General features: G+C 44.2%; 54 protein-coding genes. 29 read left to right on the top strand and 25 right to left on the bottom strand.

The features are described from left to right. The first annotated feature begins 76 nt into the window (after positions 1-76). The 3 genes from B3V56_RS08820 to B3V56_RS08830 are packed head-to-tail and all read left to right on the top strand — an operon-like array spanning position 77 to position 1,150. Positions 77-550 carry a chemotaxis protein CheW gene (locus B3V56_RS08820; RefSeq protein WP_286303954.1) on the top strand — a complete coding sequence of 158 codons (474 nt, stop codon included), beginning with the start codon at positions 77-79 and terminating at the stop codon, positions 548-550. 12 nt (positions 551-562) lie between these two features. Beyond that, positions 563-748, top strand: a complete 186-nt coding sequence (locus tag B3V56_RS08825) for a hypothetical protein (RefSeq protein WP_289281949.1) — start codon at positions 563-565, stop codon at positions 746-748. 30 nt (positions 749-778) lie between these two features. Continuing rightward, positions 779-1,150, top strand: a complete 372-nt coding sequence (locus B3V56_RS08830; protein WP_286303952.1) for a DUF2802 domain-containing protein — start codon at positions 779-781, stop codon at positions 1,148-1,150. Here B3V56_RS08830 and B3V56_RS08835 read toward each other — a convergent pair. From B3V56_RS08835 to B3V56_RS08845, 3 genes are all read right to left on the bottom strand, one after another. Beyond that, on the bottom strand, positions 1,147-2,964 hold the full coding sequence (locus B3V56_RS08835) for a putative bifunctional diguanylate cyclase/phosphodiesterase (protein ID WP_289281950.1): 1,818 nt from the start codon (positions 2,962-2,964) through the stop codon (positions 1,147-1,149). The two genes, B3V56_RS08830 and B3V56_RS08835, sit on opposite strands and share 4 nt — an antisense overlap. Before the next feature lie 186 nt (positions 2,965-3,150). After that, complete coding sequence (locus B3V56_RS08840; RefSeq protein WP_286303950.1) at positions 3,151-3,444, bottom strand: EscU/YscU/HrcU family type III secretion system export apparatus switch protein; 294 nt, start codon at positions 3,442-3,444, stop codon at positions 3,151-3,153. Continuing rightward, the gene (locus B3V56_RS08845) at positions 3,441-5,129 is read right to left on the bottom strand and encodes a flagellar hook-length control protein FliK (RefSeq protein ID WP_289284181.1); all 1,689 of its coding nucleotides are present in this window, start codon (positions 5,127-5,129) and stop codon (positions 3,441-3,443) included. Before B3V56_RS08845 ends, B3V56_RS08840 begins: the two co-directional genes overlap by 4 nt. A gap of 65 nt (positions 5,130-5,194) precedes the next feature. Here B3V56_RS08845 and B3V56_RS08850 point away from each other — a divergent pair, with 65 nt between their 5' ends. Further along, positions 5,195-6,076: a pentapeptide repeat-containing protein gene (locus B3V56_RS08850; protein ID WP_289284182.1), complete on the top strand. Its 882-nt coding sequence runs from the start codon at positions 5,195-5,197 to the stop codon at positions 6,074-6,076. Here B3V56_RS08850 and B3V56_RS08855 read toward each other — a convergent pair. From B3V56_RS08855 to pgl, 4 genes are read right to left on the bottom strand one after another with little or no spacing between them, the layout of a single operon-like run. Beyond that, a complete protein-coding gene (locus B3V56_RS08855; protein ID WP_289284183.1) occupies positions 6,065-6,682 on the bottom strand; it encodes a DUF2238 domain-containing protein in 618 nt (205 codons plus the stop codon). The two genes, B3V56_RS08850 and B3V56_RS08855, sit on opposite strands and share 12 nt — an antisense overlap. 21 nt (positions 6,683-6,703) lie before the next feature. Then, complete coding sequence (gene apaG / locus B3V56_RS08860) at positions 6,704-7,084, bottom strand: Co2+/Mg2+ efflux protein ApaG (protein ID WP_289243199.1); 381 nt, start codon at positions 7,082-7,084, stop codon at positions 6,704-6,706. 3 nt (positions 7,085-7,087) lie between these two features. Further along, on the bottom strand, positions 7,088-8,074 hold the full coding sequence (gene glk, locus B3V56_RS08865) for a glucokinase (RefSeq protein ID WP_289284184.1): 987 nt from the start codon (positions 8,072-8,074) through the stop codon (positions 7,088-7,090). Positions 8,075-8,076: 2 nt separating this feature from the next. After that, a complete protein-coding gene (pgl, locus tag B3V56_RS08870) occupies positions 8,077-8,787 on the bottom strand; it encodes a 6-phosphogluconolactonase (RefSeq protein WP_289284185.1) in 711 nt (236 codons plus the stop codon). 170 nt (positions 8,788-8,957) lie between these two features. On the opposite strand from pgl, the gene B3V56_RS08875 reads away from it, so the two are divergent. Continuing rightward, the gene (locus B3V56_RS08875) at positions 8,958-9,647 is read left to right on the top strand and encodes an SIMPL domain-containing protein (protein ID WP_289283208.1); all 690 of its coding nucleotides are present in this window, start codon (positions 8,958-8,960) and stop codon (positions 9,645-9,647) included. A 44-nt stretch (positions 9,648-9,691) separates the two neighbouring features. Here B3V56_RS08875 and ilvA read toward each other — a convergent pair whose 3' ends face one another. After that, entirely contained in the window at positions 9,692-11,206 is a 1,515-nt protein-coding gene (ilvA, locus tag B3V56_RS08880) for a threonine ammonia-lyase, biosynthetic (protein ID WP_286303941.1), read from the bottom strand. A gap of 162 nt (positions 11,207-11,368) precedes the next feature. Here ilvA and rpiA point away from each other — a divergent pair, with 162 nt between their 5' ends. The 3 genes from rpiA (at position 11,369) to lolD (ending at position 14,028) form a co-directional block, all read left to right on the top strand. Continuing rightward, positions 11,369-12,034 carry a ribose-5-phosphate isomerase RpiA gene (rpiA, locus tag B3V56_RS08885; RefSeq protein WP_289284186.1) on the top strand — a complete coding sequence of 222 codons (666 nt, stop codon included), beginning with the start codon at positions 11,369-11,371 and terminating at the stop codon, positions 12,032-12,034. A gap of 67 nt (positions 12,035-12,101) precedes the next feature. Further along, a complete protein-coding gene (locus tag B3V56_RS08890) occupies positions 12,102-13,349 on the top strand; it encodes a lipoprotein-releasing ABC transporter permease subunit (RefSeq protein ID WP_286303939.1) in 1,248 nt (415 codons plus the stop codon). Beyond that, positions 13,342-14,028, top strand: a complete 687-nt coding sequence (gene lolD / locus B3V56_RS08895; RefSeq protein WP_289283206.1) for a lipoprotein-releasing ABC transporter ATP-binding protein LolD — start codon at positions 13,342-13,344, stop codon at positions 14,026-14,028. Before B3V56_RS08890 ends, lolD begins: the two co-directional genes overlap by 8 nt. Here the strand turns inward: lolD and B3V56_RS08900 are convergent. Further along, positions 14,017-14,547: a DUF2062 domain-containing protein gene (locus B3V56_RS08900; RefSeq protein ID WP_286303937.1), complete on the bottom strand. Its 531-nt coding sequence runs from the start codon at positions 14,545-14,547 to the stop codon at positions 14,017-14,019. The two genes, lolD and B3V56_RS08900, sit on opposite strands and share 12 nt — an antisense overlap. A 44-nt stretch (positions 14,548-14,591) precedes the next feature. Between B3V56_RS08900 and B3V56_RS08905 the strand changes: the two genes are divergently transcribed. The 7 genes from B3V56_RS08905 to kdsB are packed head-to-tail and all read left to right on the top strand — an operon-like array spanning position 14,592 to position 21,620. Continuing rightward, on the top strand, positions 14,592-16,838 hold the full coding sequence (locus B3V56_RS08905) for a DNA internalization-related competence protein ComEC/Rec2 (protein ID WP_289283205.1): 2,247 nt from the start codon (positions 14,592-14,594) through the stop codon (positions 16,836-16,838). A gap of 56 nt (positions 16,839-16,894) precedes the next feature. Then, a complete protein-coding gene (locus tag B3V56_RS08910; protein ID WP_286303934.1) occupies positions 16,895-17,551 on the top strand; it encodes a MotA/TolQ/ExbB proton channel family protein in 657 nt (218 codons plus the stop codon). Next, positions 17,526-17,945: an ExbD/TolR family protein gene (locus B3V56_RS08915; RefSeq protein WP_286303933.1), complete on the top strand. Its 420-nt coding sequence runs from the start codon at positions 17,526-17,528 to the stop codon at positions 17,943-17,945. Before B3V56_RS08910 ends, B3V56_RS08915 begins: the two co-directional genes overlap by 26 nt. Before the next feature lie 3 nt (positions 17,946-17,948). After that, positions 17,949-19,703 (top strand): lipid A export permease/ATP-binding protein MsbA, encoded by a 1,755-nt coding sequence (gene msbA, locus B3V56_RS08920; RefSeq protein ID WP_286303932.1) that lies wholly within the window; start codon positions 17,949-17,951, stop codon positions 19,701-19,703. A 5-nt stretch (positions 19,704-19,708) separates the two neighbouring features. Further along, positions 19,709-20,692: a tetraacyldisaccharide 4'-kinase gene (lpxK, locus tag B3V56_RS08925; protein ID WP_289283202.1), complete on the top strand. Its 984-nt coding sequence runs from the start codon at positions 19,709-19,711 to the stop codon at positions 20,690-20,692. Further along, the gene (locus B3V56_RS08930) at positions 20,685-20,864 is read left to right on the top strand and encodes a Trm112 family protein (RefSeq protein WP_091712526.1); all 180 of its coding nucleotides are present in this window, start codon (positions 20,685-20,687) and stop codon (positions 20,862-20,864) included. The genes lpxK and B3V56_RS08930 overlap by 8 nt, the downstream gene beginning before the upstream one ends. Before the next feature lie 3 nt (positions 20,865-20,867). Beyond that, entirely contained in the window at positions 20,868-21,620 is a 753-nt protein-coding gene (gene kdsB, locus B3V56_RS08935) for a 3-deoxy-manno-octulosonate cytidylyltransferase (RefSeq protein ID WP_289283201.1), read from the top strand. Here kdsB and B3V56_RS08940 read toward each other — a convergent pair. Together B3V56_RS08940 and B3V56_RS08945 are read right to left on the bottom strand one after the other, a co-directional pair. Then, complete coding sequence (locus B3V56_RS08940; RefSeq protein WP_286303929.1) at positions 21,606-21,881, bottom strand: hypothetical protein; 276 nt, start codon at positions 21,879-21,881, stop codon at positions 21,606-21,608. The two genes, kdsB and B3V56_RS08940, sit on opposite strands and share 15 nt — an antisense overlap. Continuing rightward, positions 21,865-24,342, bottom strand: a complete 2,478-nt coding sequence (locus B3V56_RS08945; protein WP_289283199.1) for an Rne/Rng family ribonuclease — start codon at positions 24,340-24,342, stop codon at positions 21,865-21,867. Before B3V56_RS08945 ends, B3V56_RS08940 begins: the two co-directional genes overlap by 17 nt. 557 nt (positions 24,343-24,899) lie before the next feature. On the opposite strand from B3V56_RS08945, the gene B3V56_RS08950 reads away from it, so the two are divergent. The 9 genes from B3V56_RS08950 to B3V56_RS08990 are packed head-to-tail and all read left to right on the top strand — an operon-like array spanning position 24,900 to position 31,701. Beyond that, positions 24,900-25,856: an RluA family pseudouridine synthase gene (locus tag B3V56_RS08950; RefSeq protein ID WP_289283198.1), complete on the top strand. Its 957-nt coding sequence runs from the start codon at positions 24,900-24,902 to the stop codon at positions 25,854-25,856. Then, on the top strand, positions 25,856-26,515 hold the full coding sequence (locus tag B3V56_RS08955) for an HAD family hydrolase (RefSeq protein ID WP_289283197.1): 660 nt from the start codon (positions 25,856-25,858) through the stop codon (positions 26,513-26,515). Before B3V56_RS08950 ends, B3V56_RS08955 begins: the two co-directional genes overlap by 1 nt. Before the next feature lie 39 nt (positions 26,516-26,554). Further along, positions 26,555-27,538: a S49 family peptidase gene (locus tag B3V56_RS08960; protein WP_289283196.1), complete on the top strand. Its 984-nt coding sequence runs from the start codon at positions 26,555-26,557 to the stop codon at positions 27,536-27,538. A gap of 1 nt (position 27,539) precedes the next feature. Then, positions 27,540-27,683: a hypothetical protein gene (locus tag B3V56_RS08965; protein WP_289284187.1), complete on the top strand. Its 144-nt coding sequence runs from the start codon at positions 27,540-27,542 to the stop codon at positions 27,681-27,683. After that, the gene (locus tag B3V56_RS08970; RefSeq protein WP_289284188.1) at positions 27,680-28,531 is read left to right on the top strand and encodes an HDOD domain-containing protein; all 852 of its coding nucleotides are present in this window, start codon (positions 27,680-27,682) and stop codon (positions 28,529-28,531) included. Before B3V56_RS08965 ends, B3V56_RS08970 begins: the two co-directional genes overlap by 4 nt. A 37-nt stretch (positions 28,532-28,568) precedes the next feature. Beyond that, positions 28,569-29,216, top strand: a complete 648-nt coding sequence (locus tag B3V56_RS08975; RefSeq protein WP_286303921.1) for an adenylate kinase — start codon at positions 28,569-28,571, stop codon at positions 29,214-29,216. Positions 29,217-29,259: 43 nt separating this feature from the next. Then, the gene (locus tag B3V56_RS08980; RefSeq protein ID WP_289243187.1) at positions 29,260-30,120 is read left to right on the top strand and encodes a PfkB family carbohydrate kinase; all 861 of its coding nucleotides are present in this window, start codon (positions 29,260-29,262) and stop codon (positions 30,118-30,120) included. Next, positions 30,117-30,464 carry a Rieske (2Fe-2S) protein gene (locus B3V56_RS08985; protein ID WP_289243186.1) on the top strand — a complete coding sequence of 116 codons (348 nt, stop codon included), beginning with the start codon at positions 30,117-30,119 and terminating at the stop codon, positions 30,462-30,464. The genes B3V56_RS08980 and B3V56_RS08985 overlap by 4 nt, the downstream gene beginning before the upstream one ends. A 34-nt stretch (positions 30,465-30,498) precedes the next feature. Next, complete coding sequence (locus B3V56_RS08990; RefSeq protein ID WP_289243185.1) at positions 30,499-31,701, top strand: permease; 1,203 nt, start codon at positions 30,499-30,501, stop codon at positions 31,699-31,701. On the opposite strand, the gene B3V56_RS08995 is transcribed toward B3V56_RS08990, so the two are convergent. The 8 genes from B3V56_RS08995 to leuA form a co-directional block, all read right to left on the bottom strand. Next, positions 31,691-33,724 carry a tRNA(Met) cytidine acetyltransferase TmcA gene (locus B3V56_RS08995; protein ID WP_289283194.1) on the bottom strand — a complete coding sequence of 678 codons (2,034 nt, stop codon included), beginning with the start codon at positions 33,722-33,724 and terminating at the stop codon, positions 31,691-31,693. The two genes, B3V56_RS08990 and B3V56_RS08995, sit on opposite strands and share 11 nt — an antisense overlap. A 10-nt stretch (positions 33,725-33,734) precedes the next feature. After that, a complete protein-coding gene (locus B3V56_RS09000) occupies positions 33,735-33,953 on the bottom strand; it encodes a SlyX family protein (protein ID WP_286303914.1) in 219 nt (72 codons plus the stop codon). Next, positions 33,953-37,651, bottom strand: a complete 3,699-nt coding sequence (gene metH, locus B3V56_RS09005; protein ID WP_289283193.1) for a methionine synthase — start codon at positions 37,649-37,651, stop codon at positions 33,953-33,955. The genes B3V56_RS09000 and metH overlap by 1 nt, the downstream gene beginning before the upstream one ends. A 127-nt stretch (positions 37,652-37,778) precedes the next feature. Then, entirely contained in the window at positions 37,779-39,887 is a 2,109-nt protein-coding gene (locus B3V56_RS09010; RefSeq protein ID WP_289284189.1) for a methyl-accepting chemotaxis protein, read from the bottom strand. A 252-nt stretch (positions 39,888-40,139) separates the two neighbouring features. Beyond that, on the bottom strand, positions 40,140-41,849 hold the full coding sequence (locus B3V56_RS09015) for a potassium/proton antiporter (RefSeq protein WP_289283191.1): 1,710 nt from the start codon (positions 41,847-41,849) through the stop codon (positions 40,140-40,142). A 75-nt stretch (positions 41,850-41,924) separates the two neighbouring features. Beyond that, entirely contained in the window at positions 41,925-42,401 is a 477-nt protein-coding gene (locus tag B3V56_RS09020; RefSeq protein ID WP_289283190.1) for an LEA type 2 family protein, read from the bottom strand. 181 nt (positions 42,402-42,582) lie between these two features. After that, positions 42,583-42,852: a hypothetical protein gene (locus tag B3V56_RS09025; RefSeq protein WP_289283189.1), complete on the bottom strand. Its 270-nt coding sequence runs from the start codon at positions 42,850-42,852 to the stop codon at positions 42,583-42,585. A gap of 225 nt (positions 42,853-43,077) precedes the next feature. Beyond that, positions 43,078-44,775, bottom strand: a complete 1,698-nt coding sequence (gene leuA / locus B3V56_RS09030; RefSeq protein WP_289284190.1) for a 2-isopropylmalate synthase — start codon at positions 44,773-44,775, stop codon at positions 43,078-43,080. 312 nt (positions 44,776-45,087) lie between these two features. On the opposite strand from leuA, the gene B3V56_RS09035 reads away from it, so the two are divergent. After that, positions 45,088-45,558 (top strand): Lrp/AsnC family transcriptional regulator, encoded by a 471-nt coding sequence (locus B3V56_RS09035; protein WP_289284191.1) that lies wholly within the window; start codon positions 45,088-45,090, stop codon positions 45,556-45,558. Between the two features lie 24 nt (positions 45,559-45,582). Here B3V56_RS09035 and rarD read toward each other — a convergent pair whose 3' ends face one another. Next, positions 45,583-46,464: an EamA family transporter RarD gene (gene rarD, locus B3V56_RS09040; RefSeq protein WP_286303906.1), complete on the bottom strand. Its 882-nt coding sequence runs from the start codon at positions 46,462-46,464 to the stop codon at positions 45,583-45,585. Between the two features lie 103 nt (positions 46,465-46,567). Beyond that, on the bottom strand, positions 46,568-46,852 hold the full coding sequence (locus B3V56_RS09045; protein WP_289283185.1) for an MGMT family protein: 285 nt from the start codon (positions 46,850-46,852) through the stop codon (positions 46,568-46,570). 168 nt (positions 46,853-47,020) lie between these two features. Between B3V56_RS09045 and B3V56_RS09050 the strand changes: the two genes are divergently transcribed. Next, positions 47,021-47,722: a matrixin family metalloprotease gene (locus B3V56_RS09050; protein ID WP_289283184.1), complete on the top strand. Its 702-nt coding sequence runs from the start codon at positions 47,021-47,023 to the stop codon at positions 47,720-47,722. 85 nt (positions 47,723-47,807) lie between these two features. Here B3V56_RS09050 and B3V56_RS09055 read toward each other — a convergent pair whose 3' ends face one another. After that, positions 47,808-48,242 carry a hypothetical protein gene (locus tag B3V56_RS09055; protein ID WP_289243174.1) on the bottom strand — a complete coding sequence of 145 codons (435 nt, stop codon included), beginning with the start codon at positions 48,240-48,242 and terminating at the stop codon, positions 47,808-47,810. Positions 48,243-48,820: 578 nt separating this feature from the next. Between B3V56_RS09055 and B3V56_RS09060 the strand changes: the two genes are divergently transcribed. Both B3V56_RS09060 and B3V56_RS09065 read left to right on the top strand, forming a co-directional pair. Next, positions 48,821-50,230 (top strand): PhoH family protein, encoded by a 1,410-nt coding sequence (locus tag B3V56_RS09060; RefSeq protein ID WP_286303902.1) that lies wholly within the window; start codon positions 48,821-48,823, stop codon positions 50,228-50,230. 91 nt (positions 50,231-50,321) lie between these two features. After that, complete coding sequence (locus tag B3V56_RS09065) at positions 50,322-50,936, top strand: PilZ domain-containing protein (protein WP_286306111.1); 615 nt, start codon at positions 50,322-50,324, stop codon at positions 50,934-50,936. Here the strand turns inward: B3V56_RS09065 and B3V56_RS09070 are convergent. Both B3V56_RS09070 and B3V56_RS09075 read right to left on the bottom strand, forming a co-directional pair. After that, entirely contained in the window at positions 50,923-54,114 is a 3,192-nt protein-coding gene (locus B3V56_RS09070) for an efflux RND transporter permease subunit (RefSeq protein ID WP_289284192.1), read from the bottom strand. The genes B3V56_RS09065 and B3V56_RS09070 overlap by 14 nt on opposite strands. Further along, a complete protein-coding gene (locus B3V56_RS09075; RefSeq protein WP_289284193.1) occupies positions 54,107-55,180 on the bottom strand; it encodes an efflux RND transporter periplasmic adaptor subunit in 1,074 nt (357 codons plus the stop codon). Before B3V56_RS09075 ends, B3V56_RS09070 begins: the two co-directional genes overlap by 8 nt. Before the next feature lie 95 nt (positions 55,181-55,275). On the opposite strand from B3V56_RS09075, the gene B3V56_RS09080 reads away from it, so the two are divergent. Further along, complete coding sequence (locus tag B3V56_RS09080) at positions 55,276-55,923, top strand: glutathione S-transferase (protein ID WP_289284194.1); 648 nt, start codon at positions 55,276-55,278, stop codon at positions 55,921-55,923. A 162-nt stretch (positions 55,924-56,085) separates the two neighbouring features. Here the strand turns inward: B3V56_RS09080 and B3V56_RS09085 are convergent, their stop codons facing one another. Next, positions 56,086-57,450 carry an ammonium transporter gene (locus B3V56_RS09085; RefSeq protein ID WP_289283179.1) on the bottom strand — a complete coding sequence of 455 codons (1,365 nt, stop codon included), beginning with the start codon at positions 57,448-57,450 and terminating at the stop codon, positions 56,086-56,088. Between the last annotated feature and the right edge of the window lie 221 nt (positions 57,451-57,671).

Here is a 57,671-nt window from a genome sequence, read left to right on the forward strand (position 1 = left end):
ATGGCATGAAGCCTGCATAATCTTTATCAACAGCTCGCTGTCATAAAAATGACAGCCATATCAGAAGGTCATAAAAATGAGCGAGAAAGATAACAGTAACGAAAATCCCATACTACAGTGGGTCACTTATCAACTTGAAGACGAATACTACGGTATCAACGTCATGCAGGTGCAAGAAGTCTTACGTATGACAGAAATCGCGCCTGTACCTGGTGCGCCACCGTATGTACTTGGCATCATTAATCTACGCGGCAATGTGGTGACTGTCATTGATACGCGGATGCGTTTTGGTTTAAGTGCCATTGAGCCTGATGACCGTGCACGCATCATTATCGTAGAAGTCTCCGGTCATGTGATCGGCATGCTCGTCGATTGTGTAGCTGAGGTGGTGTATTTACGCCAATCTGAAATTGATACCGCACCGAATGTCAGTGATGATAGCTCACGTTTTATTCAAGGTGTCTGCAAACGTGAGAAATATTTATTGATCTTAGTAGATGTCAATAAGTTGTTAAATGATGAAGAGATTGCTGATATCTCAGGTTTTTAAAGGGTAACGTTCATGGCTGATGATATTAATCCAATTCAGCCCACGACGCCCCTGCCGTTGAGTCATCCTGTGTCTGATGAGGATAAACCGGCCTCACAGGAACAGCACAAGAAGAAAAAAGACAAAGAACCACCTGAAGAAGAAAAGCCGCGTCCTAAAGAGGATGATAAAGGTGAATTTATTGATGAGTATGTATGAATTCAGACGGATGTCTGGGGAGTAAAGACAATGACTATTTTTGTCGTATTTACAGTGATGAGTGCCGTATTTCTGGTCATCGGTCTTGCCACTATGCGTCTGTTAAAACTGTATCAATTACAAACTAAGCGTATTCACGACCTTCAGAACCAAATTACTGCCTTGTGTGCTGGCGCAGCTGGTACAGATGAACGCATCCACAAATTTGAGCAAACCCTGGTTAAACTCAAAGATCACCAGCATAGTCTCGATTTGAATGCCAATCATCAGCCCGGTTATGACCATGCCATTCGTTTAGCCAAAAAAGGTGCTGATATCCAACAGCTGATTAATCACTGCAATTTGAGTGATGAAGAAGCTCACCTGATTACAACGTTACACGGACAACGTCACGTACATTAGCCCTTTGGTTTAGGAATCTTAGCGTTTGGTTTCCCCACCAAAAATCCTTGAACCATATCAACACCATAGCTTTTTAACAGCTCTAATGTGCTTTTTCTCTCAACAAACTCTGCGACCGTTTTTTTACCCAGGCTGTGTGCAATATCAATCATCGATTTCACAAGTTGCTGATCCACGGGATCATTATCTAAATCAGTAATGAATCCCCCATCAATTTTTAAGATATCAACAGGGAAGTGTTTCAGATAACTATAAGAATTAAAGCCTGCGCCAAAATCATCCAGTGCAAATCGACAACCCAAGGCACGTAAATCCGATACCATTTTTCTGGTCTGTTCAAAATTAGAGATAGCGTAAGTCTCAGTAATCTCAAACACAATCCGATTGGGATCAATTTGTGTTTGATTAAGTTTATCTCTGACTAGCTTAAATAAGTTCTCATCCAGAAATACATTGCCTGACAGATTAATGGCAAATGACAGGTTTTCTGGCATATTCACGATAAGTTCAAATACTTTCGCCACCACCCAGAAATCAATCTGATGAATCAGTCCCATCGATTCAGCAACGGGGATAAATTCTTTCGGATAGAAAATGACGTTACCTTCGCCACGCATACGGATTAAACATTCGTAGTGTGAGACTTGTTCAGTATCGAGAGAATAAATCGGTTGAAACTCTAATAAGAACAAACCTTCCTTCAGTGCAGCACGTATACGAGGGGCCCATTCCACACTATGACGCAAGGTATGCATTTCGCGATCTTCAGGGCTGTACAGGTGCACTCGATTACGCCCGCGCTTTTTGGCTGTATAGCAGGCTTGGTTAGAATGCGATAACAGTTCACCAACGGTGGTTGCATTATCTGCATCAATAATCTTCAAACCGATACTAGCCGATAGATGGTAATGGTGACCATGATGTTCAAAATCATAACCATCAAATAAATTTCGGAGCTCTTCTGCAAGCTCAATGGCAGTTTGTTTATCCGTATTATTGACCAGCACCGCAAACTCGTCTGATCCAATTCGTACCAGGATATCGTTGATATTAAAATAACGTCTCAGAGAATTAGCCACTTGTACCAGCAGAGTATCCCCTGCTTCATGGCCCTCAGCATCATTTAATACTTTGAAGCTATCTAAATCGATGTAAAAAAGCGCGCTCACGCTCATAAAATTACGCACCTGACTCAGAGTCATATCCAGTGCATTTTCAAGACGACGTCGATTCGCTAAGCCTGTTAAATCATCATGATTAACTGAAAACTGTAGGCGCGCTTCCATGACTTTAAGATTGGCCAATTCATCTTCAAGTTCTGTTTGTCGCTTAAACGTTTTATCACGCTCACGTTTGACTGCCAGAGCCGTCATGATAGCCGAAGGTAATGACTCTGCAGTCATAGGATGATAAAGCAGCGAGGTCACGCCATGCCCCAAATCCGTCAAAACCTGAGCATGATCCCAAACTGACTGTCTACAGAGTGAAATAATTGGAATTAGACGCCATTCATCAAACTGATCCATCACCAGACGAATATCTTGGGTAGAAATACCCGGTAAATCATCGTCCATTATCAACAGATCAATATCACATAAATCATTGTGGATACTCTGACGAAGCAAAAGCATGACGCCATCAGTATCTGTTGCACTTTCAATATGGGTGAAACCACTAATCTCGAGCAGGGTCTTGGTGAAAGCGGTCTCTGCTGGGTGTCGACCACCAATAATAATTTTTGCATCAAGGAGTTCTTTGACTGAGGCAACGCTAGCAGGAAGATCAGATTTCTGATCAAGCGCTATGTCACGCATCAACGTTTCCTTGATTTTATTTTTCATCAGATAGTGGAGCTACATTCAGTAGACCGGAAATTAAACATGCACTGACGATATCGGATATATATATTAAAATCAACACTTAATGTTAATTTTGTAATGCTAATTATAAAGTTTATGAGTCGCTCGAAACGAAATCTTCATACCTCAAAAGTATTTAGCTCAGTTTCCATTTTTATTTTCTCTTTTATTTACAGGAACTTTTCCTGATATCAGATAGGCGTAAGCAATCACTTCTGCTATCACCCGATAGAGCATCGGTGGAATTTCTTCACCCAAATTCAGTTCACTTAACATCTCGGTCAACAGCGCATCTTCACGCAAAGGAATATTGTGCTCCCGAGCAATCCGGATAATCTCTTCAGCAATATCCCCTTGACCACTCGCCGTGACAATAGGAGCATTCTCGCCATCATATTCCAGGGCAATCGCCTGTAATACATCCTTTTCACTCATACTGAAATATCCACAAGATAATCGTTCAAACGTGTCGTGTTTACGGGCGTTACCGGAGTAACAAGCGCCTGTCTACAACTCAGGTGATGAATGGAAAACCCCATCTCATTGAGTCGTCCATCTAAGTTATCTAAGTGACTTGAAAGTAAGTCTGCACTCTGCTGGCGTTCGGCCAAAATCACCACACTCACATTTTTGTCTTGCAGACTAATACGAGCCTGCATCGGACCTAAATTTTGCGTTTCCAGGTTCAACTGCACTTGCCACAGCACGGAGTCGTCATCTGTATTTTTGTTGGGAAAATGTTGCTCAACTCGCATTTGCAATAGTTCAAGTTGCTGCTTTTCTTTAACAGGTAAATCAAACAACCAGACATTCGCATTGGTATTCAAATCATTATCCTGCACCATCGATAATTGATTGAATTGAATTTTTGCACTGACCGATTCCACATCCTGTAACAAATCTCTCATCATCTGATACTCAATAGCACGTGTTACAGCTTGTTGAGCGTTTGCTGTCATATTCGTGGTCGGCAATGGCATAGCAGTTGACGTATTGGGCGATGCTTGGGGGGATTGTGTTTTTTCAGCTGTTGTTGCTGTTGTTAACCCCGCCAATAAACTGAATAAGAGCTGCGTTGGTGTCTGTCCTCTATTGGCTAAAGCAGGTGAAATTTGCGCAGGTAGCGCACGCAGTTCCTGAGGGGCTGATAACACTTGTTTGATTGCTGTCTGAACCTCCGTTGGTAGCTGTTTAATCAACTCAGGATTATCCAGAATTTTAGGTAGTAATGGTGACTGTATATGTGCTTTCAGCGTATCAGCTAGACGCAGTAAGTTGGCTTTCAAATTCTGCTGTAAATTTGATTGTGCTACATTTTGTTTCAACTGACTTTCAAGAAAAACACCACTATTGTTGATCGTTTGTTGTAATTTTTCTGGCTGTTGTAATGTCTGCTTATCGACTAAATTTTGGATTACATTGGTCAATGCCTGCCTGACAGGCTCAGGCAAAGTGGGTGTATTTGTGGCCGAGGTATTCATTGTCGCCGGCTTAGTGACGAAATTTTGTAATAACGGTAATAACGCTCTTTGGTAACTGACAATACGCTCTTCACGTGTCGCATTATCTGGCATTATTTTGACTGATAAAGGTATGGTTTTTAGAATCTCAAGCGCCAGCTTGTCGCCAACCTTAAATCCTTGATTAAGGTGACTGACATTAATTTCCATATGCTTGGGTAAAGCCGCATTTAATTGACTAAGTTGAGCTGCTTGGGACGAGTTAACTGCCTTATCAGTCACAAATTTAGGTGTGACTAACAGCTGGTTTTGTGCGAGTAGCTTCACCACATCGGCAGCGATGACCTGTCCGGATTTTAATAGCGTAGCTAATGTCGCTGCTTGTATTTCAGGCTTAGCTGACACTACGGGTGTGAGCTGAATCACGGGTTGGCCCGACTCAATAGACTTCTGCAATATGACCTTCTGCCCGGCAGAGAGATCTTGTTGTGTGTTGACATGGACAACCTTATCTCCGAGCTGAAGTTTGACTTGTTCGGCATTCACTCTTGCGATGACGGTTGCCTCCATTTTTTGTCCGGCAGGCAGCGTGTCTACCAGTTTTGAAGAGGCATTTGAAATCACTTCCGTGTTAGGCTGTTGGAATCTATTTATTTGCATAAAGCCACTATACAAGTCGACATGGTGCTAGTATAGCAATCTGGTTATTGCTAAGAGCAATGGCAATGAGACATAAACACGGACAATGGTATATTCGTAAGCAAGGGAAAATTTCTGGCCCGTTTACAGCTTCTGTTATCAGTAATCATTTAAAAGTGGGGAGACTTGCCTCAGATGATGAGGTATCCCGAGATCGGCGACATTGGCATACTTTTGCTGATTCTGACGATTTCACTGTCCCCCAACAAAAGGCGTCACCCATCAAGGGTTATCTGGATGAGCGTACTGGTGAGGACAGACGCAATACCCCACCCACGGAAGTTGACGAGACTATTCTGCAACAACGCAAAGGCGAGAGACGCGAGGAAGAAGCCGACGTTGCTCTAAAAAGACGAGCTCTGCGTCGCACCTTAATGCACCGTCATCGCAACCGTCATCAGAAAATACTTTGGCCCAGCTTAATCATTTTAATCATACTCAGCGTGGTCGCCAGTTTAGCCTTTTTTTATCCAACCAAACTGCCAACGCCGCAATCTGATTGTCAATCACCAGCCGCCCCCAATGTTAACTGGAATAACTGTCAGCTTTCTGGTCAACTTCTGACAAATGCTGATCTCTCAATGGCCCAAATGCGGGGTAGCATTCTCACTGATAGCAACATGATGAATAGTCAATTATCAGGAGCAGATTTAGCGTATAGCGATCTACGTAAAGCAAATTTGAGTTATAGCCAATTAAATAATGCTGATCTTAAAGGTGCTAACCTGCGAGAAGCGGATTTAGTCGAAGCAGATCTATCGAATGCGGACTTATCGTATGCTGATCTAACTAATGCTAATATCAGCGGTGCCATTACTCTCACGACTAAATTAGACAACGCTATATGGATTGATGGCACGGTGTGTGGCAAAAATTCTACCGGAGTGTGCCGACGGTCAGGGCAGTAACGCACCCAATTGACGATCTTGGATGCGAGCAAAAAACCATTGAGCAAATAGGCTGCCGTTTAAAGCCAAGAACATATCCCATTGTGTATCCCAGTTATCACCTTGTGTTCCCAGAAAAGCTTCTGCAGCCTGGGCATTAATCACTGCAGCCGCCCACTCCACAAATTCATAACAAGCACTGATGGCAAGACTGATGGAACACACTATAAAAAATAACCACTTGCCGCGTTGCAGTGGTGAAGTTCGTAATAATATTTCGCGGGATAACAGAGCCGGTACCACGCCCTGGATAAAATGACCCAACCTATCATAATGATTGCGGGCTAGATCAAACGTTTGTTGAATCCATTCAAACAATGGATTTTCTGCGTAAGTGTAATAACCACCCACAATTAATATAAAAGCAAAGAGACTGATCGCTCGAACGGAAATAATCGTCAGGGGAAACTGTCTGTGAGTGATAAGCAATATGGGTATGGCTATCATCACGGGCACGGTTTCCATAAACCAGGTCAACCGGTCTGCCACTGGATCAATAGCAGAAACAAGCAAAGCTATTGAAACTAAACTTAGCCAGACGACTTTCTCTTTATTGCTTGTCAGCATTCTGAAAAGCTCAGAAGACAATCAATGTAGCGTGCGTGGAACAGCTAGGGTAAATGCCGGAATATTGACTTCGAATCGCTCACCGTTATCTCCCAGCATCTTGTAATGACCTTGCATCATACCGACAGGTGTATCCAACATTGCTGCGCTGGTGTAAGTGAATTCCTGCTCAGGTGCAAGATAAGGATGCAGACCTACCACACCATCCCCTTCCACTTCCTGCTCATGACCATCACCACCGGTAATTTTCCAATAACGGGACAATAATCTGGCCGATGACTGACTCTGATTCTTAATGGTGATGGTATAAGCAAACAAATAGCGTGCTTTTTCTGGATCAGATTCTTCATCCAGGTAGGTGGTTTCTACATCAACTGAAATATCGTTATTATGTTCATTCATATGTTAATTATACATGGCTTTTTGTGCTAAGAAGCGAGCACCTTTTAGCCCGACTTCATCATCAAGCACGATATGAACCGGTATCTGCTCCATCAACATTGTCATGCGGCCTTTTTCAACAAAACTGTTGATAAATGATGGCGCTCTGAACTTGGCAATATTTTTCAGCAGAATATTACCCACCAGATAAACGCCCCCTCGAGCCAATGTGGTCAGCGCTAAATTACCAGCTTGAGCAGCGTAAATACGTACGAACATATCTAAGGCTTCATTTGCCAAAATATCATTCTTTTCTATGGCGAACTGGCTGATAGCCGATGCGGCATCACTGTTTACCATCGCCAGACGTAACGCGTTATTTTCATCAATTTGCTTATAGTCCCGTAGGAAATGATAGAGACTGACAAGCCCGCTTCCACAAACAATACGATCATAAGAAACATGACCATGTCGCTGCTGGAGATGCTCCAGGAAAAGCTGTTGGGTTCGATCTAAGGGGGCAAAATCAACATGCCCGCCTTCTGTTGCAAAAACTTGCCACTGATTCTCCTGCGGAATCAAAATAGCTTGTCCTAATCCCGTACCAGCACCTAATACAACACGGGGATATGACTGATTGGGTTCACCCGCTTGTAACGTCTCAACCTCGCTATCAGCTAAACCCGCAATACCATAACCCACTGCTTCGAAATCGTTACAAAGTATGACCCTTTCAATTGAAAACTGCTTTTCAATGACACGGGCATCTAACTTCCAGGGCAGCTTAGTGACTTGGCCATATTGTCCACTCACCGGACCCGCCAGTGCGACACAAGCAATGTTGATAACACACGATTGAGGAAGCTGTTCAATAAATGCCGTCAGGATGGCATCAAAGGTATCAAAGCGCTGACTGTCTAATTTCAGTTTATGGGTCACTTGGCCATTTGCATCGGATAACTCAAATAGCGTTTTAGTCCCACCTACATCGACAGCCAGCACATGTGTCATGGTTACTTACCTGCAGCCGCCTGATCCATAAACCAATAATAATCGTGTTGAGGCGCCAAACGCTGAACAGGTAAGCCTGATACAGCATCGCTGGTAATATCACTTACGATAGCCGCTTTTGCTTCTCCTGCGATGAAAACAATCACCTGACGTGCGGCATTAATAACAGGATAGGTGATAGTCACACGCCATGAGTCAAATTTCTCAACATAAAGATGAGTGGTAAGTGTATCCGTCACATCTAAAGCAGGCGTGTCTGGAAATAAGGATGCAATATGTCCATCAGGCCCCAATCCGAGCAGCACTAAATCAAATGGTGCATCTTTCATCACAAATTTCATAGTATCGGCATAATGAACAGCGACATCAGCCGCATCACCACTCTCAGTTGGCATGCGATGCACATTCTCTGTTGGAATAGGAATTAAATCGATCATGGCCTGACGCGCCATTTTAAAATTGCTGTCATCGTGAGTAGCGGGAACACAACGCTCATCACCAAAAAACAAATGTACCCTAGCCCAGTCAATCTGTTCTAAATAAGGTGAGGTAGCTAATTTTTCATACAAGCCTTTAGGTGTTGAACCACCCGCCAAGGCCACATAAAAAACACCTCTTTTTGCAATCGCTGATCGAGCTGTACTGACAAAATGTTCTGCGGCTGCTTTAATTAAACTCGTCGCATCAGGCAGGATTTTTTGTTCTGCTTTCATTGTGTTCCTCAATTTTTGATTATGTAAACTATGCTGAAATACAGACGGTGAGTTTTATACAACGCCACCATCAATTTCGACTGATTATTGCCAGCATGATATATCAAAACTTAACGCTTTTGAGCTAGTCTTAAAAGACGCAGCATTTTTATTCAATTAAGGAAGGACCTATGAAACACACTTTGGCATTTATTTCGCTTTTAGCCATGAGCCCCCTCACTTTTGCTGAAGACCTTGCTCAAATGGGTATAGTCTCACTCGATACCAGTGCCAGCATGAATGTTGAAAATGATGAACTTATAACGCGTTTACAAGTATTTGAACAAGGAAAAGACCCTGCCAAATTAACTGACATGGTCAACAAAAAAACAGCGCTGGTTCTGGATGCGGTGAAAAACTTCAATGCGATTCAAGCTGAAACATCCAATTACACCACGCAGCCCGTTTATGATGAGGGCAAAATTGCCAGCTGGCGCGTCAGTCAGCAATTGACGCTTGAAACCCGCCAGTTTGATCAAATGAGTCAGTTTATTGCGGACATCAATACACTGGCCAATATTCAATCTATGCAGTTTATGGTCTCAGACGATCGTGCTGAAAAAGTCAAAACCGATTTACTTAAACAAGCTATCAGCAAATTCAAAGATAAAGCACAACTCATCAGCACTGAATTTGATCGCAGTGGTTATGAAATTGTGTCCATATCCATTGATGGTAATTCATTTACCCCAATGCCAATGATGGAACGCGCCAATATGATGTCAGCGGATATGAGAGTCAAAGCTGCACCAGCTGCATTAGCCGGCGGCAGTAACGAAATTTCAGTGAACGTTCGCGGCAGTATCAAACTCAATCAATAAAGCCCAAAGCCACGGCAGCATAAATGACTGCCGTGGCTACCTTATTACTTCAGAAACAGATCGTAAGCAGGATTGTCGGTCTCTTCCCAGTAAGTGTATCCAAGCGTATCCAAAAAGATTTGGAACTCCTGTTTATAATCATCACCCACCTGAATGCCCACCAGCACACGACCATAATCAGCCCCATGATTACGGTAATGGAAAAGGCTGATATTCCAGCGCTGCCCAATGCGCGTTAGAAACCGTAGTAAGGCGCCTGGGCGCTCTGGAAATTCAAAACGAATTAGACGTTCATTATCTACCTGAGGGGCATGACCACCGACCATATAACGTACATGTAACTTGGCAGTTTCATTATCAGTGAAATCAACCCAGTCATACCCAGCTTGATCCAGCTGTGAAAATAATTGTTGGCGTTCTTCTTCCTGGCCGTTCATTCTGACACCAACAAAAACCTGAGCTTGCTTGTCATCAGCGTAACGATAATTAAATTCAGTAATCCCTCGTTCACCCAGTGTTTTACAGAATTTTTGGAAGCTGCCTGGTTGTTCATCAATTTTAGTGGCAAACAAGACTTCTCGACGCTCACCAATTTCGGAGCGCTCAGCAACATGACGTAAACGATCAAAATTAATATTGGCACCACTATTGATGGCAACGAGTTGCTGATTTTCCATCGGGTTGTTGGCTAAGTATTTTTTTACTCCAGCCACAGCGAGTGCGCCAGATGGCTCAGCAATAGAACGCGTGTCCTGAAAGATATCCATAATGGCTGCACATAACTCATCACTACTGACAGTCACGACCTCATCCACTGTTTCACGACAGATTCTGAAAGGTTCGACACCAATTTGTCTGACCGCCGTGCCATCAGCAAACAATCCGACTTGATCCAGTTTGACACGCTCATCCGCCTCCAGCGCCGCTTTCAGGCTAGCTGCATCAGCCGGTTCAACCGCAACGATTTTAATGTCTGGCCAGAATGCTTTGATATAAGCGGACACACCGGATATCAATCCACCACCACCGACAGGCACAAATACGGCATGAATAGGATCAGGGTGTTGACGGATAATCTCCATCGCAATCGTGCCTTGTCCGGCAATGACTTCAGGATCATCATAAGGGTGAATAAAAGTGCGACCATCTTTCTCAGCAACGGATAAGGCATAAGCACTGGCATCGTCATAACTATTGCCGTGCAGTTTAATTTCCGCACCATAAGCCCGCACCGACTCCACCTTGATAGGTGGTGTAGTTTTGGGCATGACAATCAAAGCAGGAATATTCATTTTATTCGCTGCCAGCGCTACGCCTTGCGCATGATTGCCCGCTGAGGCACAAACAACGCCACGTTCTCGCTCATCAGCAGATAACTGACTCATACGATTGTAAGCGCCGCGTAATTTAAATGAAAAAACCGGTTGAAGATCTTCTCGTTTAAGCAAAATCGTGTTGCTTAATCTCTTCGATAAACGAGGCATAACCTCAAGAGGTGTCTCATTTGCCACATCATAAACGCGCGCTTTAAGAATTTTTTCTACGTATCCAGTCAGCATTTCAGCCCAAATCAGTCAGTTATGTTGAAAAAAAGACTCAGTGATCAACAGCTAAATCCTGTCATCATTTTCTAAGCAATCGCTTACGTTACCATTGACCGCCATTTATCTCTATAATTGCCGGGATAATTTTTAAGTGTATTGAAACAAAGGAAGCTGCATATGAATGCTGATGAAATGAAAAAACAAGCTGCGTGGGCAGCGCTTGAGTACATCAAAGGTAACGGAATTGTCGGTGTTGGCACAGGCTCTACCGTGAATCACTTCATTGATGCGCTGGCCACCATCAAAGATCGTATTGAAGGCGCAATATCAAGCTCAGAAGCCTCAACACAAAAATTAGAAGCGAATGGCATCAAAGTATTTGATTTAAATGATTGCAACGACATCGAAGTGTATGTCGATGGCGCAGACGAGTCTAACCACTTACTCGAATTGGTCAAAGGTGGTGGCGGTGCGCTGACACGTGAAAAAATCATTGCCGCAGCCAGTAAACAATTTGTTTGTATTGCTGATGCATCTAAACTTGTCGACGTTCTGGGTAAATTCCCTCTTCCTGTGGAAGTCATTCCAATGGCACGCAGCTACGTTGCTCGTGAAATCGTCAAGCTGGGTGGTCAACCTGTCTATCGTGAAGGTGTGATCACAGATAATGGCAACGTAATTCTGGATGTTCATGGTTTAGATATCATGGAACCTATTAAATTAGAAAAAACACTGAATGATATCGTCGGTGTAGTCACCAATGGTTTATTTGCGATGCGCCCAGCAGATGTGCTGTTACTGGGTTCACCAGAAGGAACCAAAACCGTCTTCGCGAAATCATAAAAGGCGAAACATGGACTGATCCTGCTTAGCAGGATCAGTTTTCTCTCTCATCACTATTGGCGACATTATGTTCAGACCGCTCAGTCTCTATATCGGCATGCGTTATACACGCGCCAAACGTCGTAATCACTTCATTTCTTTTATTTCATTAACCTCCATGCTCGGTGTGGCATTAGGTGTAGCCGCTCTCATCACCGTGCTGTCTGTCATGAACGGGTTTGAAAAAGAACTGAAAGATCGCATTCTCGGAATGACCTCACATGCGTTCATCACTGGCGAAGATGGCACGCTGAGAGACTGGCCAGATTTACAGGATTTGATTAAGCATGATCCCGATGTGATTGCCTCGGCTCCTTTTGTAGAGGGTCAGGCCATGCTCAGTCAGGGAAGCCGTGTCAGAGGCACGCTGGTTCGCGGTATTGATGCCGATATGGAACAAAGCGTTTCTACGATTGGTGAGAAAATCATTCAAGGCAAATTAGCTGATTTAACTGACGGTAGCTTTGGCATTGTCTTAGGTAAAGATTTAGCTTCCGCTATGGGCGTGACAACCGGTGACAAAATCACCATGATCACACCACACGTTAGTCCCACACCCGCAGGCGTGATTCCTCGTCTTAAACGTTTAACTGTTGTCGGTATTTTTGAAATAGGTATGTATGAATATGACAGCGGCCTAGCCGTGATGAATATCAACGATGCCGCTAAATTATTCAAAATTCCCGATCGCGTCACTGGCTTACGCTTAAAGTTTGATGATGTCTTCAAGGCACCACAACTACTTCGCAAAGTCATGCAGGATGTTCCCGTTAATTATCGAGCTGCTGACTGGACATTCCAGCACGCCAATTTTTTCCGCGCCCTAAAAACAGAAAAAACAGTGATGTTTGTCATCCTGATGCTTATCGTGGCAGTAGCAGCATTTAATATCGTATCGACCTTAGTGATGATGGTCACCGATAAACAATCTGATATCGCTATATTGCGTACCTTGGGTATGAGTCCACGTAGTGTTATGGGTATTTTTATGGTGCAAGGCACGTTAATCGGTTTAATCGGTACCGCCATGGGTGTTGTTGGTGGCGTGCTGCTGGCCTGGAATATTGAGTCTTTGATCGCCAGTTTAGAAAAACTGCTCGGGTATCAATTCATGCCTGCAGATGTGTATTACATCAGTAGTTTGCCATCACAGCTAGAATGGAGTGATGTCACCGTCATTGCTATCACGGCTTTTGTCTTATCGATTCTTTCCACGCTTTACCCTTCATGGCGTGCATCACAGATTAAACCGGCCGAGGCGCTTCGTTATGACTAATCAAGCAGTATTATCTGCCAGCCAATTATCAAAATCTTTTACAGATGGTCAGTTAAAAACCGATGTGCTGAATAATGTGAACCTGACTGTAAACCGTTCTGATCGTATTGCCATTATCGGCAGTTCTGGTTCTGGTAAAAGCACCTTACTACACATTCTTGGTGGACTTGACTCTCCCACAGAGGGCCAGGTACTGGTGCAAGGTCAAGATATTCATGCCATGAAAAATAAAGCGGCAAGTCGATTACGTAATCAGCAGTTGGGTTTTGTGTATCAATTTCATCATTTGCTGCCAGAGTTTACGGCTGTTGAAAATGTCGCTATGCCATTAGTGATTGGAGGCATGTCACCCACCTCAGCTCAAGAACAAGCGACCGAACTGCTTGATAAAGTCGGACTAGCCCATCGCTTTCAACATAAACCCAGTGAATTATCGGGTGGTGAACGCCAACGGGCAGCCTTGGCCAGAGCATTAATCACCGAACCCTCCTGCTTACTGGCGGATGAGCCAACGGGCAATCTGGATCATCGAACAGCTCAAGGGATTTTTGATCTGATTCTGAAATTAAATGAAGATTTTGGCACGGCATTGGTGATTGTGACTCACGATACAGGGCTTGCCGCTAAAATGGATCAACAACTGACATTGATTGATGGCTGTCTGGCTTCAGGAGCCTGATTTATCTTTTTGTTGGCGCTGACGTTGTGTCCATGTATGGATAACAACCAGTCGCCAACCTATTCGAACAAAAAGAATCCCCGCTATGGCGGATACCAGTCCTAGAATTGTGCAACCTAAGAGTAGTGGTTGCCATATGGCCAGAAACTCTTTTGAAAACCATTCCCAAGTCAGACTAAAAGCTGGGGCGCCCATGGGGATACTCAATACCCAAGCCCCGAGTTTATAGGCGTAGAAAAAAATAGGTGCCATGGTGAAAGGATTAGTAATCCAAACACCCATCGCTGCAATAGGAAGATTCACCCGGAATAAAATGGCTAATGCCGCTGCAATAAACATTTGACCAGGAATCGGCATAAACCCAACAAACAGCCCTAACGCCACCCCACCTGAAATAGAGCGTCGATTGGTATGCCATAAACGTGGTTCAGTTAGTCGCTGACCAAACTTACGCAGATGTGGATGTTCGCGCATCGTGTTGTGATCTGGCATGATGCGTTTTAGGAATTTACGAGGCATAGCGTCTCAGTAACATGCTAAGTCGGGCGTCATTATAGGGATATATGAATAAAACTGCCATTGCATTTTTGCTCGGCACATTGCTTGGTCTATATGTCAGCAGTCCTCTGGTAATAGGGAGCTTACTATTATTGTTTTTCGTGGCATTAGCCTATTATCGAAAACTATGGATTTTAGGTTTTATTGTCGGACTATTGTGGTGTGCATTTCAAGCTCAATCAGCTATTCAAAACAAACTAGCTGCAGACACGCCTGCAAAAACAACGCAAGTACAAGGGCTTATCGCCTCCATACCTCAGACAGGTCATCACCATATTAGTTTTGAATTTTGTCCAGAAGATTCATCCCTCCCCAAAAAAATTAAACTCAGCTGGTATTACCCACCTGAAGACATCCCTCAAGCTGGAGAGCGCTGGCAATTCACTGTCAAACTCAAACCACCCTATGGCATGGTGAATCCCGGTGGTTTTGATTATGAAAAATGGTTATTCAGCCAAGGCATTGGCGCAACGGGTTATATAAAAAAAGCAGAAGATAATCAGCGACTGGCCACATCATCTCAATGGCAGATCAATGCCTGGCGCTCTGAGGTCGAGCAGCATATTCGGTCACTCATTCCTCAAGCGGAACAATTACCTTTAATACTCGGTTTAGCTATAGGCCAACGTGACGATATCAATCAAACCCAATGGCAAGTATTACGCGACACGGGCACCAGTCATCTGATGGCGATCTCAGGCTTGCATATCGGACTGGCCTCCGCTTTAGGTTTTTTAGTGACAAGCGCTTTCTGGCGCTATTGTCCGTTGACATCCGTTCGAATCCCCGCGCACAGAATAGGCGCACTGGGCGGACTGTACACTGCTATTTTTTATGCTTGCCTGGCAGGCTTATCCATTCCCACTCAACGTGCATTGATTATGGTGAGTCTGGCTATGCTAGCTGTATTTTTTAAACGTGCATTCTATCCCTCACATGTGTTGTCACTCGCCTGCATGATTGTTTTATTCCTTGATCCTTTTGCCGTGTTAAACGCAGGGTTTTGGTTATCCTTTGGTGCCGTTGCGATCATTTTGATGAGTTGCACTCAGCGTTTCCCAGGTATCAAACTGGCCTGGCTGAAAATTCATTTCCTCATGGCTGTGGCACTGATACCGCTACTGATCATTTTCTTTAACGATGTATCTGTCGTATCCCCTATAGGCAATCTGATGGCAGTACCTCTGGTGAGTGTATTGATTGTACCGCTGATTATCCTGGCTATGATGCTCTTGCCGCTCAGCATGAAGCTTTCATCATTATTGTTAGCAGCGGCAGATTATTTACTCAACTGTCTCTGGTCTATTTTGTCCTGGCTAAGTCACTTGTCATTTGCCAGCTGGCAAACACCCGTTTATCCCTGGCCAATATTGGTCATGTTGGTACTGGCTGTTTTATTCATGTTGTTGCCTAGGGGCTTTCCAGGAAAATATCTCGCTATCTTGTTGTTAATGCCTCTTTTGTTTTACAAGACTGACCGCCCGGCTTCGGGGGATGTTTTTGTCAGCGTTTTAGATGTCGGACAAGGCCTGGCTTCTGTCATCGAAACAACACACCACACGTTAATCTTTGATACAGGACCGAAATACAGTCAGAGCTTTAATACTGGTGAAGCTGTTGTGGTGCCTTTTTTACGTTATCGAGACATTGATGATGTTGATATGGTTATCATCAGTCATGGTGACAATGATCATATCGGTGGCTTATCTGGCATTCTCAAGCATATAAACGTCACACAAATCATGACCAGCCAACCCCTCGAGCATAAAGTCACCACCTTGTGTACCGCGGGCCAACACTGGCAATGGGATCAGGTTGAATTTAAAATTTTGCATCCGTTTCAAAATCAATCAGGCTCGGACAATGAACGTTCCTGTGTCCTCCAGATAAAAGGCAAAAATCTGTCAGTATTATTACCCGGTGATATTGAAAAACAAGGCGAACAAATATTAGTAGCCAGCTATGGAAAATCGCTTAAATCCGATGTGTTACTTGTACCTCATCACGGTAGTAAAACATCTTCCAGCCGTCATTTCATCGAGTCCATGTCTCCAAAGTATGCTGTTTTTTCTGTTGGTTTCCGTAATCGGTATGGTTTTCCTGTGACTGACGTAGTTGATCGCTACAGAAACATTCCTAGTACCATTCTCAGAACCGACTTGAATGGCGCTATCCTCTTCGGTAGAGGCGATAGTCCAATATTCTGGCGTCAACAACAAGAACAATTGTGGACGTCGAAAGCTACTGAGTAAGTCAATTTTCACGTATCATGAGCGCTATTTTCATTTAAACAACTGAGACTGACATCATGCTGGAATTGTTTAAAGCAGGCGGTTGGTTAATGATCCCGCTATTTATCTGCTCGGTCATTGCCATTGCGATCATCGCAGAACGTTTTTGGAGCCTACAAAAGAAACGCATTGCCCCCAAGGAGCTCATTACCCAAATCTGGCAATGGTTAAAGTTTAATCAGGTTGATGAACATCGCATCAAAGCACTGCAAAGCAACTCCCCTCTTGGCCAGATTCTGGCTGCTGGCCTCGTCAACCGCAACAGTTCACGAGAAATAACGAAAGAAAGTATTGAGGACATTGGACGTCATGTCACCGTGGCCCTAGAGCGCAATCTCAACACATTGGGAACAATCGCAGCCATTTCTCCATTACTAGGCTTATTGGGTACGGTTTTAGGCATGATTAAAGTCTTCGCCGTTATTACCACCGCCGGAGTGGGCAATCCTGAAGTGCTGGCAGGTGGTATTTCAGAAGCTTTGATTACCACGGCTACCGGCCTGGCTGTCGCCATTCCTAGTTTGATTTTTTATCGCTATTTCCGCGGTAAAATTAATATGTTAGTGGTAGGCATGGAAGAACAAGCGATGCAGCTTATCGAGATTCTGCATGGTGACCGTCAGTATGATCCAGATGAGGAAGCAAGACGTGAATCTATCACCAAAACGCTCTGAGGAACCCGATGTCAATCTGACCCCGATGATTGACGTCGTTTTTCTGCTGTTATTGTTTTTTATGGTCTCCACCAGTTTTATTCGTGAAAGCTCATTAAAAGTAGACCTACCTGAGGCGACGGGCGAAGCCATGGCTGAGCAGATCGATCCTATCGATATTGTGATACAAGCGGATGGTAAAGTCCTTATCAATGATCAGGCAGTCACTAACGTCACCTCCGCTGGGCTAGCCGAGGTGTTAAAACGCGTTGTTGGTGAACAAAATGATCCTCATGTGATTATTAGTGCTGATGCCAAAGCAGAATATCAACTTATCGTCACAGCGATGGATACAGCACAACAACTCGGCTACACCAAATTGACCCTGGCGACACGTCAAACAACTGCGGAATAATCAATGAGTCAAACACCTGTCACCCTGACAGCCGTCCAGCTTTACAAGCGTTTATTAAACTACGTTAAACCCTATTGGCTGGCTTTTCTGATATCGATACTGGCGATGATTGTCTTTGCCGGCACAGAAACCGGCATGGCCGCCTTAATGAAACCTCTACTTGATGGCAGCTTTGTAGAAAAAGATCCCACTACGATTAAGTACGTGCCACTGATGCTCATCGGTTTGTTCTTTATCCGGGGTGTGGCTAATTTTCTGACGACATATGGATTGGGCTGGATTGCACGTAATGTCATTAAAACCTTACGTGAAGAAATGTTTGAAAAACTCATTACGCTACCTGCGAGTTTTTACGACAAAAATAACTCTGGTCAGCTTATGTCCAAACTGCTTTACGATGTCGAGCAAGTTGCGGGCGCGGCTACTGATGCTATTTTGACTGTTATACGTGACACATTAACGATCATTGGTCTGATTGCCTGGATGATTTATCTCAATGGTTTCCTGTCTCTGATCATTTTAGTGACCGTCCCCTTTGTGGCTGTTCTGGTTTATTTTGTCAGCATACGGTTTCGTCGAATCAGTAAAGAAATTCAGGGTTCTATGGGCAATGTCAGTCATGTCTGTGGAGAAATCATTGAAGCGCATCGCGAAGTCAAAACATTTGGTAGTCAAGTGTATGAAACTGAACGGTTTGATCGTATCAACAGAAAAAACCGTGGCCAGCAAATGAAGAAGATAGCCACGGATGCCTGTAGTGAGCCGGTGATTCAGTTAATTACTGTGTTAGGCCTTGCTGTCGTCATTTATCTGGCCACGCTGCCAGAAGTGCTTGAAGCCATCACAGTCGGGAGCTTCATTTCCTTTATCACGGCGATGTTCATGTTGTTAACACCATTAAAGCGCTTAACAAAAATAAACTCAAAACTACAGGCAGGTATCGCAGCAGCCGAGAGTATTTTCACCTTACTGGATGAAGAACCTGAGCATGACAATGGCACACTTACCATGGACCGTGCCAAAGGACAGATTGAATACCGTCACGTCAGCTTCAGCTACGATGAGGGAAAAGGAAGCGTACTCAATGATATTTCTTTTCATGCAGAACCTGGACAAACCATCGCTTTTGTTGGTCATTCAGGCAGTGGTAAAACCACATTAGTCAGCTTGCTGGCACGGTTTTACAATATTGAAAAAGGACAAATTCTGATTGATGGCGTTGATATCAGTCAGCTCACATTAAAAGATTTGCGTAAACAATTGTCTCTGGTTAACCAACAAGTTGTCTTGTTTAACGACACGATAGCTAACAACATCAGTTATGGTCAGGCAGGTGACGTTAGTGAAGAAGCGATTATACAAGCCGCTAAGTCAGCTCACGCCTGGGAGTTCATTCAGAAACTCCCTCAGGGACTACACACTGAAGTTGGTGAAAATGGTGTACTGTTATCCGGCGGACAACGACAACGTCTGGCTATTGCAAGGGCACTGCTCCGAAACTCACCTATTCTGATTCTGGATGAAGCCACCTCTGCCTTGGATACTGAGGCTGAACGCCATATCCAGGCGGCGTTTGAAGAGCTTATGCGTGAACGCACTACGCTGGTCATTGCTCATCGCCTATCTACCATCGAAAAAGCCAATAAAATTATTGTCATGCATGATGGTGAAATTCTTGAAACAGGTACTCACCAGCAATTATTAGCTAATGGCAAACACTATGCCGAGTTGTATCGTCTACAATTTCAGGATGACTGATCATCATGCGCTGGTTAACTGACAGTTGGTATCAGTCCGGCACCAGATATTGGCTTTTATTACCGCTTAGCTGGTTATATCGGCTTGTCATATTCTGTCGTCGGTGGGCTTATCGTCAAAACTTGCTGCCCAAGCACACCATGCCTGTACCGGTCATTGTTGTGGGCAATATTACGGTTGGCGGCACCGGTAAAACACCCTTTGTTATATGGTTGGCTCAACAGCTTAGCCAAGCGGGTTATAAGCCAGGGATTATCAGTCGTGGTTATGGTGGCGCCAGCAGAAAATATCCATTAGAAGTCACAGCAAACAGCCATGCGAAACAATGTGGTGATGAACCCGTACTCATCGCAAAACGCACAGCATGTCCGGTCGTTGTTCATCCAGATCGTCCACAAGCAGCGATTCATCTGCTCAGCCAGCATCATTGTGATGTGATCATTTCTGATGATGGTTTGCAACACTATGCATTAGCACGTGACCTGGAAATTGTGATTATCGATGGTAAAAGACGTTTTGGAAATAAACAGTGCCTGCCGGTAGGTCCACTAAGGGAACCCTTGTCTCGTTTAAATTCTGTTGATTTGATTATCTATAATGGCTCTAGTGATGAACATGGTCATTCCATGCAGCTAAACCCTATGCAGTGGGTCAATGTACATGATGAGACCGTGACCATGCCATTAAGCTATTTCCAGCATAAAGAGGTCCATGGGGTAGCCGGAATCGGTCATCCTAAACGGTTTTTTGATTCTTTAGCCGCTCATGACATTATTGTTCACCCTCACGACTTTACTGATCATCATCAGTATTTACCGGATGACCTGAGATTTTATGATGACCTCCCCATTCTAATGACCGAGAAAGATGCCGTAAAATGTCAGTCTTTTGCTCACAAAAATATGTGGTATTTGCCGGTTGAGGCCACACTCGATAGCCCTGTATTTCCGGCTATTCACCAAATATTAAAGGAACGATCTAATGGATAACGCGCTTTTAGAGATACTCGCCTGCCCTGCTTGTAAAGGTAAATTGCATTATAAAAAAGAGTCTCAGGAATTAATTTGTAAAGCTTGCCGTCTTGCTTATCCGGTTAAAGACGATATTCCCGTCATGTTGATAGAGGAAGCACGTCAAATGCCAGCAGATGAAGAGGTCTAATGAATGAGCTTTAATATCATTATTCCAGCTCGTTATGCATCAAGTCGCCTGCCAGGTAAACCGCTAATAGATATTGCTGGTAAACCCATGATTCAACATGTCTATGAACGTGCTCTGGAGAGTGATGCTGACAAGGTCATTATCGCAACAGATGATGAACGTATTGCTGACACAGTGACCGCTTTTGATGCCGATGTATGTATGACGGCGGAGACTCATCGCTCCGGAACAGACAGACTGGCCGAAGTTGTTGAAAAACGCCAGTTCAATGATGAGGAAATAGTGATTAATGTACAAGGTGATGAGCCTTGTTTACCTGCCTTACTGATTAATCAGGTTGCTGCAGACTTGGCTCAACACAAAGAAGCAGATATGGCTTCGTTATTTAGTCGAATTCATCAAGAGAAACAAGTATTCGATCCTAATGTGGTCAAAGTGGTAATGGACAGTCAAGGCTATGCTTTATATTTTAGCCGTGCTCCTATTCCGTGGATGCGAGATCACTTTCACAAAACGGAATTACCACCAGAACTTCCTCATTATCGCCATATTGGCTTATATGGTTACCGCGCTCACTTCTTAAAAAACTACGCAGGGATGGCGCCGTGTTTGCTTGAAACGGAAGAATCATTGGAACAGCTACGAGTATTATTCCACGGGAAAAAAATCCACATGTCAGAAGCTCTTATCAGTGCCGGACATGGGGTAGATACAGAAGCAGACTTAATTGAAGTCAGGCAGTTATTGGCAGAGTAACTTATCTAAACCTGCGGCAATAAGCTCAGCGTGTAAATTTCCCTCACCATCAAATACAGGTAGGGTATACGTTACTGGCACCGGTCGGTGTCCTTCGCCATATTGATTGGGCTGAATGTTGTGGCCCGACTCGAGCACTTGCAGGATTAATTCAGCGCCATCCAACAACTCAATAATCTCACAACGTTGTTGTTGATACGAAACTTGCTGGCCAATTAAGGCCAGCAGTTCTTCATGCGGAATATTACTCTTGCGTGGCATTCGTCTCACTCGCTTCAGATTTGGCCTTATTTTTCTTTTCAGAGCCATTATCATCCGAAGACGAATTTTTTTCTACCACCGGTTTTTTTTCCTCAGCTGGTTTTTCTACCTTTTTATCAACAGGCTTATCTGTCGCTTCTGGCTTGTGAGCTGGTTTTGCAGCATCCTCGTTACTAGAAGCATTATTAGCAGCAGCCGCTTCTGCTTTATCCTTATCACTCGGACGACGACGTCTATTTGTCGGGCCTGACGAACGTGGTCTGCGTGGTTTTGAGGCAGGTACTTTGTTGCCATCCACTTCGGGCTCTTTTTCTGCCTTAATCACATTACCATTCACTTCTGGCTCAGGCTCAGGAACGGCATTGCCATTAACCTCAGGTGGCGGCGGTGGAGCAATGTTGCCTTTCTGAGTGTCAGCTGAGTTATTATTCTCAGGTGATGTATTTTCAGCGCGAGCAGGACGACGGCGACGGCCTCCACGACGTGAGCGTCGACCATTACTGCTACGCGTCTGCTTATCATCATTATTGTCTGAAGCAGCCTCTTCTTTTACTGGATTTGCTGATTCAGTCTTCTTCTGCTCAGTATTGTCCGTATTTTTATCATTTCTACGGCGTGATTTTTTACGTTCATTATTATCAGCAGATTCCTGATTCTGATTATTTGCTGAATTATTCTTAGAACGACCACGTCCTCGACGATTCTGTGTGCGTTGTTCTGGTGAGCTTTTTTCTTTTTTTGTATCCACGACAGGCTTTTCTTCCTTCTCTGGCTCACTTTTTCCTGTCAGCACATTTAACAAACGTTTCAGCAGGCTAGGTTTTTGTTCAGGCTCTTTTTCCTTAACAATCACCGGTGCAGGTGCTGCGGGTGATATTCCCTTCACTGCTGGTTGTTCCATGACGGGTTTATCGCGTAATACTACCGGAACCTCTTGTTCTGGTTGAGAGATAAGCTGGTGACTGACTTCATTTCGCTCACCGCCATCTTTGATACGTTCGATATCGTAATGAGGTGTTTCAAGGTGTGGATTCGGTATCAACACCACTTTCACACCGTGACGCTTTTCAATAATATCGACTTGTTCGCGTTTATCATTAAGAATGAACGTGGCAACAGGTACAGGCAGTTGAACGATTAATTGCGTGACCTTATCCTTAGTTGCTTCTTCCTCAATCAGGCGTAATACCGCCAGCCCCAAGGATTCCACACCACGCACATGGCCAAGACCAGCACAACGTGGGCAAATTTCCTGATGGGCGTCACCAAGAGCAGGACGCAAACGCTGGCGAGACATTTCCAGCAAACCGAAACGAGATATCCGACCAACCTGAACACGTGCACGATCGGCTTTCAGATGTTCACGCAGGCGATTTTCAACTTCGCGCTGATTACGGCTAGGCCCCATATCGATAAAGTCAATAACGACCAAACCACCCAGATCGCGTAATCTTAACTGACGTGCAATTTCTTCGGCAGCTTCCAGGTTGGTGTTAAGTGCTGTTTCCTCTATATCACCGCCTTTATTCGCGCGTGCTGAGTTAACATCAATCGAGATCAACGCTTCCGTGGGATCGATAACTAATGCGCCACCGGAAGGTAAACGCACTTCATGTCGAAAAGCGCTCTCAATCTGGCTTTCAACTTGATAACGAGTGAATAGCGGCACTCTATCCTGATAGAGTTTAAATTTACTGAGTTCATGCGGCATAACCATGCGCATAAAGTCATAGCCTGTTTGATACACTTCAGGTGAATCGACCAGAATTTCACCAATGTCTTTACGCAGGTAATCACGTAAAGCACGGATAATGATATTACTTTCCTGGTAAACCAAAAATGGCGCATTGCGATCTTTGACAGCCACGTCGATAGCTGTCCAGAGCTGCACAAGATACTCAAGATCCCACTGTAACTCTTCTGGCTGCTTTCCAACACCAGCAGTTCGTACAATCATGCCCATGCCTTCAGGGACTTCTAAGGAGCGTAAAGCTTCTTGCAACTCTGCACGGTCATCCCCTTCAATACGACGAGAAATACCGCCTGCGCGAGGACTGTTGGGCATCAGAACTAAATAACGACCAGCCAGGCTGATAAAAGTTGTCAGAGCCGCACCTTTATTGCCACGCTCTTCTTTTTCGATTTGGACAACTAATTCCTGACCAACAGAAAGCACATCCTGAACATTGAGACGCCCATTGTTGTCATCAGAATCATCACGTTTTTTAAAGTACGTTTTTGAAATTTCTTTCAGTGGCAAAAAGCCTTGTCTTTCTGCACCATAATCAACAAAAACAGCTTCTAAGCTCGGCTCTACTCGAGTGATTTTTCCTTTATAGATGTTACCTTTTTTCTGTTCTCTGGATGGGGTATCAATATCCAGATCAAATAGGCGTTGGCCATCGACCATTGCCACACGCAACTCTTCTTCATGTGTTGCGTTGATTAAAATTCGTTTCATGCACTAACCTCAATGTTGAGGTTCGCATATCCTGCCGCCCACCATCGTAGGGGACGCGTTAGCCAGTCGGGCTTTACAGAGCGACGATGTCTGTTGTTCAGTAATTAATTGTCTATCGTATCGTTTCTTTCATGCGCCATCCCATCAAGGCGTACATGAGTCATCTTTTTCTTTCATCGGGTTGCAATAAGGTTCTGCAACTTTCATTGGTTTCTTAGCTTACCTTCAAGCCTAAAATCTGAACCATTTTTTGTTTATATTAATTACTTAATTGTCGTCCTGTCTGATGCGTCTTTCTACTCGTTTTGATGGCAATCAAGACATGGGAACCTGATATTCTTACAAGGGCTCCCTATGAGCCCACCCGCTGAACCCCTGTCCAGCGAAGATATATATTTGTTTACCGGGCGCCGCATCAACCTCTTTTTCGAGGGCGCGACGCAAAATTCAGTCATCGTGGACAAAAGTAGGTATACTGACCTCATTTTACGCACGGACCAACGTTCGAATATAGCAGTCTATTGCCATCTCAGCAACTCAAAATTTAACCTATTTCTATGGCAGCTCACAAACCTCAGTCACAAAAAGTACAATTTATTGAAATAAGCGCATCTCAAGCTGGGCAGCGTATCGATAATTTTTTGCTTACACTTGAAAAAGGTGTGCCAAAAAGTCGGATCTATCGTGCCATCCGGAAAGGTGAAGTGCGTGTCAATAAAGGCCGTATTAAACAAACCTATAAAATCCAGGCTGGTGACTCTATTCGTGTGCCACCCTTGCAGGTATCTGAAAAAAATCAGCCAACAGAGATTTCAGACGCATTAAAACAGCAGTTACTCGCTTGCATCATTTTTGAAGACGAATCCATGCTGGTGTTGAATAAACCCTCAGGTCTGGCCGTTCATGCAGGCACTCAGATTCAAATGGGCGTCATCGAAGCCTTCAGACTGATAAAACCTGAATTAGAATTTATCGAGTTAGTTCACCGCCTCGATCGTGACACATCAGGTTGTTTGTTAATAGCAAAAACTCGTGAATGTCTATTGAGTCTACAACAACAAATGCTTTCTGATGAAATCGACAAACGTTATTTAACCTTATTAAAAGGTGAAATCAGGCAAGATGAACTCTACGTCGAACAACCTCTTCAAAAAAATACCGTCTCTTCCGGTGAACGCATGGTCAAAGTCGACTCTGCAGGAAAAAAAGCCAAAACCTTATTTATCACCAAACAAGCTTTTGGCCTTGCCCAGCTGACTGAGGTCAAACTCTTTACTGGCAGAACTCATCAGATACGTGTCCATTCAGCCTGGTCTGGTCACCCTGTTGCAGGTGATGACAAATATGGCGATCGCGAATTCAATAAAACCATGAAAAGCTATGGCCTGAAACGCTTATTTCTTCACGCTTGGCGTCTGGGTATCAGACATCCCATCAGCAATGAGCCACTTCTATTGGAGGCCCCTCTTCCAGACAACCTGGTGAGCGTTGTTTCACACATGGAGCATGCATAATGGACTACCAGCTCATCGTATTTGATTGGGACGGCACCTTGATGGATTCAACGGCACACATCACTCATTGTATGCACCGAGCTATTTCAACCTTATCTTTAGAACCACTGTCAGATACGCAAGTCAGCCATATTATCGGGCTGGGATTACATGAAGCAGTGCAAACACTCTATCCAGATGCTGATGCGGCAACCTGGACAGCATTAGCTGACTGCTATCGTCAAACCTGGGTAAACACGCCGGAGTCAACACCGCTTTTTGCCCATGCTGAAGCCTTGCTAGGTCGACTTAATGAACAAAATATTCTGTTAGGCGTGGCCACAGGAAAAAGTCGTAGAGGCTTGGATAGAGCCCTCCAACAAACAGGGTTGGGTGACTTGTTTGTATCAACCCGCTGCGCTGATGAATGCCATTCAAAGCCACACCCACAAATGCTGATGGAACTGATGGATTATGCTGGTGTCACTTCTGACCAAACGCTGATGATAGGTGATACAGAGTTCGACTTAATGATGGCCCATAATGCCGGTGCTGACAGTCTCGGAATCACTCATGGTGCACACCCAGAACTCACTCTTAAAGCAGCGAACCCCAGAGCCATTGTTCATGATCTATATCAAGTTGAGAAGTGGTTAGCTCGTCCTGACACAGAGTTTTGATATGATGGCATACTTATGTTTTTTTCAGGATAGATAAACATGGCAACATTTGGCGATTTCCCACCTAATAATAATTCGGAAAATACAAGCAACAGCAAGGAAGATCAGACTTGGGAACGCAATGTTCTGAGAGATTTGGCGTTTGCAGCCATAAGAGAACAGCGTAACAAACGCCGCTGGGGATATGTCTTTAAAGGCCTGATTTTTTTATATCTTATCGCCTTTCTGATTCTAAGTTACTCACCCAAACAATTATCTTCTGCTACTGGCCCCCACACAGCCATGGTTGAAATCAGTGGTCCTATCGCCAGTGAATCCGAAGCGAATGCTGACAGTATTGTTACGGGTATTCGTAACGCTTTTGAAGATCAATCAGCCAAAGGTTTAATCCTGAGAATGAATACCCCCGGCGGCAGCCCTGTTCAGTCAGGTATCGTCAATGATGAAATTCAGCGCCTCAAAAAAACACGCCCTGATTTTCCCGTCTATGCTGTTATTCAAGATGTCTGTGCCTCAGGCGGTTACTACATCGCCGTAGCAGCTGACAAAATTTATGCAGATAAAGCCAGTATAGTCGGCTCAATTGGCGTCAGAATGGATGGTTTTGGTTTTACTGATTTAATTGACAAGGTAGGTGTCGAAAGACGTTCTTTAACCGCTGGTGAACACAAAGCATTCTTAGACCCATTCCTGCCGATGAAAGAGGCGGATCTTGAACATGCCCACAATATGCTGGACACCATTCATCAACAATTTATTGACGTAGTAAAAGAAGGTCGTGGCGATAGATTGGCGAATAATGATGATTTATTCTCTGGACTGTTCTGGTCGGGAGAGCAAGCTTTCGATCTTGGTTTGATTGATGGTTTAGCAAACACCAGTACTGTGGCACGTGATATTCTGGGCGCAGAAGATATTGTTGATTACACCCCGCGTCCAAACTACCTTGATCAGTTTGCAGGCAAGCTCGGCGCATCTATCTCTCAATTCGTCAGTGAGAAGGCATCATGGAGTGTGAAATAATATGGCAGACACCATTGAATTAACCGAAGCCCAACGCGGAGAGCGTGATGAACGCTTTCGCTATGTTGATCTGAGTCACCCCCTCATGAAAGCACTGTATGAAATGCAGTTAGACTTGGAAAATGAGCAGGAGGAGCAAACATGAGCCTCACAGCTGAATCACTGGTCAACAAATCACTGGAACTCGTTTCACCACCCACTACTTACACACAGCTCAATGAGCTAATGGAAGATCCCGATAGTAGTATCGATGACATCAGTGCGGTCATTAATACCGATCCGGCATTAGCAACACGTCTGTTAAAAATCGTGAACAGCCCTTTTTATGGCTTTCCCTCTCAAATAAATACTATCTCGCGAGCCATCACCATTATAGGTACACGTGAGCTGACTAATCTAATTCTAGCGACATCGGTACTGAATTCATTCAGAGGCATTCCTACCTCATTGATCAATATGAATGAGTTTTGGCGCCATAGTTTTGCCAGTGCGATTGCCAGCAAGCTGTTGGCTGAAGAATGTGGCCAACGTTCGAGTGAGCGTTTTTTTATTGCCGGCCTGCTTCACAATATTGGTAGTTTGGTTATTTATCAGACAGTCCCCGAACTAGCGCGTGAAGCGATTAACAGTGCTGAGTTTGGCCATGAAATTATTTTTGAAGCCGAGCAGCGGGCAATGAGGTTTGATCATACTCACGTAGGTGAAGCACTGACTAAAGCCTGGCGTCTGCCAAAATCACTTCAGGAAGTCGCACGTTATCACCACTCTCCTTCCGATGCGGATGAGTTCTTGATTGATGCAGCAGTTGTACATATTGCCGACATCTTGGTATCTTCCGTGCCCTTCGGACATAGTGGCGACAGCCATGTTCCTCCGCTAGACCCAGCAGCTTGGGATTTGCTGGGCTTGAATGAATACCAAATTCCGGATTTACTCAGGCAGGTTGCCAAACAAATCCAGCGTTTGGAATCCGTTATGATGACTGAGCATTAGAGTTCAACATAAAATTAATCTATTTAAGAGGCTAACAATGAGAACGGTTCTTCTCGGTGCCCCAGGCTCCGGTAAAGGCACACAAGGCGTTGTGTTATCAAAGAAATTCAATATTCCACAAATCTCTACGGGTGATTTACTGCGTGCGGCAGTAAAAGCGGGATCAGAGTTAGGCAAACAAGCCAAAAGCGCGATGGATGCGGGTGCTCTGGTATCGGATGATATTGTTATCGGTCTGATTCGCGAGCGTTTATCAGAAGAAGATGCTCAAGATGGTTATATTCTTGATGGGTTCCCACGCAATATTGCCCAGGCAGAAGCCTTAGACAGCATGCTTGAGCAATTAGGCCAACCTTTGCAGGGTGTTGTGTTACTAGACGTTCCTTTTGAAGAGTTAATGCAACGTTTAACTGGTCGTCGTACCTGTAAAGACTGTGGTGCCATTTATAATATCCACCTGTCACCACCTAAAAAAGAAGACCAATGTGATAGCTGTGGCGGCGAATTATTTCAGCGCGCTGATGATAATGAAGAAACCATTGGTAATCGTCTGAAAGTATACGAAGAACAGACTGCGCCATTAATTGGTTACTATCAAAGACAGCATAAGCTTCACGCCATTCCTGGCACAGGTGATATTGATGAAATCACCAATGCCGTCGGTGCTGTTTTCGATAACATCTAATCCATCAACACAGATACCGGCCCTAAAGGGCCGGCTTCACTTTATGGCAAATATTTTAGCTGTCGGTATCGCCACCATAGATATCATCAACCGTGTTAACGGCTATCCTCACGAAGATGATGAGATCAGAGCTATCAGCCAGAGTATTCGTCGTGGTGGAAATGCGACAAATACACTGGTCGTTCTCAGTCAGTTAGGCCATCAATGCGCCTGGTCTGGCGTGTTGATTGACGAAAGCGATGCCACTATTGTTAAACAAGATCTAGACGTTCATCAGATCAGCTATCGATTCTGTAAGCAACTCTCTACAGGTAAGTTACCGACCTCTTACATCACGGTGAGCAAGCCAACAGGCAGTCGCACCATCGTGCACTACCGTGATTGTCCCGAGCTGGATTTTCACTTTTTTTCACAACAAGATCTGGCTGGCTTTGACTGGATTCATTTTGAAGGTAGAAATGTCGATGAGCTCGACAAAATGCTGCGATGGTTAAAAACACATTACCCACACTTACCTTGTTCTCTGGAAATAGAGAAACCACGTGAAGGTATAGAAAAACTGTTTCCTCTGGCAGATGTACTGTTATTCTCTAAACCTTATGTGCTCAGTCAGGGATATGACTCCGCTGAGCTGTTTCTTCAGAGTTTATCCCTGCCGAGTCTTATGACTTGTACCTGGGGTGAAACGGGGGCTTGGTTAAAAAACCATGATGTGCTCATTTTTAGTCCAGCTGTCCCTCCTAACGACGTGATTGATACGCTCGCCGCCGGAGATACATTTAATGCCGGCATCATTTCTGGAATGATAAAACAACTAACTGATGAAGAGACACTTTCGTTTGCTTGTCGCCTGGCAGGCAAAAAATGTGGCCAGGAAGGACTGGAGAATTTATTACCGTTATGACAGAAATCTATCTTTGTAATAAAAATGAGCTCAAGGAATACCAAACGCGGGGGTTTAACATTGAGCTGGAAGACGATAAAACACTGGACTGTTTTTTACTGAAACAAGATGGTGAGGTGCGAGCTTATTTAAATTTTTGCCCTCATTTAGGTATCCCACTGAACTGGCAACCCGATCAGTTTATGTCGCTGGAAGGAACCCATATCCAATGTTCAACTCACGGTGCTTTGTTTCAACTGGAAGACGGTTACTGCTTTTCAGGCCCCTGCCGGGGGGAAAGTCTCACACCGCTTAACATTAAGGTTCTAGCATCGGGCGAGGTTTACCTTATTTCCATCTCCTGATACGGTAGATTTATACCTTCCAGGGGAGATTATTTTGCAACTATTGGAAAAATGGTCTGAAGCCTCTCTAACCAGTCTTGGTTTTTTCTGGATGGCGTTGTGGGCATTTATATTTGGCTACATCGTCAGCAGTATTATTCAAGTCATGGTCTCTCGAAAAGAAATGCGAAAGCTTATGGGAGGCGATGATCTTAAATCCATATCAACAGGCACACTATTCGGCTTTATATCTAGCTCATGCAGTTTTGCTGCTTTGTCCACCACACGTGCCTTATTCCAAAAAGGCGCCACTTTCGCCGCTTCTATGGCTTATATGCTGGCTTCAACGAATCTGGTTATTGAACTGGGTTTTGTCATCGCCATTTTTCTAGGCTGGCAATTTGTTATTGGTGAATACCTAGGCGCAATTTTATTAATTCTGATCGCTTGGTTGTTTATTTACTTAACCAACCCTAAATCCCTGATAAAGCAGGCTCGTGATAATCAATCTGAGGATATGCAGGCAAATGAGTCTGATGGACATGCATGGTCACAACTATTCAGCCGAGATATCTGGCAACAAATCAGTCAGAAATATGTCATGGAATGGCAAATGGTATGGAAAGATGTACTAATTGGCTTTACTGTTGCCGGTATCATCTCTGCTTTTGTCCCTGATGCTTTTTTTAAATGGCTATTCATCGGCGCAGGCACAGACAATCCAGACTTCTGGTCAGTCTTACAACAAACATTAGTGGGTCCAATCGCTGCTTTTTTCACTTTCATTGGCTCAATGGGTAATATTCCTCTGGCTGCTGTTTTATACGGCCAAGGAGTTGCCTTCGCTGGTGTGATGGCTTTTATTTTTTCTGATATGGTCGTTCTGCCAGTACTTCGTATTAATGCCAAATATTACGGTTGGAAAATGGCCTTATTCATCCTTATGATGCTGTTTATCTGCCTGGTAATAACATCACTGTTACTTCATTATGGCTTTCAATTATTTGATGTATTACCTAATCCTGAAAACTGGTCATCACCTGCTGAGCAAGACCATTTCAAACTCAACTATAATTTCTTTTTAAATATTGGCTTTTTACTTATTTCAAGCTATCTTTTTTATGACTGGAAACGGTCACAATCAGGCCAACATCATCAAACGTCACTTTCCCTTGGAAAAATAGTAATGAATACACTTGTTACTTTATCAGGTATCTGGTTAGTTGGTGGGGTGATAGTCAAACTGCTTATGAACTAATATCTGCTTCGAAGTCGAGTAATTGACTTACCGCTTTTCTTAATTGTGTAATGATCTGTTTTCGACCAGATAGTTTGAGTTGCTTAGCCGCTTTATCAAATGGCAAACCTTGCAGAATCAACATAATCAATAATTGTTGCTGCTCTTTATGTAACTGTTCAAATCCTGGGCTGGATAGTTGAGACCTGAACCACTGCCATAATGCCCACTCCGAGGACTCATAAGGACGCTGCTTGAATGCAAAACTCTGTATCTGCGGCAACACATCAATACTGAAGGTTTCGTCATCAAGCAATGTCTGGCTAATCTGAATTACCGACTCAGCATCCAGCTCATCCCATTGTCTGCTTAATAAAAACGACCACTGACAAGATAATATTTTACGGGCCTTATCAACCAGGGTCTGCCCCCTTGGCGTCAATGCTTTTAACATCATCACCGATAAACTGCCGGACACCTCATCACGATGTTGACCCAGCCGAACAGTTTCAAATCCGGCTTTGTGCCAGAAATGTAACAAATCCTCCGACATCGCAAAACTCACTCCCACCACATCTGTGTCATCAGTCATTTCGGCAACAGCGCATTTTAATAAATACTGTCCCCAACCTTTCTGCTGAAAGTCAGGGTGTACCGCTATACGACTAATACGCTGATAGTCACACTGTGCCGCATCAATGATTCCCGTATGCACTAATAAAGATTGTGGCAGCAAATGGCCCTTCAACCGCCGTTGACCGTCATAAACAGCCTGAGCAAGCGTGTCCTCAAGCTGCGGTTCGGCGATAGTCCACAGTGTGGCGACGGCTTTACCCTGAAAACGTAAAACACCTATTCGTATATCAGGCTGGTCCAATAACATATGTAAATCAGAAGGTCGTGTACGATAATGCGCCAAAGCCATTAAACCGAAGACTTGCCTGAGCAGGCTTTCATCATTTAATAACTGCCCTTGTTCAAGCTGAACATAGTTCAGCTCATTTAAGGTTGCAGCGTCAATCTCTTGGCTATCAATCGGCTCAGCATCCAGTAATAAAGCCGCAAAACAGAACTGCTCAACGATATCTCCCTCACCCCAGCGAATAGGCTGTTGTAGGCTTAAAGCTCGCCAGTCCGGTGCTAACTTATCCAGTGTTTTATAAAACCGTAAAGCAAACCCTCGCCCGGTGCCTTCATAACCATGGATAGTTGAGCTGAACACCAAACGCGAATATTGAATCAGGTATTGCTCCAACATATTAGCTGGGATAGCAGCAGCTTCATCGATGATCAATAAATCAGTAGTCGGTTGTGCCTGTAAAATGGCATCTGGTGCCATAAATTCAATCATGGCATCCTGCCATGTCACTGACGTTGCACTTAACTTACTTGATGGTAATTGCTGATGGGCATGAAAGAGTAACGTCTGGATATTAGCCGGGCTTGGTGCTGTGACCAGGACATGTTGTTTTCCAGCTTTGAGCAACTCAGCGGCAGCCATACCCAATAAGGCACTTTTCCCCCGACCACGATCCGCTGTTAACACTAACGGGCGACGGCGATGCCCCGTGACTACCCTCTGAACCAACGCTATCGCCTGCTCTTGCTCTTGTGTGGGCTCGATAATAGTGGTGGTTATATTCTTAGCGTGTAATTTGGATATAGAGGGTAAAGACTGCGGCTGATGGAATTGTTGAATTGCTGGAAAGTCAGTTGCAGTTCGAAGAAATCGTCTCAACCATCGGGTCGATGATAATGTACTGTTTAATAAAATAACGACAGTGCCACCAGCTTTGACACAGCCAACGACTGCGCCGAAGGCATCGGCATCAAACTTATTGCTTACCTCAAAAAGTAATAACTCACACTCTTGCCCTAAATGCTGGTGAGCCTGTTTAACATGCACTGTCTGATTGGTGTGCTCAGCATCACTTAACCAAAAACAGCTTGATGACGACACAGACTGGTACAAAGCGTATGCCTGCTGATAAAGCCATTCGATATCGCCTTGTATGATCCAACAGTGACGCTGTGGCAGTGACATACTTTATGGCTCAATAATGCGGTGGTATCTCATGTTCCTGACCATTATTACTCTGATGCATTGAGGTCTGCATAGTACGCATTTGCACCTTTAAGGTTTCAATGGCAAGTTCTAAGCGAGAAATTTGATCTTGCTGGCCAATAATCACTTGATTCAAGTCTTCCAGCAAACCATCCTGGAATGCTAAACGCGTTTGAAGATCAATAATGTCATTCTCATTTACCGTCATTAGTCATCTCCATCATAAGATAATGCCGGTCCCAACCAACGTTCAGCTGTTTGTTTATCCCAACCTTTTCGCTCAGCATAGTCTTCCACCTGATCCTGGTCGATTTTACCCAAGCCAAAATAACGTGACTCAGGGTGGGCAAAATAGAACCCACTGACAGCGGCAGTTGGCAACATGGCATAACTTTCTGTAATGGTCATATCGGCATGGGTAACAGGATCAATCAGCTCCCATAACAGACCTTTCTCAGTATGATCCGGACAGGCAGGATAACCTGGTGCCGGACGAATGCCCTGATATTTCTCATCAATCAAGGCATCATTGTCTAATTGCTCTTCTTTAGCATAACCCCAGAATTCTTTTCGAACCCGTTCATGCATGCGTTCTGCAAAGGCTTCTGCCAGACGATCCGCCAGCGCTTTCAGCATAATGCTGTGATAGTCGTCATGATCTTCTTCAAAGCGTGCAACGTGCTCATCAATGCCAATGCCTGCCGTTACGGCAAACGCCCCAATATAATCATTGACGCCCGTATCTTTTGGCGCGATAAAATCGGCTAAAGCGGCATTTGGACGACCAGGTGGACGCTCGGTTTGTTGACGCAAGCTATGCAACGTCATCAATACCTCATCACGGCTATCGTCACGATACACTTCAATATCATCGTCATTCACGCTATTCGCCGCAAAAAGGCCAATGACCGCTTTGGCTGTCAGCCATTTCTCATCGACGATTTGCTGCAACATTTTTTGTGCATCTTCAAATAGATGTGTGGCGTGCTCGCCAACCACTTCGTCGGTCAGAATACGAGGGTACTTGCCAGCCAGCTCCCAGGATTGGAAAAAAGGCGTCCAATCAATGCGATCCACCAATTCAGCCAGAGGATAGTCATCAAACACCTCCAGACCCAATTTAGCAGGTTTGGTTGGTTGATAAGCGGCCCAGTCAATCTTGGTTTTATTAGCTCGTGCTTCCGTGATACTTAATTGACGTCGACTGCTCTTACGTCCCTTATGTCTTGAACGCTTCTCTTCATAGTCTTTTTTCAGATCAGTAATAAAGGCATCACGTGTATCTTTGGTGACTAAACGTTGAGCCACACCCACCGCACGTGACGCGTCTTTTACATAGATACTGCAGCCATGATAGTTCGGTTCAATTTTCACGGCGGTATGGATTAAAGAAGTAGTGGCTCCACCAATCATCAGTGGGGTTTCCATGCCTAGTCGTTCCATTTCTTTCGCGACATGCACCATTTCATCAAGTGATGGCGTAATCAGACCAGACAAGCCGATAATATCGACTTTTTCTTCGCGTGCCGTATCAAGAATTTTCTGCGCTGGCACCATTACGCCAAGATCAATCACTTCAAAGTTATTACATTGCAATACCACGCCCACGATATTTTTACCGATATCATGTACGTCACCTTTGACGGTGGCCATCAAAATCTTGCCGTTATTTTTGCTATCGTCGCCCTCTTCTTTCGCTGCTTCGATAAAGGGCATCAGATACGCAACAGCTTTTTTCATTACACGGGCAGATTTGACCACCTGAGGTAAAAACATTTTACCTTCGCCAAACAAATCACCCACCACGTTCATACCGTCCATCAACGGCCCTTCAATCACTTCCAGTGGTTTGGCAAATTGTTGGCGCGCTTCTTCTGTATCGTCTTCAACATAATCCGCAATGCCTTTTACCAAAGCATGCTCAAGACGCTTGACGACAGGTAGCTCACGCCAGGCCAAGTCTTCCTGCTTAGCCACACTGCCACCTTCGCCTTTGTATTTTTCGGCGAGTTCCAGCAATCGGTCAGTAGAATCTTCACGGCGGTTTTGGACGACATCTTCTACGGCTTCACGCAATTCTTCAGGCAGATCATCATAGATAGCCAGCTGGCCAGCATTCACAATCCCCATATCCATGCCCGCTTTAATCGCGTGGTAGAGGAAAACCGCATGAATCGCTTCACGCACCGGATTGTTACCACGGAATGAGAATGAGACGTTGGAAACACCACCACTGATCAGCGCATGTGGCAGACTTTGTTTAATATCGTGAACAGCCTCAATAAAATCGACGGCGTAATTATTATGCTCTTCAATACCTGTGGCGACGGCAAAGATGTTGGGATCGAAGATGATATCTTCTGGTGGGAAATGAACTTTCTCTGTCAGCACCTCATAGGAACGTCGACAAATTTCCAGCTTACGTTCACGTGTATCGGCCTGACCGACTTCATCAAAGGCCATCACAATCACCGCTGCACCATAACGGCGAACCAATTTGGCCTGTTCGATAAATTTATCTTCACCCTCTTTCAGGCTGATGGAGTTAACAATGCCTTTACCTTGAATACATTTCAGACCTGCCTCGATAACGTCCCATTTGGATGAGTCAATCATGATAGGCACACGGCTGATATCTGGTTCAGCAGCGAGTAAGTTAAGGAAGGTGACCATGGCCTCTTTCGAGTCCAGCATGCCCTCATCCATATTGATGTCAATGATTTGAGCACCGTTTTCTACTTGCTGACGCGCCACTTCCAGTGCCGTATCGTAATCGCCTTCTTTGATTAGCTTGGCGAAACGCGCCGAGCCCGTGACATTGGTACGTTCGCCTACATTCACAAATAAACTGTCAGGGGTAATATTCAGAGGTTCTAAACCACTCAAACGGCAGTGATGTAGATTCTGCTTTGGCTGACGAGGCTGAATACCCTCTACTGCATCAGCAATCGCTTTGATATGAGCAGGGGCGGTACCGCAGCAGCCTCCAACAATATTTAAGAAACCAGACTCAGCCCACTCTTTAATCTGTGCTGCCATGACTTCTGGTGATTCATCATACTCACCGAACTCATTAGGTAAGCCTGCATTGGGGTGAGCACTGATATGACAAGTCACTACATTGGCTAACTCTTCCACGTACTGACGTAACTGCTCCGCACCCAGTGCACAGTTCAGGCCAATGCTCAGAGGCTGGATATGCGCCAGCGAGTTCCAGAATGCTTCGGCCGTTTGGCCTGAAAGTGTACGACCACTGGCATCAGTAATCGTGCCTGAAATCATGACCGGGATATGTACACCATTTCGTTCGCAGAACTGATCAATCGCAAACAAGGCGGCTTTGGCATTTAAGGTGTCAAACACCGTTTCGACCAGCAACAAATCAGCACCGCCATCAACCAAACCACGAATGGCTTCCATGTATGCATCAACCAGTTCATCAAAACTGACATTTCGAAAGCCAGGATTATTCACATCAGGAGAGATACTGGCCGTGCGGTTAGTTGGGCCCAATACACCGGTGACAAAACGTGGCTTGTCTGGGTTGTTAGCCGTAAATTCATCAGCCACTTCTTTAGCTAATTCGGCTGAGATTTTATTTAACTCATAAACCAGATCTTCCATCTGGTAATCAGCCATGGCAATTGACGTACCATTAAAGGTGTTCGTTTCAACAATATCCGCACCGGCTTCAAAATAGGCACGATGGATATCGCGAATAATTTGCGGCTGGGTCAAAGACAAAAGATCGTTATTGCCTTTTACATCACAGGGATGATCTGCAAATCGCGCACCACGAAAATCTTTTTCTTCCAGCTTATAACTTTGGATCAACGTCCCCATTCCACCGTCTAGAATCAGAATACGTTGCTCAAGTAAGGATTTAATTTGTTGATGCACAGTCATTTAAAGCAGATTTCCCATCTGGTAAAGCGATTATAAAAATCGCACAATTATACCAGATACTCATCACGACTTTTGAACTGTGACAGATTGAACTCAGCCAGCATCGCTACTGGCTGAGCATTAGAATTTATACCTTAAATGACGATAAGCCTGTTTGTAACTCATTGGCTGTGGCATCCAAATCGCTACCGACCTGACTGAGTTCTTTTGCACCCTCAGCTGTCTGCTGAACCAAATCCGAAATACGGGTTAAATTTTCACTGACATTTTCACAAACATTGCTTTGCTCTTCTGTCGCGGATGCAATCTGTAAGGTCATCTCAGAGACTTCATCAATCGCGGTTCTAATTTTGATTAAAGCGCTGGCAGCAGAATGCGCTAATTCCACGCTATGCTCGACCTGCTCGCCACTTTTCTTCATAGCGACAGAGGCTTCTTTATTTCCTTGGTTCAGTAAGGCCAAACGATTTTGAATCTCCACAGTCGCTGATTGTGAACGATTCGCCAACGCTCTCACCTCATCTGCCACCACGGCAAAACCACGACCTTTTTCACCGGCTCTGGCCGCTTCAATCGCAGCATTCAAAGCTAATAGGTTTGTTTGTTCAGCAATGCCCTGAATTTCGACCAGAATCTCTGCAATGGCGCCACTATTCTTGACTAGTTGATCCAATGCAGCTTCAGAGAGTTGAACACTATTTTTCACATCACTGATTGATTGGGCATTCTGACTCACCAGATCCGCACCCGCTTCTGTTGATTGATGCGCATCACTGACTAATGTTGCGGTGCGCTCTGCGTTACCAGCAATCTGCTGAGCTGAAGCCGACATTTCAGTGACTGCAGAGACCATCTGATCCAGTAAACTGCTCTGTTCATTCATCTGTTCACTGGTTTGTTGACTAATTTGCTTACCTTGAGCAGATAAGGCACTTATGCGATTACCAATCGGCAACATCCCCTTAATCAAAGTCTGTAGTTTTTGAATAAAGGTATTCAATAAATTTGCCAGCTTACTGGTTTCATCCTGACGAGTGACAGTAATTTGTTGTGTCAGATCCCCTTCGCCTCCGGCCAGTTTACCAACAATACCGGTCATATCATGCAGAGGTTTGACACTGCTTTTGGCAACAAACCAGACAATGACCACACCAATCATCGCAAACAAAAAACCCAGCAGAGTCGTCTGACTGATAAAGCGTGATTGTTGCTGATCCATAAAGGCTTGTTGTTGCTGAAGATCAGCATAAATAACGGACTCAGGCACGGAGATATAAACAGTCCAATGAGTACCCGTATCACCTAGTTTGAAAGGTTTTAACACTTTCAAAGCATCATCAGCAGCAAAAATAGTACTCTCATCTGACATGGATAGATTGTTAACTTTACTCACAAGATCAGCGTCGACTGACTTCAGATTTTTACCGACTAATTCTGGATTCTCACTATCAGCAACAATGACGCCCTTTGGACTAACTAATAAAATCTCACCAGCGCCGTCATAGAGCTGTTTATCGACTTTCACGATATTGGACTGTAGGAAGTCAGCACTGATATCAATCCCTGTCATACCAATAAAATTACCATTCTTCGTTACTGGTACAACCATACTGGTTAGCAATACATCCTTCCCATTTATCGGATAGATATAAGGGTCAACAACGCAGCTTTTGTTGGACTCTTTGGGACATAAATAATATTCACCGGCTCTCACACCATTATCGTCAAGCGTCTGGTCTTCTAATCCAACTAAACTCTCGACGGTGAAACCATCATTATCGCCATGAATCACATAGGGTAGAAACCGGCCACTCTTATCACTACCAACGGTTGATGGATACAAAGCATCTGAAAAATCAAACTTATTGGGTTCAAAGGCAACATAGGTACCCAGGAAATTAGGACTCAGATTCAAGGTCTTTTTTAGGGTATCCAAAGCCAGTTGACGTTTGTCTATAGTATTAGAAACACTGGCTAACGATTGCATGGACATCGACGTAGATGTGGCCACGTTCAATGCTTTCTCCAGAGGGACGAGCAGGCTGGCACTGGTATCACTGGCGAGTAGTCCGAGATAAGATTCCGCCTGATTTTTTGTCAGTTCGCTATTGTATTCTGTGAGTGATTGATTAATTTTGCCAAAGTTATACATCGCTACCAAGGCGGTCACGAGCACAACAGAGAGTAGACTAAGTCCAGCCCAGAAGCTAAACCGTTGCTGAATAGATAAATTCATACTGACTCCACACAAAGCGGTTCCCCGTCAACATCGCAGCATGTTTATCAGCTGAGAAATAAAGCTAAACCTTTATAGTGAAAGACTCAAACAGGCACAAACCAGGCAGACAGTTCTTCATTAAACAGCAGCCGGAAAATGTTCTATGAATGACAACAGGGCACCAAAGAAATGATGATGCGCAAAATATGACAGAAAGCCTCTCAGAAAACAATGTTTAATGAGAGGAAACATGAACTATTTCCGTTTTTTCTAATATAAACGCATTCCGACCTTTTTCACGGTGTCTCCATCAACCTCATTCACGACCCAATGAATGCCGTGCCAATCTATGTCATCACCTACAACAGGGTGCCCCCCCACCCGCCGTGCAATAAACTCGCCTAAACTCACACCCACTTCCTGGGGACTGATCGTCAAACCATAGGCTTTAGCGATATCCACTAACATTGCCTCACCATTGAGAACAAAAGAACCAAAAAAAGCTAATTGCTTCTGATTCAGCTGAGTATCGCCATTAAATAATTCATTTAGATTATCTAAGTCCTCCTCACGGCTGATCACGCATAGAATATCGCCTAGTTTTAGACGCGTACTGCCTTTAGGATGAATCATCTCCTCATGCCGGAATAAGGCAGAAATCATCGCGCCAGATGGAAAACGAAGTAAACGAATAGGTTGGTCGTCGAGACGTTGGTTCTCTACTTTATAGACAAACATTTCAAAATCGCGCTCAGGCAAGATACCTAAAGAACCGCGTTGTCTTGGACTGGCCTTTTTAGGGATCTGCACTCGCATCCATTTTGCCATCGGTAATAAAGTACCGCCTTGGATAAGTAGCGATAACAACACAACAGCAAACGCCACATTAAAATACATCGGGGCATTATCTACCCCACCTATGACAGGAAAAATCGCCAGCACAATAGGCACAGCTCCTCGTAATCCCACCCAGGAAATAAAACCAATTTCACGCCAGCGGAATTTAAAAAACGGTTTTACGGAGAGAATGACTGCCAGTGGCCTTGCAATGAATATCAGGGCTAAGGCTATCACGAGTGAGGGTAAAGCATATTCCATTAATTCGGTTGGAGTGACCAGCAAACCCAGCACCAGGAATAAACCAATCTGGCTTAACCAGGCCAGACCATCATACACTGGCAAAATATGCTGTAATTGACGGGTGTTTTCACTGCCTATCATCAAACCACAGAGATAGATAGCCAGAAAACCACTGCCCCCCATCCAGGACGCTAAACCAAAAATACTAAACCCCAGTGCTAATGCCAACAGTGAGTACAAGCCTGGCATTAACTCCAGTCTTGCCAATAAACGCTTAACTAACCAGCCACCGAACAGACCAATACCAATACCAAAGCCGAATTGTTGAAGGAAAAACAGTACATTGCCTAACACAGTGTTTTCATCACTAATCAATAACTGGATGAACATCAATGTAAGAAAAATCGCCATCGGATCGTTGGTGCCAGACTCGATTTCTAGCGTCGCCCCAACTCGTTCGTTGATATTAATGCCCTGACCACGCAACATAGAAAAGACTGCAGCGGCATCTGTCGACCCTACAATCGCACCAATCAATAAACCTTCAACCAGTGTTAGATTGAATATCCACATGGCTATTAACCCCACCACACCGCTGGTGATAAACACACCTATCGTTGCCATGGATAAAGCAGGTTTAAAGCCGACACGAAATGTTTTGAGGCGAGTACGCATACCGCCATCGAGCAAAATCATGGCGAGTGCCAAATGACCGATAACGAATGCCACGGAATAATTATCAAACTGAATACCTAATATGCCATCTTCTCCGGCCAGCATGCCCAGTGCCAGGAAAATGATCAGCAATGGCAAACCAAAAATAGAAGATAAGCGGCTGGCCAGAATGCTTAAAGCAATCAAGGTTCCGCTTAACAAAAACAACATACTTATCGAATTCATAAAGGCGCTTTTATCAGTGATCTATGGACTAAACATAGCAACAAATGCTCTGAAGAGCACGAAATGACAGTGAATTTATTGAGATGATGATGGCCGTTTTAAACTCAACTCTCCAGCTTCTTCAATGTCAATAAACGGAAAAAGACTACCGATATCCAAACGTGCCTTAAATCGATATTTAACCGCATCCTGATGATGAGACATTAACTGACTAATCAATTTCGCACTACCAAGCAAATCTGGTACTGCTTGGATTGTAAATTCTTCGGTGCCGTATGCCGCAACTCGTGGTAAATCCGGTTCAGCTCCACTCAATATCCGATAACCATCTACTTCAACGGAGTAGCTCACCCCCTTCAATGGTAGCGCTTGTCGATTAGGATTAATCACTTGTAAACCGATAAGGAATGTAGGTGTTGAGGCAGTTGAGGACGGTGCCAGATTAAACGAAGTGATATTGACTTGAGGTTGTTCAAATTCAGGCGACAAGCTCGCACATGCCGACAAGAAATAAACCATGGTGAATAGAAAAATAAAGCGGAGTTGTCGCATAACTCGGTCCTGTTGTTGTTCATTGATGCAATAAGAAAGTTAAGTATTAATATAGACGCAACGCCTTAATTCAAGCTTATTCAATCGATACTTGTTTTAGTGACATAAAAAAACGCCGCATATTTCGGTCAATATGCGGCGTTTAATCGCTTTAATGGGACTTTATCCCATTCAGAAACGGTTATTGACCTCGTTCCTGAAGCTCCTCGTTTTCATCCATTTCATGTGCAGGATGAGGAGCGTTAGCTGCATCTTCAGCTTCTTTCATATTTTCTTTGTAGTCTTCACTCATTTTTTTATCTTTATGAGTGTCAACTGACTCTCCCATTTCATGGGCGGGATGTTTTGCACCTTCATGAGAGTCTTTATGCTCATTCGCAAACGCCATGCTTGATGCGAATAGAAGCGTGAATACTACTGATAACAATGTTGTAAATTGTTTGTTTAACATTATTTTCTCCTTTGTTTGAACTATCAAACATCGGTAAAAAGAGCCTGAATATTGAATTTATCATTCAGGACTGATTCCTACCCTAACGAATTATTCATATGAGATCAAATCGCCAAGAAACAAAATAACCTTAATAATCAACAACTCACGCCCACATCATTTATTCAATGATTATCCTTAACGCTAGTCAAGACAATCCTTACAGCTGACTCAGGATATCACTGATTAACTGACTGCTTTTTTATCAACGGCTACAGAAGTGCCAGTATTCATAAAGCGATTGACTCCGTTTAATAATGCTTTTATCGCTGAAGTAGTGATGTTTTTATCCTGCCCCACACCGAACACGGTTGCATGCTCTCCCACCTTGACTTCAACATAGCTCACCGCCGTTGCGTCAGAACCGGCCGTCATGCCATGTTCATGATAATCCGCGACAGTCACTGTTTCACCGATATGCTCTGAGATAGCTTTGGCCACAGCATCCAATGGTCCATTGCCTTGTCCCTTTAACTCAATACGCTGTTGCTCATATTTCACCACCACATGGCTCATGACTTGATGACTTTCCTCATCAACGATATGACTTCCCATATATTGATAAGGACTGTTCACTTGCACGTATTCATCATCAAACAGTGAGACGATATTCTCAGCGTTAATCTCACGACCACTGCTGTCACTGACCTTTTGAACCACTTTGCTGAACTCAATCTGCAAACGACGTGGCAATTCAAAGCCGGCATGTTGCTGTAACAAGAAACTCACGCCACCTTTGCCGGACTGACTGTTGACCCTCACCACAGCATCGTAACTACGATTTACATCGGCTGGATCAATGGGTAAATAAGGTACCTGCCAATAGTCATCCGCTTTTTGTACGGCCAATCCTTTTTTAATCGCATCCTGATGCGAGCCAGAAAAAGCCGTAAACACTAATTCACCCGCATAAGGATGGCGCGGATGCACGGGCAATTGTGTGGCTTCTTCAAACAATTGTCGGATCTGATCCATCTGAGTGAAATCAAGCTCAGGATCAATTCCCTGCGAATATAAATTCATCGCCAAGGTGATCAAGTCCACATTACCCGTGCGTTCACCATTACCAAATAAACAACCTTCCACACGATCAGCACCCGCCATGACAGCTAACTCAGCTGCTGCTACCGCCGTGCCGCGATCATTATGTGGGTGCACACTCAGAATAATGCTGTCGCGTTGATTTAAATGTCGATGCATCCATTCCACCTGATCGGCATAGGTATTCGGCGTCGCCATTTCTACTGTTGCCGGCAAGTTGATGATCATCTTATGTTCTGGTGTTGGCTGCCAGATGGCCGTCACCGCGTCACAAACCTCTTTCGCAAACTCCATTTCCGCACTGGAAAAGGTCTCAGGTGAATATTGGTATACCCATTCGGTTTCTGGCTGTTTTGCCGTCATCTCTTTCACCCAACGCGTTCCACGCTCAGCGATCTCTTTCACCCCAGCCTTATCAGTGCGATAGACAATTTCACGAAAAGCAGGGGCAATCGGGTTATACATATGCAAAATAGCGCGTTTGGCACCTTTCAAGGATTCCACGGTTCGGGCAATTAAATCCTCTCTGGCCTGCGTTAACACTTCAATCGTGACATCATCAGGAATACGATTTTCGTCAATCAAACGGCGAACAAAATTAAAGTCCGTTTCTGAGGCTGATGGAAAACCAACCTCAATTTCTTTAAAGCCCATATCTACCAGGGCCAGGAAAAACCGCATTTTGGTATCAACAGACATCGGATCAATCAAAGCCTGATTACCGTCACGTAAATCTGTACTCATCCAGATTGGGGCTTTATCCAATACCACATTGGGCCACTGCCGATCAGGCAATTGGATAGCATCAAAGCGACGATATTTTTGAGCGGGCTGACTAATCATGTCTGACTCCTGACAATAACTATTAATGACACACAAGTTGCTGAAACAAATTTGCCTGACTCACCATATGAACCGGGTTAATTCATACTTTTCCGATGGGCCTTTCATGAGTTTTGATCATGTCAGTTCATCGTGCCAGCTGCGCTTTTGACGCATCGGCTATCAGTTCCAGCCATGTGAAATAGTATAAAGAAGTCACTATGGAATTAAATTGCTATATTTGCATAAAACCGACTTAAACAAGAATAATATTGCTTAAAAAGCATAAATATTGAAACATATAACCACAATAAAATTTAATGGAGAAATTACATGTCTGACAACCTCGATAAATACGACATCATGATCCTGCAAAAATTACAGACTGACGGTCGTATTACCAACCAGGAATTAGCCGAAGCTATCAAGCTCTCGCCGTCCCCTTGTCTACGGCGTGTCAAACAGATGGAGGAAAAAGGCTTAATTGACGGTTATGTGGCTTTACTCAACGCCAAAAAATTAGGTCTGACCTTGATGGCTTTTATTGGTATTAGTATGGACAAACACACACCGGAGCGTTTTGAAGCACTGGAGACCACACTTGCCAGCTATCCTGAGGTACTCGAATGTCACCTCATTACCGGCCAATCTGCCGATTATTTATTAAAGGTGATTGTGAAAGATATGGATGCCTATCAACAATTCCTGCTCAATAAACTAACGCGCATTGAGGGTGTGACAGGAGTTCATACCTCGTTTGTCATGAAATCACCTATCAAAACAACGGCGCTGCCGGTTGGTTGATGTAGTGAGTAGATCAGCCAAAACTTATGACGCAGGTCGTTTCTGTTTTTGTAACTGCCACATCCCCATCATAAACAACACCATCGCCGACCAAACGAGAATAAATGTGACTAACCTGGCTTGAGGGAAATGCTCATCTAACACGTAGACCCCAATCAAAAATTGTATGGTCGGATTGATATACATAATAAAACCGACAATAGATAAATTGATGCGACGAGTGGCCATGGCAAATAAAACCAAAGGTAATGCCGTCAGAAAACCAGAGCTAATGAGCAAAACGGTCGTCGTTGTATCTTCGCCGAATTGTAATATCGATTCTGTTGAATTTGACTGCCAGCCAATCCACAACAAAACAAAAGGCATTAACCACAACGCTTCGATGGTTAATCCATTTATCCCATCAATCGGGTGCACCTTACGTATCAGCCCATAGAATGCAAAAGCAAATGAGAGCACCACGCCTACCCACGGTAAACTGCCAAACGACCACAACTCCCAGAGCACGGCTAGAAAAGCAATGCCCCCAGCTATGGCCTGTAAAGGATGCAGCGACTCTTTTAGTAAAAGCCTCCCCATCAATAAACTCACTAGAGGCATGATGAAGTAACCTAAACTGGCTTCAAGCACACGATGCTGCCCAACGGCCCAGATATAGACCAGCCAGTTAATCGCAATAAACACCGCTGAGCCACCAAGCCAGAGTAAGGTCGTTTTATTATGTAACGCTTCCCATAAATGCTTGCCACGTCTTAAGGCCAGGCCCACGGTCAAAGTCGCTACCAGTGACCAGATAATCCGATGCGCCGTAACTTCAATCGGTGACACGTGACTCAGGAAACTGAAAAAGAGAGGAAAAAGCCCCCAGATGGTATAAGCCAGAACGGCTAAGATTAAACCTTGCATGGTGTTCTCAGAAATTTAAACACATATGGTATCAGTGGCGCTTGTTACCATAAATACTCTTATTAATATATCCACATCCTCATTGGCAAAATGAGGGCTGACCTTACTGATACTGATAAACCGATAAGGCTATCTTGCCGTTATTCACTACAATATTTTCAGCGAGGAGCCTCTGTAACTGCTCCCGGTATTTCTCACTTCCCTCTGGAAAAGAAGATCGTCCTTGAGCATTGACAACGCGGTGCCAGGGCAAATGTGTGTCTGGTGGAAGTTTTTTAAGAACGGTACCTACGTAGCGGGCATACCCCGGGTAACCACAACTGATTGCAATTTGCCCATAGGTCATGACTTGACCATAAGGAATAGCATCAACCGTTTGCCATATCATTTTATCGAGCTCATCCATCAGAATATTTTTTGATTATCCTCATTCGTTTGCTTATCCAAGCAGACTGGAAGTGATATTTATGGCTAGACTATGAAGCCGAAAAATGTGATAAATTTCACATTAGCTGGATAGCTAATTTACACCAAACTTAAGACAAGGATGACTTCAGTGAAACTCTTTTTAAGCCTATTTTGTTTATTCTTTTTTATTTCCACAGCCAATGCTTACACCATCTCTCCCGATCCGATAAAAAAGTGGGGCGACCCCACATTGGGTACAGGGGCAACGATTAGTTATAGCTTCATGCTGGGTAGTGAAGAATGTGACCAAGCGGTTTGCTCTCCACTAAACAGTTTTATGCCCACGGGTTTTCAGCAAGAAATTACAAAAGCCTTTAATGCCTGGAGTACTGTCGCTAACCTCAATTTTATTGAAGTAGCAGATGATGGTGCTAACTTTAATACACTCACGACATCAGGTGATATTCGAATTGGAGGTGAAGCGATTGATGGCCCGAGCGGGGTATTAGCGCATGCCTTTTATCCAGATACCCACTGGTATTTCTCTGCAGGTGGTGATTTGCATTTTGATAGTGCAGAGACATGGAGTATCGATAGTCTCGTAGACGGTATCAATATTTTCTGGGTAGCCTTACATGAAATTGGGCACTCACTTGGACTGGGGCACTCCGAGGCATCTAAATCAGTAATGGGACCTTTTTATAATCCTTCACTTACCGGCCTTCAAGCTGATGATATCGCCGGTATTCAATACCTTTATGGCGCTAATATCTCAGCCGTCCCTATACCAACTTCATTCTGGTTATTACTGTCTGGTTTCATCGGCTTGATACGTCTTCGTCGATACTGATAACCACAATATGACTAGCTTAAACACATCTTGCATGTGTTTAAGCCTAAACAGGTCAGCCTGATTCAGACTGACCTGTTTTCGATTATTGACAGCTGACTTGATAGCCATCTTTCACGCGGTTAAAGCTGTAAGTATTGTCGTTACCTTTCTGTTCATAATTCAGCTCGTCATCAGCTAATTCGAGATTCTCATAATGAATTTGCTTACCGATCTGATCAGAAGGACCACCATTCATATCCTGAAAAGCAGCAATGACCGTGTGCATTTCGTCCCCTTCCATCTTCCATTGACCACGCTCTTTTTGAACCCATGACAGATTTTCGCCATCACAGACTAGAAATAATGCCGCATAACTTTGATCAGGCTCACGTTTGACTAACCATTTCATGGTTTCGCCATCATGTTGGGTTTCGGCATACCAGGTGCCAATTAAATCATCAAATGTCACATCTGCAACAGCCACACTTGATACGGATAAACCAGCCAACACGGCATACAACATTGGTTTTAATTTCATGGGAATCAACCTCCTTAGATGTCTACACAGGTATAGGAGGACTCATTACTCAAACAAGATTCAGAACACCCACCTAACTCATCCGATAACACTAATCTCGCTGCTCATGCAGAACAAGGCATCCTAGTGATAATTGGGATTGACTCCTAGATCGGTAATGCAGCGTTATCGCAAAAGCCCTGTTTTTCAATATCAGCTTGCTGCAAAAACAGAACTTTTTTACTGTCTTTTCAGGAGATGGAAATGACTTTCAAGTCAGAGCAAAGCGGTCAATCATTACCGACTGAGCAATTTAGGCATGTCTAAGGAAAAAGACATAGAGAGCTTAACAATCAATAAAATAGGAAATATATTCAGAAAAGAATCCCGCCTATCAAAGCAGAGTGATAGCTAAATATTCGGATATAAATTGTTTGAGGAAGGCTTTTCATATTAACACTAAATATCCAGTTGTGAAGTGGTAGTACGTTTATAGGGATGACATTGGCAAAATAATCTTTATTCACTCTTTGCATCAGTGATTTCTTGCACCATAATCAACCTCAGGTCTCCAACTAACCAAAGAGGATCTCGAACCAATGATCAAACGTCCCGCCGAAGGTAAACGTCTGTTTATTCTGGACACCAATGTATTGATGCATGACCCAACGGCTTTATTCCGTTTTGATGAGCATGATATCTACTTACCCATGGTTGTATTAGAAGAACTCGATCGTGGTAAAAAAGGCTTATCTGAAGTCTCCCGTAATGTACGCCAGGTCAGTCGGTTCCTCGATGATTTATTACTGCAGGCTGAAGATAATGAAGCCATTACCAAAGGTATTCCTCTACCCAGCGTGAACAGTGGTGATATGCCTAATGCCAGCGGTCGTCTGTTTTTCCAGACCACCCAAATGGAGCAGGAATTACCTAAAGAACTCCCCAGCCATCAGGGCGATAACGCTATTTTGAGTGTGGCGATTGCGTTACAGGCAGCCATTAAAGATCACACCATTATTCTGGTTTCAAAAGATATTAATTTACGCATCAAAGCCACCGTTTTAGGTATCTGTGCCGAAGACTATTACAACGATAAAGTGCTGGACGATGTGGATCTGCTCTATCGCGGTGCCAGCGAGCTCAATGCGGATTTCTGGGATGATTTGAATCGTCTGGAATCATGGACAGCGGATGGTCAAACCTTCTATGAAGTTGAAGGCGATGTGGTTAAAGACTGGTATCCGAACCAGCTTATTTACTCTCCAGGTGAAGATCATAATATTGAAGCCGTGGTGCGTTCCGTCACTGAAACCAGTGCAGATATTCAACTCATTAACGATTACCGCAAAGATAATCATGCCATCTGGGGCATTACCGCCCGTAATCGCGAACAGAATTTCGCACTGAATTTATTAATGGATCCTGAAGTGGATTTTGTCAGCTTATTGGGTCAGGCCGGTACTGGTAAAACCTTACTGACATTAGCAGCAGCCTTAACGCAGACTGTCGAACACAAGCGCTACAGTGAAATTATCATGACACGGGTTACCGTGCCTGTCGGTGAAGATATCGGTTTCTTACCAGGCACCGAAGAAGAAAAAATGACCCCTTGGATGGGCGCATTAATGGATAACCTTGAGGTATTAAATAAAACAGAAGGTGGCGAATGGGGTCGTCAGGCCACTAACGATTTATTACAGCGATGGATTAAAATCCGTTCGCTCAACTTTATGCGCGGCCGCACCTTCCTGAATCGCTTTTTAATCATCGATGAAGCGCAAAACTTAACCTCGAAACAGATGAAAACATTGATTACGCGTGCCGGTCCAGGTACCAAAATTGTCTGTTTAGGTAACATCGCTCAAATTGATACACCGTACCTGAGCGAAACAACATCTGGCCTGACCTATGTGGTTGATCACTTTAAATATTGGCAGCACAGTGGTCACATTACGCTGCTCCGTGGTGAGCGTTCAAGACTGGCTGATTACGCCTCTGAAAACCTTTAATGCTGGCAACTTAGTCTGAACATGATATAAAGAATCTTATATTCAGGCCGATTAAGTGACATTAAGCTTTTAAGGATAACGGTAGAGAGTGATGCAACATCCAGGTTCAGACAGACGTGAGTTTTTTCGAATCAATGACTCGGTAGTCATTGAGTACAAACCTGTGGAAAAAACGCACGTCGGTGAAGTCGCCAAACGTATTTCACAATCATCAGAAAGTGATGGTGATTCTGAACGGGCTCAGCTTCGTACGATGCAAAACGTGTTTTCACACTTATTAGACCAAATCAGTCAGCATGATCGTGAAATTGCACGTGCACTGCGCTTATTAGATGACAAGGTCAACCTGATTGCACAACGTATTGAACGTCACAATAATCCTATCAATCCTGACAAGCTGACAGACGTAAACTTGAGTGGGGGTGGTGTTGCCTTATTGGTCGCTACCCCTATCAAGCCAAGAGATTATGTTGAACTCTTTATGCAGCTAAAACCCTCAGCCAGCACTATTCACACGCTGGCAACGGTGATTGGCTGTGACAAAATCGAACAAGCACCGGCTGAAACACCTTATTTATTGCGTATGGCCTTCACTCATATGGATGAAATGGATCGTAATGTGCTCATTCGTCATACATTAAAACGTCAGGCAGAACGTCTACGTGAAGGTGAACTCACAGGCGCCATGACCCTTATCGAGTCTTGATATAGCTGTAATACAGCAACGGAATGACCAATAAGGTTAATAAAGTCGACACCAGAATTCCGAATAATAAGGCAATAGCCAAACCATTAAATATAGGGTCATCGAGAATAAATACCGCCCCTACCATCGCAGCCAGCGCAGTCAGAATAATAGGCTTAGCACGGGTTGCAGCAGCGGCAATTACTGCCTTCTCAGCCGTGATGCCTTCAGCCATCGCCTGACGGATAAAATCGACTAACAAAATAGAGTTACGCACGATAATCCCTGCCATTGCAATCATGCCAATCATCGATGTTGCTGTAAAAGGTGCGCCTAATAAAGCATGCCCGGGCATGACACCAATCACGGTCAGCGGAATCGGCACCATAATAATCAAGGGCAATAAATAAGATCGAAACTGCGCCACAATCAGCAGATAAATCAGAATAATGCCTATGGCATAGGCTAATCCCATATCACGAAACGTCTCATAGGTAATTTGCCATTCCCCGTCCCATTTCAATGAATCTTGTAAGGCCAGACTCGGTACTGAAACCAAATATTGCTGAATCGGTATATTCTCTAATTGCTGATACACCGAAAACATGCCATACAAGGGACTATCGACCTTGCCAGCCATATCCGCTGTAACGTAAGTCACAGCTTGTAAGTCCTTATGATAAAGCGTTTGTTGATGTTCCTCCTCCACCACATTGACGACATCAGCTAAACGAATCAGCTCACCTTGTTGATTGATGAGCTTCATATTCAATACAGCATCAAGGTTCGCTTTATCCTTGATTGGCCATTGCAACCGCAATGGTATGGCATATTTCACATTATCATCGTGTAGATACCCTACATCCTTGCCAGTCAGCGCTAACTGAATAGCTTCAACAATCTGTTGCTGACTCAGGCCAAATAAGCTCGCTTTATTTCTATCTACATTAATGATCTGTCTGTCGGCTTTCGCCTCAATGCTGCTATCAATATCGACAATGCCATCAGTTTGCTCAAACACCTTAACAAGTTGTGATGCCTGATTTTGTCGCTGTTGTTCACTCAAGCCATACAACTCCGCCACAATGGGTGATAACACAGGTGGCCCCGCCGGCACTTCAACGACCTTGATACGCGCGTCCCATTTCCTAGCAATCACTGTTAGTGGTTCTCTTAGCTTCAGTGCTAAAGAATGGCTATGTTCATCACGCTGATGTTTATCTCTGAGGTTGATTTGAATATCTGCCTGATGCCAGCCTTCACGTAAATAATACTGACGCACCAGACCATTAAAATTAATCGGCGAAGCTGTGCCTACATAGGCCTGATAATCAGTCACATCGTCAACGGTCGACAGATAATCTGTCAACGCACGGGTGACTGCTGCTGTTTTTTCTAATGGCGAGCCTTCAGGCATATCAATCACAATCTGCACTTCAGACTTATTATCAAACGGCAGCATTTTCAGAATGACCAGTTTCATTGCTGCCAGACCAACAGACACAATAACCAGCAAAATAAGTCCACCCCACAGTAATTTTCGGCGGCGGGCAGCATGTTCATGTAATAGAAAGGGGCTCAAAACACGCTGAAAAACCGCGTCATATTGGGACTCGGCAACTTGCTCATGCTTGGCCGAACGAGAATGTGAAAGCATCTTCAACACCATCCATGGTGTCACGACATAGGCCACCATTAATGACAGCAGCATGCCCATGCTGGCATTAATCGGAATCGGGCTCATATACGGGCCCATCAAACCGCTGACAAAGGCCATGGGTAATAAGGCTGCGATCACGGCTAAAGTCGCCAATATTGTTGGCTGCCCCACCTCATCGACAGCGACTGGAATCGCTTGTTTTAAGCTTAATTTTTCTTGTTGAATATGACGATGAATATTCTCCACCACCACAATCGCATCATCTACCAGAATGCCAATAGAAAAAATTAAGGCGAACAACGACACCCGATTTAAAGTAAAACCCCATGCCCACGAAGCAAATAACATCAGTAATAAGGTAATCACCACCGCTACGCCAACGATAATGGCCTCTCGCCAGCCGAGTGCAAATAACACCAATAAAACCACAGCTACCGTGACAAAAATTAGTTTATGGATCAGCGTATCAGCCTTTTGATCCGCCGTTTCGCCATAATTACGCGTCACGGTCACCTGCACCTCATCCGCAATCATCACGCCTTTTAATGCTGTTACCTGCTGCAGTACCGCATTGGCAATATCGGCGGCATTGGTTCCTGGCTGTTTGGCAATGGCAATGGTGACAGCATCATATTCACCCTGAGCTTTTATCTGTTTGTCTGCTGCCGCTGGCCCCGTACCAAACCAGACATATTGACGGGGTTGTTCTGGACCAAGATAAATATCAGCCACATCCGTTAAATACACCGCTTGGTCATTAAAGACACCGACAATGAGTGATTTCAGCGTGTCAGCTGAAACGATAAACTGACCTGCCTGAACACTTGTCATTTGATTATTTTGTACTGTCGTCCCGGCTTCGACCGATTGGTTTGCGGCTTCCAAAGCCAAACTCAGGCTATGACTATCCATGTGATAGGCCGCCAGTGACTCTGGATCTAAGGTGATATTCACTACGGTATCAGCACCGCCAACAGTATAAATATCCCGTGTTCCATCAACCCGCTTCAGTTCCACTTCCAAAGACTGCGCCAACTGTTTTAACTGATTTGAGTCCTGCTGCCCTTCACGCCATAAAGTCAGCGTCAGAATCGGCACATCATCAATGCCTTTGGGTTTAATAATAGGTTGTGACACACCCAAGTTTTCAGGCAGCCAATCCAGATTGGAATAAATTTTATTGTATAAACGTACAATCGCATCGGTACGTTTCTCACCGACTTCAAACTGAGCAGTGATGATAGCCAGCCCTGGCTTCGATACTGAATACACGTGTTTCAGACCAGCAATTTCACTGACCACCTGCTCCGCTGGTGTCGCTATCAAACTCTCTACTTCCTTGGCTGACGCACCGGGGTAAGCAATGAAAATATCTGCCATAGTGACATCAATCTGCGGCTCTTCTTCACGTGGCGTCACCATCAACGCAAATATCCCCAGCAATAAAGCCAGCAAAGCCATCAACGGCGTCAGGGCATTGTCCTGAAATAATGCGGCGATACGACCGGACATCCCCAATGTTGGCTTAGATTCAGTCATGTTGCTGCTGCAAATACAATAAAGCCATATCTGGCTGAGTAATCACTTGTTCTCCGGCATCGATGCCGGATAAGACTTCAACCCAGCCATCATCGTAGTCCGTCCCCAATCTGACTTGTCGGAATACAACCCGTTGCTCCGCGAGCACATAAATCCCATCCACTTCAGCCCGCTTTACCAAGGCCTGTTTAGGAATCACCAGTACCGGCTGCTCATTACCATAAGCGGTAACTTTTGTCGTCATGCCAGGGAAAATACCATTGAGTTTTTGTGGTAAATCCAAACGTATAGAAAAACTGTGAGTCTGCGCATCTGCAGCTGGAATTAATGTTTTATCAAGCAGTGTTAAGTGTTCGCCTGTAGGTAAAAGGACATCTAGCTTGGCCGACATCACTTCAGTTAATTGTTTCTGTGGCACGGTAAACACCACACGTAAATCATCCAGTGATAAACCGGACATCAATGCCTGTCCGGGTGATGCCATCTCGCCCACTTCAATCCAGCGCTTGGTCATCACACCAGCATAAGGTGCTCGTACTTCGGTATAGGACAACTCCACTCTAGCTTGCTCTACTTGAGCTTGGCGGGCTTTTATTTGGGCATTTAATCCGCTTACCCTTGCCGATGTTGCCGCTTTATCGGCTTCAGCTTTATCCAACGCTGAGCGTGTCACCTGCTTACGTTGATACAAGTCACCAATCCGTTTGGCTTCAGCAGCGGCTTCGTTATATCTTGCTTGTGCTTCTTTTAGCTGCGCTTGTTCAGCAAGCAGATTAGCTTCTGCCTGCCATAGTCGAGTTTTTATTTCTTCGTCGTTAAAACGTAAAATCAGCGCGCCCTTTTCTACCCGGTCATTAACGTCATAAAAAATCTCCGCAACCTGAGCAGAAACACGCGATGAGACAGTTGCCTGATTGACCGCTTCAATTTGACCGTCGTAAACCCACTGACGAGCATAGTTTTTGTAGACTGCTTCGGTATGGGGCATCCGCTCCGCGTTAACAGTCAAACTGACTGATAACATCAGTGTGATAAATATGATCCATCTTCGTAAAGACTGTTCCATGGTGTTCTCAATAACTATATTAGCATTTGCTAATTTACAGTCATCTGCTTTGATTGTCTATACTGGCGTTTTATTCAAACCGGAATTCTTACTCAATGCGGTACCCGACTTTATACAGCTTTCGTCGTTGTCCCTATGCCATGCGAGCCCGGCTAGCTCTCGCCGCCAGCGGTATTAAAACCGAACTTCGCGAAGTGGTATTAAAAGATAAACCTGCAGAATTATTAGCTATTTCCCCAAAAGGGACTGTCCCCGTTCTACAGACCGAAACAGGAAAAGTTATCGACGAAAGTATCGACATTATGCGTTGGGCACTGGAAAAGCGAGATCCCGAAGATTGGTATCAAACGCTCACTCACCAACAAAAACAGTACTGTGATGAGCTGATTGCCAATAATGATGGTGAGTTTAAGTATTATCTCGATCGCTATAAATATGCCGATCGTTACCCAGAATACCCAGAACTGTATTCCCGTGAGCAAGGTGAAAAAACCTTACAAAAACTGGAATCCTTATTAGCAAAAAATGGTTGCCTGCTTACTGAAAAATGGACGATGGCAGATATTGCACTATTACCCTTTATCCGTCAGTTCGCCTTTGTTGATATGGACTGGTTCGAGCAATCACCCTACCCACTGGTCAGAGACTGGTTGAGTGAATTCTTACACAGTGATCTCTTTGCCAGTGTGATGGTGAAATACGAACAATGGCATGCAGAGCAGCCAACAATTTTATTCCCCTAAAGTAATAAAATATTTCATAAAGAGAGCAAGACATTCTTTTGAAGAGTGGAAACGTCTATTTAGTATTTATCTATGGCGAAAGGGCAATTAATAAATAAAAAAGTGGCTTACTCAGAAGAATAAGCCACTAAAAGCTCTAACGAGCTAAGGGAAAGAAATAAACTATTTTGCTTCTACCTGAGGTGATACATCTGAATCCAAGCCCCAATGGACTTTATCCAAACCAATCGCCTGTTCTTCATCTGTAATACGCATACCTATGGTTCTTTCCAGAATAAATGACAGGATAAATGCGGTCACGATACCAGTACCCAGACACACAACAATCCCGACAATTTGCATCAGCACGCCAATTTCACCGTGCTGGAAAGCATAGGCACCTTCAGTGATACCGACATAACCACCACGTGGTGTACCAATATGCAGCAAGCCAGTCATAATCAAACCGTATGAGCCTACACCCGCAAATAATGGCAATAATTTATGCTCATCAATTTCCCGTTTTTGCAGAAATTCGTAGATAACATAAGCCACCAGCGGTGAACCCAAAGCCACCAGGAACATCTGCCAGGGAATATACACATCAAAACCTGATGCACCAGATACATAACCGGCGAATGGGCCTAGCAGCAAATAACTGTATTTACGTTTTGAATAAGCCAGTATCGCGCCCATCAAAGTACCGCCAGCCCAGGCCGCTGCATAATTGTTAAACGCTAAACCAACACTGGTATCAGCCATGGTGACACTAACGGCATGCGCCCCCGGATCAAAGAAAAATAAGCATGACAGAATCACCATTGGCAAACTGCCAAACACGCTAAAGACACCTACGGTCACTAAGGCAAGACTGGGAACACGATATTCTTCGACTTTTGAATGAGCAGAGAACATACCCGGTCTGGCGCCTAACTTATTCACGAATACCATCGCCATACCCGCAGGGAATAAATAGACAAAGCCCACACCGAAGAAATCATGGAAACCCAGGTTGGTTAACGGACCAACCGAGCCCCATGTCCACCAGCTCAAGACAGAAGACACCAACGTCGCTACACAAGATGTAATGTAGTACGCCGAAGATTTCATTCTTTCAGACACAGCAAAGTGTAATAAGACATTGATAATCCCGGCAAAACATGCCAAGAAGAAAATAAAGATCTGGAAGTTATTCAGGCCCGGAAAAACTGCCGGATCCACATTTTGAGCAAGTTCATTAGCTAAAATGCCACCTGCCCACCAATCCTTAATACTATCGGTTAATGTGTAATCGACCATCACGTAATACTGGGAAGCCCAGAATGCAAAGCCGATAACAAAATAGGTGGTAAACCCGATAAAAAAACCTACTAATTTTTCTATAGTTGCATTAAATGCGTTACGCCTCCTAACACCGCCTGCATCTATTAAGAGCAGTCCTATTACGACAAAAATCGCACCAACGGTGCCAGAGGCATAAACAAGGTTTTGCACAAGAGATGCCAGCGACACCTGCTCTGCAAACTGTGTGGTTATATCAAACGACATTTTTTCAGTCCTCATGTAAATGTGCCTGTTAATTCAGTCACATACAGAGGAATCTATTCCCTGCCTTTTTATCCGTCTATTCTTCCTAGACATTAACACTTAAGTGGTACATACCACTTAAACTGATGTTTTTTTAGTCCCTTTTACGATTTCAACATACAGAAGACGCACTCTATATGCCTGTTAATTTCTAAGATAACTACTTACAAATAATCACTGAG

Source organism: Methylophaga sp. UBA2513, from assembly GCF_002341285.1.
Taxonomy (GTDB): domain Bacteria; phylum Pseudomonadota; class Gammaproteobacteria; order Nitrosococcales; family Methylophagaceae; genus Methylophaga; species Methylophaga marina.

Bases quoted from the DNA above. Each gene is read 5' to 3' on its own strand.
- lpxK (WP_289283202.1), top strand. From the start codon at position 19,709: ATGCGCTGGTTAACTGACAGTTGGTATCAGTCCGGCACCAGATATTGG.
- B3V56_RS09045 (WP_289283185.1), bottom strand. From the start codon at position 46,852: ATGATATGGCAAACGGTTGATGCTATTCCTTATGGTCAAGTCATGACC.
- B3V56_RS08995 (WP_289283194.1), bottom strand. From the start codon at position 33,724: ATGTCACTGCCACAGCGTCACTGTTGGATCATACAAGGCGATATCGAA.
- B3V56_RS08950 (WP_289283198.1), top strand. From the start codon at position 24,900: ATGGCAGCTCACAAACCTCAGTCACAAAAAGTACAATTTATTGAAATA.
- B3V56_RS08980 (WP_289243187.1), top strand. From the start codon at position 29,260: ATGGCAAATATTTTAGCTGTCGGTATCGCCACCATAGATATCATCAAC.
- B3V56_RS08820 (WP_286303954.1), top strand. From the start codon at position 77: ATGAGCGAGAAAGATAACAGTAACGAAAATCCCATACTACAGTGGGTC.
- rpiA (WP_289284186.1), top strand. From the start codon at position 11,369: ATGAATGCTGATGAAATGAAAAAACAAGCTGCGTGGGCAGCGCTTGAG.
- B3V56_RS08905 (WP_289283205.1), top strand. From the start codon at position 14,592: ATGAATAAAACTGCCATTGCATTTTTGCTCGGCACATTGCTTGGTCTA.
- msbA (WP_286303932.1), top strand. From the start codon at position 17,949: ATGAGTCAAACACCTGTCACCCTGACAGCCGTCCAGCTTTACAAGCGT.
- B3V56_RS09010 (WP_289284189.1), bottom strand. From the start codon at position 39,887: ATGAATTTATCTATTCAGCAACGGTTTAGCTTCTGGGCTGGACTTAGT.
- B3V56_RS09025 (WP_289283189.1), bottom strand. From the start codon at position 42,852: ATGTTAAACAAACAATTTACAACATTGTTATCAGTAGTATTCACGCTT.
- B3V56_RS08830 (WP_286303952.1), top strand. From the start codon at position 779: ATGACTATTTTTGTCGTATTTACAGTGATGAGTGCCGTATTTCTGGTC.
- B3V56_RS08975 (WP_286303921.1), top strand. From the start codon at position 28,569: ATGAGAACGGTTCTTCTCGGTGCCCCAGGCTCCGGTAAAGGCACACAA.
- B3V56_RS08890 (WP_286303939.1), top strand. From the start codon at position 12,102: ATGTTCAGACCGCTCAGTCTCTATATCGGCATGCGTTATACACGCGCC.
- B3V56_RS09015 (WP_289283191.1), bottom strand. From the start codon at position 41,849: ATGAATTCGATAAGTATGTTGTTTTTGTTAAGCGGAACCTTGATTGCT.
- apaG (WP_289243199.1), bottom strand. From the start codon at position 7,084: ATGAATGAACATAATAACGATATTTCAGTTGATGTAGAAACCACCTAC.
- B3V56_RS08955 (WP_289283197.1), top strand. From the start codon at position 25,856: ATGGACTACCAGCTCATCGTATTTGATTGGGACGGCACCTTGATGGAT.
- B3V56_RS09055 (WP_289243174.1), bottom strand. From the start codon at position 48,242: ATGAAATTAAAACCAATGTTGTATGCCGTGTTGGCTGGTTTATCCGTA.
- B3V56_RS08930 (WP_091712526.1), top strand. From the start codon at position 20,685: ATGGATAACGCGCTTTTAGAGATACTCGCCTGCCCTGCTTGTAAAGGT.
- rarD (WP_286303906.1), bottom strand. From the start codon at position 46,464: ATGCAAGGTTTAATCTTAGCCGTTCTGGCTTATACCATCTGGGGGCTT.
- ilvA (WP_286303941.1), bottom strand. From the start codon at position 11,206: ATGCTGACTGGATACGTAGAAAAAATTCTTAAAGCGCGCGTTTATGAT.
- lolD (WP_289283206.1), top strand. From the start codon at position 13,342: ATGACTAATCAAGCAGTATTATCTGCCAGCCAATTATCAAAATCTTTT.
- kdsB (WP_289283201.1), top strand. From the start codon at position 20,868: ATGAGCTTTAATATCATTATTCCAGCTCGTTATGCATCAAGTCGCCTG.
- B3V56_RS08840 (WP_286303950.1), bottom strand. From the start codon at position 3,444: ATGAGTGAAAAGGATGTATTACAGGCGATTGCCCTGGAATATGATGGC.
- leuA (WP_289284190.1), bottom strand. From the start codon at position 44,775: ATGATTAGTCAGCCCGCTCAAAAATATCGTCGCTTTGATGCTATCCAA.
- B3V56_RS09085 (WP_289283179.1), bottom strand. From the start codon at position 57,450: ATGTCGTTTGATATAACCACACAGTTTGCAGAGCAGGTGTCGCTGGCA.
- B3V56_RS08845 (WP_289284181.1), bottom strand. From the start codon at position 5,129: ATGCAAATAAATAGATTCCAACAGCCTAACACGGAAGTGATTTCAAAT.
- B3V56_RS08940 (WP_286303929.1), bottom strand. From the start codon at position 21,881: ATGCCACGCAAGAGTAATATTCCGCATGAAGAACTGCTGGCCTTAATT.
- B3V56_RS09080 (WP_289284194.1), top strand. From the start codon at position 55,276: ATGCGGTACCCGACTTTATACAGCTTTCGTCGTTGTCCCTATGCCATG.
- B3V56_RS08900 (WP_286303937.1), bottom strand. From the start codon at position 14,547: ATGCCTCGTAAATTCCTAAAACGCATCATGCCAGATCACAACACGATG.
- B3V56_RS09035 (WP_289284191.1), top strand. From the start codon at position 45,088: ATGTCTGACAACCTCGATAAATACGACATCATGATCCTGCAAAAATTA.
- B3V56_RS08960 (WP_289283196.1), top strand. From the start codon at position 26,555: ATGGCAACATTTGGCGATTTCCCACCTAATAATAATTCGGAAAATACA.
- B3V56_RS08835 (WP_289281950.1), bottom strand. From the start codon at position 2,964: ATGCGTGACATAGCGCTTGATCAGAAATCTGATCTTCCTGCTAGCGTT.
- B3V56_RS08985 (WP_289243186.1), top strand. From the start codon at position 30,117: ATGACAGAAATCTATCTTTGTAATAAAAATGAGCTCAAGGAATACCAA.
- B3V56_RS08850 (WP_289284182.1), top strand. From the start codon at position 5,195: ATGAGACATAAACACGGACAATGGTATATTCGTAAGCAAGGGAAAATT.
- glk (WP_289284184.1), bottom strand. From the start codon at position 8,074: ATGACACATGTGCTGGCTGTCGATGTAGGTGGGACTAAAACGCTATTT.
- B3V56_RS09060 (WP_286303902.1), top strand. From the start codon at position 48,821: ATGATCAAACGTCCCGCCGAAGGTAAACGTCTGTTTATTCTGGACACC.
- B3V56_RS09075 (WP_289284193.1), bottom strand. From the start codon at position 55,180: ATGGAACAGTCTTTACGAAGATGGATCATATTTATCACACTGATGTTA.
- B3V56_RS08945 (WP_289283199.1), bottom strand. From the start codon at position 24,342: ATGAAACGAATTTTAATCAACGCAACACATGAAGAAGAGTTGCGTGTG.
- B3V56_RS08855 (WP_289284183.1), bottom strand. From the start codon at position 6,682: ATGCTGACAAGCAATAAAGAGAAAGTCGTCTGGCTAAGTTTAGTTTCA.
- B3V56_RS09065 (WP_286306111.1), top strand. From the start codon at position 50,322: ATGCAACATCCAGGTTCAGACAGACGTGAGTTTTTTCGAATCAATGAC.
- B3V56_RS08825 (WP_289281949.1), top strand. From the start codon at position 563: ATGGCTGATGATATTAATCCAATTCAGCCCACGACGCCCCTGCCGTTG.
- B3V56_RS08875 (WP_289283208.1), top strand. From the start codon at position 8,958: ATGAAACACACTTTGGCATTTATTTCGCTTTTAGCCATGAGCCCCCTC.
- B3V56_RS08970 (WP_289284188.1), top strand. From the start codon at position 27,680: ATGAGCCTCACAGCTGAATCACTGGTCAACAAATCACTGGAACTCGTT.
- B3V56_RS09070 (WP_289284192.1), bottom strand. From the start codon at position 54,114: ATGACTGAATCTAAGCCAACATTGGGGATGTCCGGTCGTATCGCCGCA.
- B3V56_RS08910 (WP_286303934.1), top strand. From the start codon at position 16,895: ATGCTGGAATTGTTTAAAGCAGGCGGTTGGTTAATGATCCCGCTATTT.
- B3V56_RS09000 (WP_286303914.1), bottom strand. From the start codon at position 33,953: ATGACGGTAAATGAGAATGACATTATTGATCTTCAAACGCGTTTAGCA.
- B3V56_RS08965 (WP_289284187.1), top strand. From the start codon at position 27,540: ATGGCAGACACCATTGAATTAACCGAAGCCCAACGCGGAGAGCGTGAT.
- pgl (WP_289284185.1), bottom strand. From the start codon at position 8,787: ATGAAAGCAGAACAAAAAATCCTGCCTGATGCGACGAGTTTAATTAAA.
- B3V56_RS09020 (WP_289283190.1), bottom strand. From the start codon at position 42,401: ATGCGACAACTCCGCTTTATTTTTCTATTCACCATGGTTTATTTCTTG.
- metH (WP_289283193.1), bottom strand. From the start codon at position 37,651: ATGACTGTGCATCAACAAATTAAATCCTTACTTGAGCAACGTATTCTG.